The organism is Bradyrhizobium sp. SBR1B (assembly GCF_014198205.1).
Lineage (GTDB): Bacteria > Pseudomonadota > Alphaproteobacteria > Rhizobiales > Xanthobacteraceae > Bradyrhizobium.
The window spans coordinates 221,639-276,001 of the sequence record NZ_JACIHC010000001.1 but is presented as its reverse complement, the minus strand read 5'-3'; the positions used below and the strand labels follow the sequence as shown (position 1 = coordinate 276,001).

At 63.9% G+C, this 54,363-nt stretch carries 59 protein-coding genes, 4 tRNA genes and 1 pseudogene (2 of these 64 only partly in view); 42 read left to right on the top strand and 22 right to left on the bottom strand.

Going from position 1 to position 54,363, the window contains the following annotated elements:
• The 4 genes from GGD61_RS01495 to GGD61_RS01480 all read left to right on the top strand — a co-directional run.
• Positions 1-181 carry the end of a methyl-accepting chemotaxis protein gene (locus GGD61_RS01495; protein ID WP_183229919.1) on the top strand. 1,517 nt of this gene lie to the left of the window's left edge, so only the last 181 of its 1,698 coding nucleotides appear in the window; the start codon falls outside the window, past its left edge; the stop codon is at positions 179-181.
• 197 nt (positions 182-378) lie between these two features.
• Positions 379-1,092: a class I SAM-dependent methyltransferase gene (locus tag GGD61_RS01490; RefSeq protein ID WP_092260339.1), complete on the top strand. Its 714-nt coding sequence runs from the start codon at positions 379-381 to the stop codon at positions 1,090-1,092.
• A gap of 99 nt (positions 1,093-1,191) precedes the next feature.
• Positions 1,192-3,024 carry a PQQ-binding-like beta-propeller repeat protein gene (locus tag GGD61_RS01485; RefSeq protein ID WP_092260337.1) on the top strand — a complete coding sequence of 611 codons (1,833 nt, stop codon included), beginning with the start codon at positions 1,192-1,194 and terminating at the stop codon, positions 3,022-3,024.
• 232 nt (positions 3,025-3,256) lie between these two features.
• On the top strand, positions 3,257-3,670 hold the full coding sequence (locus GGD61_RS01480) for a GFA family protein (RefSeq protein WP_177237292.1): 414 nt from the start codon (positions 3,257-3,259) through the stop codon (positions 3,668-3,670).
• Between the two features lie 18 nt (positions 3,671-3,688).
• Here the strand turns inward: GGD61_RS01480 and GGD61_RS01475 are convergent.
• Positions 3,689-3,763: transfer RNA gene (locus tag GGD61_RS01475), tRNA-Thr, on the bottom strand.
• A 164-nt stretch (positions 3,764-3,927) separates the two neighbouring features.
• Positions 3,928-4,422 carry a hypothetical protein gene (locus GGD61_RS01470; RefSeq protein ID WP_092260335.1) on the bottom strand — a complete coding sequence of 165 codons (495 nt, stop codon included), beginning with the start codon at positions 4,420-4,422 and terminating at the stop codon, positions 3,928-3,930.
• Between the two features lie 282 nt (positions 4,423-4,704).
• Here GGD61_RS01470 and GGD61_RS01465 point away from each other — a divergent pair, with 282 nt between their 5' ends.
• Together GGD61_RS01465 and GGD61_RS01460 are read left to right on the top strand one after the other, a co-directional pair.
• Positions 4,705-5,190 (top strand): hypothetical protein, encoded by a 486-nt coding sequence (locus GGD61_RS01465; protein ID WP_092260333.1) that lies wholly within the window; start codon positions 4,705-4,707, stop codon positions 5,188-5,190.
• A 43-nt stretch (positions 5,191-5,233) separates the two neighbouring features.
• Positions 5,234-5,731, top strand: coding sequence for a hypothetical protein (locus GGD61_RS01460; RefSeq protein WP_092260331.1), 498 nt, complete (start codon positions 5,234-5,236; stop codon positions 5,729-5,731).
• A 212-nt stretch (positions 5,732-5,943) separates the two neighbouring features.
• On the opposite strand, the gene GGD61_RS01455 is transcribed toward GGD61_RS01460, so the two are convergent.
• Positions 5,944-6,029, bottom strand: a tRNA-Tyr gene (locus GGD61_RS01455).
• A gap of 206 nt (positions 6,030-6,235) precedes the next feature.
• On the opposite strand from GGD61_RS01455, the gene rlmB reads away from it, so the two are divergent.
• Positions 6,236-7,063, top strand: a complete 828-nt coding sequence (rlmB, locus tag GGD61_RS01450; RefSeq protein WP_177237291.1) for a 23S rRNA (guanosine(2251)-2'-O)-methyltransferase RlmB — start codon at positions 6,236-6,238, stop codon at positions 7,061-7,063.
• Positions 7,064-7,080: 17 nt separating this feature from the next.
• Here rlmB and GGD61_RS01445 read toward each other — a convergent pair whose 3' ends face one another.
• Positions 7,081-8,112 (bottom strand): LLM class flavin-dependent oxidoreductase, encoded by a 1,032-nt coding sequence (locus tag GGD61_RS01445; RefSeq protein WP_092260326.1) that lies wholly within the window; start codon positions 8,110-8,112, stop codon positions 7,081-7,083.
• A 150-nt stretch (positions 8,113-8,262) separates the two neighbouring features.
• On the bottom strand, positions 8,263-9,210 hold the full coding sequence (locus GGD61_RS01440) for a LysR family transcriptional regulator (protein WP_283806125.1): 948 nt from the start codon (positions 9,208-9,210) through the stop codon (positions 8,263-8,265).
• 88 nt (positions 9,211-9,298) lie between these two features.
• Here GGD61_RS01440 and GGD61_RS01435 point away from each other — a divergent pair, with 88 nt between their 5' ends.
• From GGD61_RS01435 to GGD61_RS01425, 3 genes are read left to right on the top strand one after another with little or no spacing between them, the layout of a single operon-like run.
• Positions 9,299-10,657, top strand: coding sequence for an MFS transporter (locus tag GGD61_RS01435; protein ID WP_092260324.1), 1,359 nt, complete (start codon positions 9,299-9,301; stop codon positions 10,655-10,657).
• Entirely contained in the window at positions 10,654-11,151 is a 498-nt protein-coding gene (locus GGD61_RS01430; RefSeq protein WP_092260322.1) for a GAF domain-containing protein, read from the top strand. Before GGD61_RS01435 ends, GGD61_RS01430 begins: the two co-directional genes overlap by 4 nt.
• 17 nt (positions 11,152-11,168) lie before the next feature.
• Positions 11,169-12,416, top strand: coding sequence for an amidohydrolase family protein (locus GGD61_RS01425; RefSeq protein ID WP_092260320.1), 1,248 nt, complete (start codon positions 11,169-11,171; stop codon positions 12,414-12,416).
• A gap of 39 nt (positions 12,417-12,455) precedes the next feature.
• Here the strand turns inward: GGD61_RS01425 and GGD61_RS01420 are convergent, their stop codons facing one another.
• Both GGD61_RS01420 and GGD61_RS01415 read right to left on the bottom strand, forming a co-directional pair.
• Positions 12,456-13,436, bottom strand: coding sequence for an NADPH:quinone oxidoreductase family protein (locus GGD61_RS01420; RefSeq protein ID WP_183229917.1), 981 nt, complete (start codon positions 13,434-13,436; stop codon positions 12,456-12,458).
• Between the two features lie 56 nt (positions 13,437-13,492).
• Positions 13,493-15,550 carry an ATP-dependent helicase gene (locus tag GGD61_RS01415; protein ID WP_092260316.1) on the bottom strand — a complete coding sequence of 686 codons (2,058 nt, stop codon included), beginning with the start codon at positions 15,548-15,550 and terminating at the stop codon, positions 13,493-13,495.
• Positions 15,551-15,676: 126 nt separating this feature from the next.
• On the opposite strand from GGD61_RS01415, the gene GGD61_RS01410 reads away from it, so the two are divergent.
• The gene (locus GGD61_RS01410; RefSeq protein ID WP_092260314.1) at positions 15,677-16,267 is read left to right on the top strand and encodes a TMEM175 family protein; all 591 of its coding nucleotides are present in this window, start codon (positions 15,677-15,679) and stop codon (positions 16,265-16,267) included.
• 9 nt (positions 16,268-16,276) lie between these two features.
• Here the strand turns inward: GGD61_RS01410 and GGD61_RS01405 are convergent, their stop codons facing one another.
• Positions 16,277-16,657: a YciI family protein gene (locus GGD61_RS01405; protein WP_177237290.1), complete on the bottom strand. Its 381-nt coding sequence runs from the start codon at positions 16,655-16,657 to the stop codon at positions 16,277-16,279.
• 212 nt (positions 16,658-16,869) lie between these two features.
• Between GGD61_RS01405 and GGD61_RS01400 the strand changes: the two genes are divergently transcribed.
• Complete coding sequence (locus tag GGD61_RS01400; RefSeq protein ID WP_038950498.1) at positions 16,870-17,052, top strand: hypothetical protein; 183 nt, start codon at positions 16,870-16,872, stop codon at positions 17,050-17,052.
• Positions 17,053-17,074: 22 nt separating this feature from the next.
• Complete coding sequence (locus GGD61_RS01395) at positions 17,075-17,278, top strand: hypothetical protein (protein ID WP_092260310.1); 204 nt, start codon at positions 17,075-17,077, stop codon at positions 17,276-17,278.
• A gap of 11 nt (positions 17,279-17,289) precedes the next feature.
• Here the strand turns inward: GGD61_RS01395 and GGD61_RS01390 are convergent, their stop codons facing one another.
• The gene (locus GGD61_RS01390) at positions 17,290-18,003 is read right to left on the bottom strand and encodes an ABC transporter substrate-binding protein (RefSeq protein ID WP_092260308.1); all 714 of its coding nucleotides are present in this window, start codon (positions 18,001-18,003) and stop codon (positions 17,290-17,292) included.
• Positions 18,004-18,349: 346 nt separating this feature from the next.
• Here GGD61_RS01390 and GGD61_RS01385 point away from each other — a divergent pair, with 346 nt between their 5' ends.
• The 10 genes from GGD61_RS01385 to GGD61_RS01340 all read left to right on the top strand — a co-directional run bounded on the left by GGD61_RS01385 (position 18,350) and on the right by GGD61_RS01340 (position 27,616).
• The gene (locus tag GGD61_RS01385; RefSeq protein ID WP_092260306.1) at positions 18,350-20,755 is read left to right on the top strand and encodes an ATP-binding protein; all 2,406 of its coding nucleotides are present in this window, start codon (positions 18,350-18,352) and stop codon (positions 20,753-20,755) included.
• Positions 20,756-21,084: 329 nt separating this feature from the next.
• Positions 21,085-21,158, top strand: a tRNA-Gly gene (locus GGD61_RS01380).
• Between the two features lie 214 nt (positions 21,159-21,372).
• Positions 21,373-22,671 carry a DUF2235 domain-containing protein gene (locus tag GGD61_RS01375; protein ID WP_183229915.1) on the top strand — a complete coding sequence of 433 codons (1,299 nt, stop codon included), beginning with the start codon at positions 21,373-21,375 and terminating at the stop codon, positions 22,669-22,671.
• Between the two features lie 19 nt (positions 22,672-22,690).
• Positions 22,691-24,007, top strand: coding sequence for a pentapeptide repeat-containing protein (locus tag GGD61_RS01370; protein ID WP_092260302.1), 1,317 nt, complete (start codon positions 22,691-22,693; stop codon positions 24,005-24,007).
• A 39-nt stretch (positions 24,008-24,046) separates the two neighbouring features.
• Positions 24,047-24,580 carry a hypothetical protein gene (locus tag GGD61_RS01365; protein ID WP_092260300.1) on the top strand — a complete coding sequence of 178 codons (534 nt, stop codon included), beginning with the start codon at positions 24,047-24,049 and terminating at the stop codon, positions 24,578-24,580.
• 324 nt (positions 24,581-24,904) lie between these two features.
• Positions 24,905-25,210 carry a hypothetical protein gene (locus tag GGD61_RS01360; protein WP_092260297.1) on the top strand — a complete coding sequence of 102 codons (306 nt, stop codon included), beginning with the start codon at positions 24,905-24,907 and terminating at the stop codon, positions 25,208-25,210.
• A gap of 163 nt (positions 25,211-25,373) precedes the next feature.
• Positions 25,374-25,814 carry a DUF2231 domain-containing protein gene (locus GGD61_RS01355; protein WP_183230324.1) on the top strand — a complete coding sequence of 147 codons (441 nt, stop codon included), beginning with the start codon at positions 25,374-25,376 and terminating at the stop codon, positions 25,812-25,814.
• Positions 25,811-27,148 (top strand): sorbosone dehydrogenase family protein, encoded by a 1,338-nt coding sequence (locus GGD61_RS01350; RefSeq protein WP_092260293.1) that lies wholly within the window; start codon positions 25,811-25,813, stop codon positions 27,146-27,148. Before GGD61_RS01355 ends, GGD61_RS01350 begins: the two co-directional genes overlap by 4 nt.
• A 68-nt stretch (positions 27,149-27,216) precedes the next feature.
• Entirely contained in the window at positions 27,217-27,432 is a 216-nt protein-coding gene (locus tag GGD61_RS01345; RefSeq protein WP_018322207.1) for a hypothetical protein, read from the top strand.
• Positions 27,433-27,445: 13 nt separating this feature from the next.
• Positions 27,446-27,616, top strand: a complete 171-nt coding sequence (locus GGD61_RS01340; protein WP_018322208.1) for a hypothetical protein — start codon at positions 27,446-27,448, stop codon at positions 27,614-27,616.
• Between the two features lie 23 nt (positions 27,617-27,639).
• On the opposite strand, the gene GGD61_RS01335 is transcribed toward GGD61_RS01340, so the two are convergent.
• On the bottom strand, positions 27,640-28,578 hold the full coding sequence (locus tag GGD61_RS01335; protein ID WP_092260291.1) for a sugar kinase: 939 nt from the start codon (positions 28,576-28,578) through the stop codon (positions 27,640-27,642).
• Positions 28,562-29,602: an SPFH domain-containing protein gene (locus GGD61_RS01330; protein ID WP_092260289.1), complete on the bottom strand. Its 1,041-nt coding sequence runs from the start codon at positions 29,600-29,602 to the stop codon at positions 28,562-28,564. Before GGD61_RS01330 ends, GGD61_RS01335 begins: the two co-directional genes overlap by 17 nt.
• A gap of 101 nt (positions 29,603-29,703) precedes the next feature.
• Here GGD61_RS01330 and GGD61_RS01325 point away from each other — a divergent pair, with 101 nt between their 5' ends.
• The 7 genes and pseudogenes from GGD61_RS01325 (at position 29,704) to GGD61_RS01295 (ending at position 36,737) form a co-directional block, all read left to right on the top strand.
• On the top strand, positions 29,704-30,444 hold the full coding sequence (locus GGD61_RS01325) for an NrtR DNA-binding winged helix domain-containing protein (protein ID WP_092260287.1): 741 nt from the start codon (positions 29,704-29,706) through the stop codon (positions 30,442-30,444).
• Positions 30,445-30,712: 268 nt separating this feature from the next.
• Entirely contained in the window at positions 30,713-32,110 is a 1,398-nt protein-coding gene (locus GGD61_RS01320; protein WP_092260285.1) for an MFS transporter, read from the top strand.
• A 122-nt stretch (positions 32,111-32,232) separates the two neighbouring features.
• A pseudogene (locus GGD61_RS01315) lies at positions 32,233-33,058 on the top strand (3-keto-5-aminohexanoate cleavage protein).
• Between the two features lie 134 nt (positions 33,059-33,192).
• The gene (locus GGD61_RS01310) at positions 33,193-34,398 is read left to right on the top strand and encodes an MFS transporter (RefSeq protein ID WP_092260281.1); all 1,206 of its coding nucleotides are present in this window, start codon (positions 33,193-33,195) and stop codon (positions 34,396-34,398) included.
• Positions 34,399-34,589: 191 nt separating this feature from the next.
• Positions 34,590-35,819 carry a CaiB/BaiF CoA-transferase family protein gene (locus GGD61_RS01305; RefSeq protein ID WP_092260279.1) on the top strand — a complete coding sequence of 410 codons (1,230 nt, stop codon included), beginning with the start codon at positions 34,590-34,592 and terminating at the stop codon, positions 35,817-35,819.
• A gap of 212 nt (positions 35,820-36,031) precedes the next feature.
• A complete protein-coding gene (locus tag GGD61_RS01300) occupies positions 36,032-36,247 on the top strand; it encodes a hypothetical protein (protein ID WP_018322217.1) in 216 nt (71 codons plus the stop codon).
• A gap of 97 nt (positions 36,248-36,344) precedes the next feature.
• Positions 36,345-36,737 (top strand): RidA family protein, encoded by a 393-nt coding sequence (locus tag GGD61_RS01295; protein ID WP_092260277.1) that lies wholly within the window; start codon positions 36,345-36,347, stop codon positions 36,735-36,737.
• A 4-nt stretch (positions 36,738-36,741) separates the two neighbouring features.
• Here GGD61_RS01295 and GGD61_RS01290 read toward each other — a convergent pair whose 3' ends face one another.
• The gene (locus tag GGD61_RS01290; RefSeq protein ID WP_092260275.1) at positions 36,742-37,404 is read right to left on the bottom strand and encodes a TetR/AcrR family transcriptional regulator; all 663 of its coding nucleotides are present in this window, start codon (positions 37,402-37,404) and stop codon (positions 36,742-36,744) included.
• A 212-nt stretch (positions 37,405-37,616) separates the two neighbouring features.
• Between GGD61_RS01290 and GGD61_RS01285 the strand changes: the two genes are divergently transcribed.
• Positions 37,617-38,852 carry an acyl-CoA dehydrogenase family protein gene (locus tag GGD61_RS01285; protein ID WP_018322220.1) on the top strand — a complete coding sequence of 412 codons (1,236 nt, stop codon included), beginning with the start codon at positions 37,617-37,619 and terminating at the stop codon, positions 38,850-38,852.
• A 140-nt stretch (positions 38,853-38,992) separates the two neighbouring features.
• A complete protein-coding gene (locus GGD61_RS01280) occupies positions 38,993-40,051 on the top strand; it encodes a phosphotransferase family protein (protein ID WP_183229914.1) in 1,059 nt (352 codons plus the stop codon).
• Positions 40,052-40,328: 277 nt separating this feature from the next.
• Here the strand turns inward: GGD61_RS01280 and argE are convergent, their stop codons facing one another.
• A complete protein-coding gene (argE, locus tag GGD61_RS01275; RefSeq protein WP_092260271.1) occupies positions 40,329-41,507 on the bottom strand; it encodes an acetylornithine deacetylase in 1,179 nt (392 codons plus the stop codon).
• A gap of 132 nt (positions 41,508-41,639) precedes the next feature.
• On the opposite strand from argE, the gene GGD61_RS40190 reads away from it, so the two are divergent.
• Positions 41,640-41,960 carry a hypothetical protein gene (locus GGD61_RS40190; protein WP_246785846.1) on the top strand — a complete coding sequence of 107 codons (321 nt, stop codon included), beginning with the start codon at positions 41,640-41,642 and terminating at the stop codon, positions 41,958-41,960.
• Between the two features lie 583 nt (positions 41,961-42,543).
• Here GGD61_RS40190 and GGD61_RS01265 read toward each other — a convergent pair.
• Positions 42,544-43,329, bottom strand: a complete 786-nt coding sequence (locus tag GGD61_RS01265; protein WP_018322223.1) for an SDR family NAD(P)-dependent oxidoreductase — start codon at positions 43,327-43,329, stop codon at positions 42,544-42,546.
• A gap of 136 nt (positions 43,330-43,465) precedes the next feature.
• Between GGD61_RS01265 and GGD61_RS01260 the strand changes: the two genes are divergently transcribed.
• Positions 43,466-44,164, top strand: a complete 699-nt coding sequence (locus tag GGD61_RS01260) for a histidine phosphatase family protein (protein ID WP_183229912.1) — start codon at positions 43,466-43,468, stop codon at positions 44,162-44,164.
• A gap of 81 nt (positions 44,165-44,245) precedes the next feature.
• Positions 44,246-45,013 carry an SDR family NAD(P)-dependent oxidoreductase gene (locus tag GGD61_RS01255; RefSeq protein ID WP_092260267.1) on the top strand — a complete coding sequence of 256 codons (768 nt, stop codon included), beginning with the start codon at positions 44,246-44,248 and terminating at the stop codon, positions 45,011-45,013.
• Positions 45,014-45,218: 205 nt separating this feature from the next.
• On the opposite strand, the gene GGD61_RS01250 is transcribed toward GGD61_RS01255, so the two are convergent.
• Positions 45,219-46,454 carry a serine hydrolase gene (locus tag GGD61_RS01250; protein ID WP_183229911.1) on the bottom strand — a complete coding sequence of 412 codons (1,236 nt, stop codon included), beginning with the start codon at positions 46,452-46,454 and terminating at the stop codon, positions 45,219-45,221.
• A 151-nt stretch (positions 46,455-46,605) separates the two neighbouring features.
• Between GGD61_RS01250 and GGD61_RS01245 the strand changes: the two genes are divergently transcribed.
• Positions 46,606-46,681 (top strand) — tRNA-Trp (locus tag GGD61_RS01245).
• A gap of 68 nt (positions 46,682-46,749) precedes the next feature.
• Here the strand turns inward: GGD61_RS01245 and GGD61_RS01240 are convergent.
• The 5 genes from GGD61_RS01240 to GGD61_RS01220 all read right to left on the bottom strand — a co-directional run bounded on the left by GGD61_RS01240 (position 46,750) and on the right by GGD61_RS01220 (position 49,419).
• Complete coding sequence (locus GGD61_RS01240; protein ID WP_183229909.1) at positions 46,750-47,820, bottom strand: integrase; 1,071 nt, start codon at positions 47,818-47,820, stop codon at positions 46,750-46,752.
• Positions 47,817-48,059: a hypothetical protein gene (locus tag GGD61_RS01235; protein WP_183229907.1), complete on the bottom strand. Its 243-nt coding sequence runs from the start codon at positions 48,057-48,059 to the stop codon at positions 47,817-47,819. Before GGD61_RS01235 ends, GGD61_RS01240 begins: the two co-directional genes overlap by 4 nt.
• Complete coding sequence (locus tag GGD61_RS01230) at positions 48,059-48,538, bottom strand: hypothetical protein (RefSeq protein ID WP_183229906.1); 480 nt, start codon at positions 48,536-48,538, stop codon at positions 48,059-48,061. Before GGD61_RS01230 ends, GGD61_RS01235 begins: the two co-directional genes overlap by 1 nt.
• Before the next feature lie 132 nt (positions 48,539-48,670).
• Complete coding sequence (locus tag GGD61_RS01225; protein WP_183229905.1) at positions 48,671-49,285, bottom strand: hypothetical protein; 615 nt, start codon at positions 49,283-49,285, stop codon at positions 48,671-48,673.
• Positions 49,282-49,419, bottom strand: coding sequence for a hypothetical protein (locus GGD61_RS01220; RefSeq protein WP_183229904.1), 138 nt, complete (start codon positions 49,417-49,419; stop codon positions 49,282-49,284). The genes GGD61_RS01225 and GGD61_RS01220 overlap by 4 nt, the downstream gene beginning before the upstream one ends.
• 399 nt (positions 49,420-49,818) lie before the next feature.
• Here GGD61_RS01220 and GGD61_RS01215 point away from each other — a divergent pair, with 399 nt between their 5' ends.
• From GGD61_RS01215 to GGD61_RS01190, 6 genes are all read left to right on the top strand, one after another.
• Positions 49,819-50,178 carry a hypothetical protein gene (locus GGD61_RS01215; protein ID WP_183229902.1) on the top strand — a complete coding sequence of 120 codons (360 nt, stop codon included), beginning with the start codon at positions 49,819-49,821 and terminating at the stop codon, positions 50,176-50,178.
• A gap of 128 nt (positions 50,179-50,306) precedes the next feature.
• Positions 50,307-50,729 (top strand): hypothetical protein, encoded by a 423-nt coding sequence (locus tag GGD61_RS01210; protein WP_183229900.1) that lies wholly within the window; start codon positions 50,307-50,309, stop codon positions 50,727-50,729.
• Positions 50,730-50,860: 131 nt separating this feature from the next.
• Positions 50,861-51,304, top strand: coding sequence for a hypothetical protein (locus GGD61_RS01205; protein ID WP_183229898.1), 444 nt, complete (start codon positions 50,861-50,863; stop codon positions 51,302-51,304).
• A 33-nt stretch (positions 51,305-51,337) separates the two neighbouring features.
• A complete protein-coding gene (locus tag GGD61_RS01200) occupies positions 51,338-51,796 on the top strand; it encodes a hypothetical protein (RefSeq protein ID WP_183229896.1) in 459 nt (152 codons plus the stop codon).
• A gap of 27 nt (positions 51,797-51,823) precedes the next feature.
• Complete coding sequence (locus GGD61_RS01195) at positions 51,824-52,048, top strand: hypothetical protein (RefSeq protein ID WP_183229894.1); 225 nt, start codon at positions 51,824-51,826, stop codon at positions 52,046-52,048.
• A 7-nt stretch (positions 52,049-52,055) separates the two neighbouring features.
• On the top strand, positions 52,056-52,874 hold the full coding sequence (locus GGD61_RS01190; RefSeq protein ID WP_183229892.1) for a hypothetical protein: 819 nt from the start codon (positions 52,056-52,058) through the stop codon (positions 52,872-52,874).
• Between the two features lie 31 nt (positions 52,875-52,905).
• Here GGD61_RS01190 and GGD61_RS01185 read toward each other — a convergent pair whose 3' ends face one another.
• Together GGD61_RS01185 and GGD61_RS01180 are read right to left on the bottom strand one after the other, a co-directional pair.
• Positions 52,906-53,847 (bottom strand): glycosyl hydrolase family 28-related protein, encoded by a 942-nt coding sequence (locus GGD61_RS01185; RefSeq protein WP_183229890.1) that lies wholly within the window; start codon positions 53,845-53,847, stop codon positions 52,906-52,908.
• Positions 53,848-54,248: 401 nt separating this feature from the next.
• Positions 54,249-54,363: the 3' portion of a phage major capsid protein gene (locus GGD61_RS01180; protein WP_183229888.1), read on the bottom strand. Its footprint extends 1,106 nt past the window's final position; 115 of the gene's 1,221 nt are visible here — the last part of the coding sequence; the start codon falls outside the window, past its right edge; it ends in the stop codon at positions 54,249-54,251.

Sequence of the window (54,363 nt, the reverse complement as noted above, 5' to 3'; positions counted from 1 at the left end):
CCAGCAGGCCGCTCACGGCACCCAGCAGGTCTCCACGAACATCACCGACGTGCAGCGCGGCGCGGCCGAGACCGGCTCGGCCTCCTCGCAGGTGCTCTCGACCGCCAAGATGCTGGCGAGCGACAGCAACCGGCTGAAGGACGAAGTCGGGAAATTCCTGCGGACGGTGCGCACGGCCTGAGTGTGCGCGGCGGCTTTCATGCCGCGCCCTCGATCACGCCAGCAGGAAACCGAGCACGAACACGAGCAGCATAGCCGTCATGACGACGGCCGTCACCGCGCCGGCGACGATCTTGGCCTTCTCTGTCGGGGTGGTCGAGCGCATCGGACGCGAGTATAGCGTGTTTGCACCGGAATCTCGACCTTGAGTCCGATCCCATGATCTCCAATCGTCCTCCCGTGCTCGCCCACGAACGCTTCGTCGCCGACCGCGACAACTTCTCAGGGCTAGATCTCGCCGCGCGGTTCGAGCGGATCGAGAGGACGAACCTTTGGGGGGCGGCCAGTTCGGTGTCCGGCCTCGGCTCGGAGGACCCCGCGACTGCCGCGATCCGGGACGCGTTGCCGCCGCTGCTGCAGCGGCTCGGCGCGCGCTCGCTGCTCGATGCGCCCTGCGGCGATGCCGGTTGGATCGGCCGCCTCAATCTCGATCTCGATTACATCGGCATCGACATCGTGCGGTCGCTGATCGAGACCAACAACGCGCGTGCGGCGCGCGGCGAATTGTCCGGCCGATTCCTGGTGGCCGATATCACGTGCGATGCATTGCCGCGCGCCGATCTGATCCTGTGCCGGGACTGCCTGGTGCATCTGTGTTTTCAGAACATCGCCCGCGTGATCGCCCGCTTTCGCGAGAGCGGCGCGCAATTCCTGCTCGCCACGACGTTTCCGGAGTGGGAGGAAAACCGCGATTGCGAGGATGGCGACTGGCGCGCCCTCAATATGACGACGGCGCCGTTCGACTGGCCGGCGCCGCGCGAATTGATCGACGAGCGCTGTGAGGAGGGCGATGGCGGCTGGCGCGACAAGAGCCTCGGGCTCTGGCGGCTGGATGAGTTGCCGGGTCGCGTCCGCACGGCCACGGATGTGTGACAGCTGCGGGCGGAACGTCCATTGCATCAGTGATCGCCCCGGCGATAGACTTTGGGTTGTGTAGCGATCTCGTATTGCGGTGACCTGCCGGAGCCCACCATGAGAGCACGTGCTGTCCTGGCCGCGTTGTTGATCTGGTGCAGCGCGCCGGCGCTGGCCCAGCAGGAGGGGGCCGCGCTCTATGCCGCGCATTGCGCGCAATGCCACGACGGCGATGTGCAGACCCGCGTGCCGGGCCGCGGCGCCCTACAGGCGATGTCGTTCGACCATGTGCTGGCGGCGTTGACCTCCGGCAGCATGGCGGCGATGGCAAAGGATCGCAGCGACGCGGAACGCCGCGCGATAGCGTCCTTCGTCACCGGCAAGATCGCGACCGGCGGCGTTGCGGCCGACGCGGAAGGTCGTTGTACGCAGCAGGCCAGCGGTTTTCCGCAAGCCCTTGACGGTCCGCGCTGGAACGGATGGGGCGTCGACACCAACAACAGCCGATTCCAGCCCGCCGACATGGCGGGGCTGACGGCGGAACAGGTACCGCGCCTGCGGTTGAAATGGGCCTATGCATTCCCCGGCGCCTCGGTGTCGTTTGCGCCGCCGACCATCGTGGGCGGAATGCTGTTCATCGGCGGCACCGATCGCAAGGTGCACGCGCTCGACGCGCGCAGCGGCTGCACGCTGTGGACGCTGGCGATCGATGCGGCGGTGCGCGCCGCGATCAGCTTTGCGCCGCTTCCTGGCTCCGACCAGTTCGCGATCTTCTTCGGCGATTTGCGCGCCAACGTCTACGCCGTGAACGCGCTGACCGGCGCGCTGATCTGGAAAACGAAGGTCGAGGAGCATGCGGCCGCGCGCATCACCGGTGCGCCGACGCTGCATTCCGGCGTGCTCTACGTGCCGGTGTCCTCGATCGAGGAAGCGGCCGGCTCGCAGGCCAGCTACGAATGCTGCACCTTCCGCGGCAGCGTGGTGGCGCTGGACGCGGCGACCGGCAAGCTGGTCTGGCAGGCCTATACGATTCCGGAAGTGCCGCATCCGACCGGCAAGAGTGCGAGGGGCACGCAGCTGTTCGGTCCGTCCGGCGCCGCGATCTGGTCGGCGCCGACGATCGATCCGAAGCGGGGCGCCGTCTATGTCGCGACCAGCAATTCATACTCGAACCCGCCGGCGGTAACCGCCGACGCGATCCTCGCTTTCGAGCTTGCGACCGGGAAGCTGCTCTGGAAGCAGCAGGCGACGCCGAAGGATGCCTTTGTCGTGGCATGCTTCACTGCGGACAAGTCCAATTGTCCCGAGGATCACGGACCCGATCACGATTTCGGCCAGTCGCCGATCCTCGTGACCTTGCGCGACGGCAGACGCGTGCTCGTCATCGCGCAGAAATCCGGCGTCGTGCACGCGCTCGATCCCGACGACGGCGGCAAGATCCTGTGGCAGACCCGGATCGGGAAGGGCGGTGCGCTCGGCGGCAGCGAATGGGGCTCGGCCGCGGACGGCGAGCGCATCTATGTCGCCAACTCCGACGTACGCTTCATGCGTGACGGCACGCGGCAGCTCGATTCCACGCAAGGCGGCGGCCTGTTCGGACTTGACCTCGCCAGCGGCAAGATCGCGATGGAAGTGCCGCCGGTCGCCTGCGGCGACCGCCCCAAATGCAGCCCCGCGCTCTCGGCGGCAGTGAGCCTGATCCCGGGCGTGGTGTTCTCCGGCGGCGTCAGCGGCTTCCTGCGCGCCTATGCCACCGACGGCAAGCTGCTCTGGGAGTTCGACACCGCGCAGGATTTCAAGGCCGTGAACGGCGTCCCCGCCCATGGCGGCGCGATCGACGGCCCCGGGCCGGTCATCGCCGGCGGCATGCTTTACACCAATTCCGGCTACGGCCAATGGAGCGGCGTCGCCGGCAACGTGCTGCTGGCGTTCGAGGTGGGGACGGAGTGAGCGTCACGAGTTCGCTCTCGTGTCCCGGACGCGCTGCAACGCCTTCAGCGTTGCGGCGCTGAGCCGGGACCCAGAAAGCGGCACGGAGGAATGTGGCGCGATGGGCCCCGGCTCTGCAGCGCAGCGCCGAAGAGGCGCTGCACTGCGTCCGGGGAGGTCGGGGCTGCTTCGTCAACCTCGTCATCGACGCCTCCCTTTCAACTTGCATCCCGACCAACGAGGAGAGAATTCGATGATCGATGCCAGATGCAGCTGCGGTGCTCTCGCGCTGTCGCTTCCGGAACCATCGCGCCTCGTCGTCGCCTGTCATTGTGTTGATTGTCAGCGACGAACCGGCGCGCCGTTCGGCGTCGGCGCCTTCTATCCGGTGGAGACCGTCACGATTACAGGGACGCCAAAGCCCTACGTCCGGACGGCGGCGAGCGGCGGCAAGGTCCGCAGCTATTTTTGTCCCGACTGCGGCTCGACGGTTTATTGGCAAGCCGAGAATTTGCCTGCGATGATCGGCGTTGCCGTCGGCGCGATCGCAAATCCGGATTTTCCGCCGCCGATCAGATCGGTGTTCGAGCAGTCGAAACACGGCTGGGTGGAGATGTCAGGCGCTGAGCATTTCCAGCAAGGCAGCGCGCCGAAGCATTCGAGCTGAGAGCTGAGCGTCGGACGCTGGTGCCGGCTGAGGGGATTGAACCCCCGACCTTCGGTTTACAAAACCGCTGCTCTACCGCTGAGCTAAGCCGGCGACGCCTGGAGGCGGGCAGGGCCGGCATGGGCCGGGGTGTCCACCCGTTGCGCGCCGCAATACCAGACTTGATCGGAAAGCGCCACAACCGGAAACGTCGTGGCCGCAGACATGAATCAGGCGGCCCGAAGGCCGCCTGATCTCTCGCATCGATTTAGACCGCCTTACTGGCAGATGTGCCGGCGGCCGTCTGCGCCCTTGAACCAGGTGCCGGGCGTACAGACGAAGCCGTTACGCTGGGCGTAGGTGCGGGTGTCCCAGCCACGATTGTCCCAGCCGCGGTTGTCCCACGAATTGTCGTAGGCGTAGGAATTGTCCCAGGCGCGGAACGGCGCGCTGGCAATCGCGCCCGCGGTGCCGATCGCAGCGCCGGCTACGCCGGCTGCGACGTCGGTCGGCCAGAAGCCGGTGCGGCTCCTGTTCCAGTCATTATTCCAGTCGCCATTGGCCTGACGGTAGGAATTGGTTTGACGATACGACACGCGGCGATGGCGCGATCCGCGATCGGTGTAGGGATTGCCGGGGCCGAGATTCTGGCAATTGGCGTTGGGGAATTGCGCCGAGCAGCGTCCGGGTTCGTTGACGACCGCCTGCGCCATTGCCGAGCCTGCCAGCATGGTCGCCGCAATCGCCGTCGCTCCAAGAAGTTTGATGTTCATGGTTGTTGGCTCCCATCTTGTTGACGGGGGCTAAACGCTTGCGGCGCCGGACGTTCCGATGAAACCGGTGGATTTTCTCGCAAGCGGCGGTCAAACCGATGTGAGCAGCCGCGGTTCCGCTTGGCGAAGCCCCATGCCGTTAATGCTTCGCTAGTCCGCCTTGCAGCATTTGAGTGGCGCGCAATCCTTACACATTAGGCTTACCGGAATTTGGTGAGCGGGCCTTAACCCTCTCTGCGCCGCGATCGGATAGGTTGCCGCCGCATAACCGGGGTCCCCCTCATGCGCGTTGTGGCGCTCGCTGCCTTTCTGATCGGACTGCCCGCGACGGCGTTTGCCGACAGCGGCTTCGATATCGTTGTCCCCGGCCGGCCCGGCGTGCCGATCATCATCAACAACATCGACGCGTCCTATGCTGTGGTCGAGGGTGTCTGGGGCCTGGGCAAGAACCAGCAGGTGCAGCCCACGATCTATGGCGGGCGCTATATCGCCGAGCGGCAGCCTGCCGACGTTGGCCATTATTATCCGACGCTGGGCCTGCGGCCCGGCTACGGCCGGCTCGAGGTCGAGCCGCCCGCGAACCGAAAATTGCCGAAGCCTGCCGAGAGCTACCACCAGAGCTGGGGTGCGCAATCGGCGCCGCTGCCGCCGCAGATGGACGTGCCCGTCGATCCGCCGCCGGTGATCCTCGCGCCTGAAATCAACGATCGTCCGCGGCCACCGCGACCGCGGCCGCATGTCCAAGTCCCCGGCAAGCCGCCGGGTTAAGAAACGTCAAAATTCAACAAACGAAAATCAACAGGAGAGAGTAATGCGTCAAATGATTTCGGGACTGGTTGCGGCGGCTGCCGTGATGTTCGCCGCCACCGGGCCCGCTGCGGCCTGCGGCTTCACCAGCTGCGCGCCGGTTGCGCCGGTCTATACCGGCTGCAACACCGGCTGCGGCGGCTATGGTTATGGATACGGCTATGGCTACGGCTACGGCGCCTATGAGCGTCTCGCCGAGCCGACCACACAGTACTACTACGTCAACCAGGGCCCGACCTATACCGGCCCGGGCGCCTTCGCGCCGTATCCGACCTACCGTGAAGACGCCGTCGTCGCGCCCGCCAATTACGGCTACGGCTATCGCGCCGCCGTGGCTCCCTATCACCGCCCGTACTACCGTCCGTATCGCTACGGCTACGGCCCGCGCTACGGCTATCTGCCCCGCGTGCACTACGGCCATGGTCCGCGCTACGGCTACGCCCATCGCCACGCGCCGACGCCGTACTACGGCGGCCACCGCGTGCTGCGCCGCTACTACTGATCCCTGATCGGTTGAGCTAACGAGACGCCCGTTCGCGCGATGCGGACGGGCGTTTTTGTTTCTTGCGATGTGTGCGTGATCGCGATCGGAATCGATCCGGGCTGTTCAGCCCGCCTGCGCCTGCCGGCTACGGCGTGGCAGCCTTCGCTCGCTTCGCTGAATGATGTTCTGGATTGGCTTGCCGAGCCGCAGCTCGCGAAGCGAGCGAAGGCTGGTGGGGGAGGCAGGACTCGAACCTGCGAAGCCATGAGGCGGCTGATTTACAGTCAGCTCCCTTTGCCACTCGGGACACTCCCCCGCTCGACGGCAGCACAATCGGGCCGGACCTTGCCGGCGACCGAAGACGGCCATGGAACGTGAAGGCCGCGACAGCCCGGATGGGGGCGCGACCGGGCGCGGTTATGGGCGATCCGGTGGGGCAAAGTCAACCGAGGCGAACAGCTAAAATCGCCTCCCAAGCCACCCAAATTGCCATATTCCGGGACCCGTGACACAAGCGAGCCCATGAAGGACAAAAAATTCACCTCTAGGGGTCCCCGCGGCGGGGCTAAGCCCTTCAACAGGCCCGGGAAATCGGGCGGCCGGCCGGCCTGGCGCGACCGCGATTCGCACCCCGACGGGCCGGTCATCCTCTATGGCTGGCACACCGTCACCATGGCGCTGGCCAACCCGGAGCGGCGGATCCGCAAGCTGACGCTGACCGAGAACGCTGCGAAGCGACTTGCGGACGAGAACATCGAGACCCGCGTCACGCCCGAGATCGTCCGGCCCCAGGAGATCGACCGTCTGCTCTCGCCCGATGCCGTGCATCAGGGCCTGCTTGCGGAAGCCGATCCTCTGCCTTCGCCTGATATCGAGAGCTTGAAGCAAGAAGGCATGGTGCTGGTGCTCGACCAGATCACCGACCCGCACAATGTCGGCGCGATCCTGCGCTCCGCCGCAGCGTTCGCGGTGAAGGCCATCGTCACCACTGCCCGCCACAGCCCGGAAGCCACCGGCGTGCTCGCCAAGGCCGCCTCCGGCGCGCTGGAACTGGTGCCTGTTGTGACCGTGCAGAACCTCGCTCGCGCCCTGACGACCCTGAACGAAATCGGCTTCCAGACCGTCGGGCTGGACAGCGAAGGTAGCGCGGATCTCAGCGACGTCGCGCTGCGCGAGCCGCTCGCGCTGGTGCTCGGCGCCGAAGGCAAAGGTCTGCGGCAATTGACCCGCGAGACCTGCAGCGTCGTGGCGCGGCTCGACATGCCCGGCGAGATCAAGAGCCTCAACGTCTCGAACGCTGCTGTGCTCTCGCTCTATGTCGGCGCGAGCCGGCTCGGGTTGATGAAGTAGGCGGCTGCGTCAAGCCGCTACCCCATCATCTCCCGCACCATCGGTACCACCTTGCGCCCATAAAGCTCGATGCTCTTCATCAGCTTCTCGTGCGGCAGGGGCCCCGCCGAATACTTCAACTGAAACCGCGAAACACCAAGTGTCTTCGCCGTCCTGGCGATCTTGCGCGCGACCGTCTCCGGCGATCCCGCATAGAGCGAGCCGTGCTCGACCTCGTTGACGAACTCGTCGCGGCCCATCGGGGGCCAGCCGCGTTCCTTGCCGATGCGGTCGCGCATGGCCTTGTAGTCGGGCCATAGCTCTTCGCGCGCCTCTTCATCCGTCTCGGCGACATAGCCGGGCGAATGCACACCGATCGGCTGCGCGGGGCGGCCGAATTCCTTGGCGGCGCGGTGATGGAGATCGACGAAGGGCGTAAAGCGCGCGGGATCGCCGCCGATGATCGCGAGCATCAGGGGCAGGTCATAATGCGCGGCACGCACCACCGATTGCGGACTGCCGCCGACGCCGATCCAGGTTTTCAGCGTGCCGTTCTCGACCGGCGGATAGACCAGCTGATCCCGTAGCGGCGGACGCAGCTTGCCCTCCCAGGTCACAGGTTTCTGCGACAGCAGTGCGGCGAACAGGTCGAGCTTCTCCTCGAACAGCTCTTCGTACTTGCGCAGGTCGAAGCCGAACAGCGGAAAGGATTCGGTGAACGAGCCGCGGCCGAGGATCACCTCGGCGCGCCCGTTCGAGAGCGCGTCCAGCGTCGCGAAGCGCTGGAACACGCGGATAGGATCGTCCGAGCTCAACACCGTCACGGCCGAGCCGAGATGGATGCGCTTGGTGCGCGATGCGATCGCGGCCAGCACGCTCTCCGGCGAGGAGATCGCAAAATCGGCGCGATGGTGCTCGCCGAGGCCGATGAAGTCGAGACCGAGCTCGTCGGCCAGCACGGCTTCGTCGACGACGTTGCGGATCACCTGCGCGTGCGGAAGCATCGCGCCTGCGGCGTCCCTGGTGACGTCGCCAAAAGTATCCAGTCCGAATTGAAGCGATGCGGTCATCGGTGAGGTCTCTGCGGACGCAGCTTGCGCTTGTCGCTGTGGGAGGGGATCGTTTGCGGTGGAGCTAGGCCGCGGCGGCCGGTGGAACAATGCTGCTTCGAGAAACCCACCGTTTCCTTTTTGGATGGTGTCAGGCCTGTGCCCGAGTATTCAGTCGGACTTGGCGAACATCTCGACCAGGGTCTCGCGCAGCCAGCGCTGCGCCGGCACGGTGTCGTTGCGCTGGTGCCAGAACAGGCTGACGATGCGCGGCGGCGCCTTGAGCGGCAGGGGCATGGCGTGCAGGAACGGCGCGTGGCGGGATTGCGAGCGCAGATCGCTCGGCAGCACCGCGATCAGGTCGGACTGGCGCACCACCTCGTAAGCGGCGCTGTAGTGGTTGACGGTCGCGACCAGATTGCGCGACAGACCGCGAGAGGCGAGGAAGAGATCGTAGGACGGCAGGGTCTTGCCGGCGAGGCTCACATCGACATGGCCTGCGCCGAGGAAGCTGCGCGTGCTCAGCCGCTTCTGGGCGGCGAGCGGATGGCCGCGCCGCATGAAGCAGGCATAGTCGACCGTCCACAGCGAGCGCGAGCGGATGGCGGCCGGCTGCTGCGCCTCGTTGACATAGACGCTGAGCACGCAATCGACGCGATTGTCTTCGAGCTGATCGGCGATCTCCAGGATGGTGTTGGGAACGGTGTGCACGCGCGCCTTGGGCGCGACCTTGCCGAAATGGCCGAGGAGGTTCGGCATCACCAGCGAGGCGACGTAATCCGACATCGACAGGCTGAACTCGGTCTGCGCGCGGCGCGGATCGAACACCTGCTCGTCGAGCGCGCCGCGGACGCTTTCGAGCGCCTCGCCGATCGGCTCCCACAACACCACGGCGCGCTGGGTCGGACGGATGCCGGTGCCGGACCTGACGAACAGGGGATCGCCGAGCGCGTCGCGCAGCCGCGCGAGCGCGTTGCTGACCGCGGGCTGCGTCATCAGCAGCGCGTTTGCTGCGCGCGTGACGCTGCCCTCGGTCATCAGGGCTTCGAAGACTTTCAGCAGGTTGAGGTCGAGCGATCGAAACGACAGAACATTCACCGTGGTGATGTATGGGATCACGATTATAAATTATGACGATAATATCTCTTTGTCTATGGTTCCCACCGGGACTTGCGGATGCCGGGCCGCCGGACAGAGGGGGACTTACATGTCGATGATCTCGGCGCGCATCGAGCGCCTGCCATTCGCACGCTTCCACACGCATCTTTTGTTGATGGGCGGGCTCGGCTACATGTTCGACGCGATGGACGCGGCCGTGCTGGCGTTCATCCTGCCGGTGCTGCGCACCGCCTGGAATCTGACGAGCGTGCAGATCGGCGTGCTCGGCAGCAGCACCTATATCGGCTTCCTGTTCGGCGCGTTGCTGGCGGGCACGCTCGGCGACCTGATCGGACGCCGCGCGGTGATGATGTCGGCGCTGGCGCTCTATTGTGCCGCATCGATCGTCAGCGCGGCCGTGGACAGCTGGCCGTCCTTCTTCGCCGCCCGCGTCGTCGCGGGCATGGGCACCGGCGCCGAGAGCGCGATCATCGCGCCTTACCTCGCCGAGTTCGTGGCGCGGCGCTTCCGCGGCAGCTTCACCGGCGCGCTGGCCGGGTTCTTCTCGTTCGGCTTCGTCGCTGCGGCCTTGCTCGGCTACTTCATCGTGCCCGCCTATGAGAACGGCTGGCGCATCGTGCTGGTCATCACCGCAGTGCCGGTCGTCATGCTGTTGTGGTGGCGCAGGGCGTTGCCGGAATCGCCGCGCTGGCTGGAAAGCCGGGGCAGGGCGAAGGAAGCCGAAGCGGTGCTGGACAAGATCGAAGCCGGCTTCGCACGCCAGGGGCATGTGCTGCCGCAGCCGGTCGTCGATTTAGTCAGCCCGCCCGTCGCCGGGGGGACGTTGCTCGCCAATTTCGCGGCGCTGCTCGAGGGCCGGCAGGCGCGCATCACCGTCATGACCTGGATCATGTGGCTTGCGATCACCTTCAGCTATTATTCCTTCTTCGTCTGGATCCCCGGCCTTCTGGTCCAGAACGGCATGAGCATCACCAAGAGCTTCGCCTATTCGATCGCGATCTATTGCGCGCAGATCCCCGGCTATTTCAGTGCCGCCTGGTTCAACGAGCGCATCGGCCGGCAGGCGACCATTGCGTCCTACATGGTGCTCGGCGGCATCAGCGCGCTCGGACTCGCCTTCGCGCAGAGCGACCAGCACATCATGGTCGCGGGGATTCTGCTGTCGTTCTTCATGAACGGCACCTATGCCGGCGTCTATGCCTATACCGCAGAGGTGTTCCCGACGCCGGTGCGAACCACCGGCGCCGGCCTTGCCTCGGCGATCGGCCGCATCGGCGCGATCGTCTCGCCGATCCTGGTCGGCTACCTCTATCCCAATTTCGGCTTTGCCGGCGTGTTCGGGATCACCACCAGCGTTCTGCTGATCGGAGCGCTCACCGTCGTGGTGATGGGCGTGCCGACGCGCGGCCGTTCGCTGGAAGACATTGCCGCGGGCGAAGTCGCATGAGGGAGACGACACGCCGGGGCGATCCGTTGCTCAACGCCGTGGCGGCGGCGCAGGGCAGGGCGGATCAGCCGGAGGCGCTGTTCTCCGCGCTGGACGACGCCTTGAAATCGGCGATCGGGCACAAGCTGTTCACGATCCTGACTTATGACGACGACACCGGGGAAGCGGCGCGGATCTATTCCAATCTCCCCGGGCCTTACCCGACGGGCGGACGCAAGCGGCTCGCGGCGGGACCATGGACCGAGGCCGTGCTCGACCGCGGCGAGGCTTATATCGGCTATACGCGGGATGATCTGCGCACCGTCTTCTCGGATCACGAGCTGATCGCTTCACTCGGCTGCGAGAGCGTGCTCAACATGCCCGTGCGCTGGCGCGGGCGCACACTCGGCTCGCTCAACCTGCTGCATGAAGCGGGCTGGTACGGTGCAGACGATGTCGCCGCGTGTCTCCCGTTCGCCCAGCTCGCATTGCCCGCGCTGCTCACACAGTCCTGACCGGACAGGAAACGACCATGACTCGCACCCTCTTCAAGAATGCCGCTCTGCTCGATCCGCTTCAGCCGGATTTGCTGGAAGGCCATCACGTGCTGGTCGAGGACAATGTGATCAAGGAGGTCTCGGACCGGCCGCTATCCATCTCACCCGACCGGACCATCGATCTGAACGGCAAGACCCTGATGCCCGGCCTGATCGACCTGCATGTCCATGCGATCGCGGTGGAGCTCAACCTGGCGCAGCAGGTGCACATGCCGAATGTGCTGGTGACGCTGCGCTCGACGCTGCTGCTGCGCGGCATGTTGCGCCGCGGCTTCACCACGGTCCGCGACGCCGGCGGCGCCGGCCATGCGCTGAAGCAGGCGATCGACACCGGCCTGACCGATGGCCCGCGGCTGTTCGTCTCCGGCCGCGCATTGAGCCAGACCGGCGGGCATGGCGACATGCGGGCGCGCTCGGATTATCTCGCCAGCGACGCGCCATGTCCGTGTTGCGTGCGCGTCGGCGCGCTCGCGCGCGTCGCCGACGGCGTCGACGGCGTGCGCAAGGCGGCGCGCGAGGAGCTGCAGATGGGCGCCGACCAGATCAAGATCATGGCGTCCGGCGGCGTCGCGTCGCCGACCGACCCGGTCGGCGCCTTCGGCTACTCCGAGGACGAGATCCGCGCCATCGTCGAGGAGGCGCGCGGGCGCCAGACCTATGTGCTCGCCCATGCCTACACCGCCGCTGCGATCGAGCGCGCGGTTCGCTGCGGCGTGCGCACCATCGAGCACGGCAATCTGGTCGATGCAAAGACCGCGCGCCTGATGGCCGAGAAGGGCGCCTATGTGGTGCCGACGCTCGTCACCTATGAGGCGCTGGCCAATGAGGGCGCGCAATACGGCCTGCCGCCCGAGAGCGTCGCCAAGATCGCCGACGTCCGCGACGCGGGTCTCCGTTCGCTCGCGATCTATCGCGACGCCGGCGTGAAGATGGGGTTCGGCAGCGATTTGCTCGGTCCGTCGCAGCGCCTGCAGAGCGATGAATTCCGCATCCGCGCCGAGATCCTCGGTCCGCGCGCGGTGATCGCCAGCGCGACATTGATCGGCGCCGAGGTGCTGGGCATGGAGGGCAAGCTCGGCCGGATCGCGCCCGAGGCGATCGCGGACCTGCTGGTGGTCGACGGCAATCCGCTCAGCGACGTCGCTTGCCTGCTCGGTCAGGGCGAGCATATTCCGCTGGTGATGAAGGCCGGCAAGGTCCAGTTCGACCGGCTGAACGCGTAGTTGCGCCACGTCACGGGCATCTTCGCCCGTTTGTGCGTCCTATGTCGAGATGCGCACGACCATCTTGCCGAGCGCTCCGCGCGTCTGCATGGTCCTGAACGCCTCCCGGAAGTCATTCAGCGCGAAGATGCGACCGACCGCCGGTTTCAATTGGCCGTCGGCAAGCCAGCCCGTCAACTGCGACATCAGACGCTTTTGCACCTCGGGCTCGCGCACGGGAATCTGCGCGAGGTCGACACCGAGCAGGGCGCCACCCTTCAGCAGCGGCAGATTGAACGGCAATGCCGGGATCGCGCCGGCGGCAAAACCGACCACGAGATGACGGCCGCGCCAGGCGATGGAGCGAAAGGCCTGCACCGAGACGTCGCCACCGACGGGGTCGAAGATCACGTCAGCGCCGTGTCCTCCCGTCAATTCCTTCAGCGTGTCGCGCCAACCGGTCTGCGTGTAGTCGATCACAGCGTCGGCGCCGTGTTGTTGGGCGAAGGCGCGCTTGTCCGGTGTCGATGCCGCTGCGATCACACGGGCGCCAAGCAGCTTGCCGATCTGGACTGCCGCAATTCCGGTGCCGCCAGCTGCGCCCAGCACCAGCAGCTGTTCGCCTGCGCAGAGCGAGGCGCGTGCACTGAGCGCATAGAGCGCGGTCAGATAATTGGCGCGAAACGAGGCGGCGACTTCGGCCGCGACGCCGTCGGGCAGGGGATGGAGCGCTTCGGGACTGACGACGATCTCTTCGGCCAGCGCGCCCGAGCGCGTCATCCCCATCACGCGCATGCCGGGTTGATAGCCGCCGGGGGCGCCGGGCGCGTCCATCACCACCCCCGCGAACTCCGTGCCGGGAACGAAGGGCAGGGGATCCCTGGTCTGATAGCGTCCCTCGATCTTCAAGCCGTCGACGAAGCCGATCCCGGCAGCTTCCACGCGGATGCGCAATTGTCCCGGCTCCATGGACGGGGGCGGAACGTCCTTCAGCTCGATCTGATCGATGGACGCGTAGTGCTCGACGACGACGGCTTTCATGTCGGACCTCTGTGGTTCCAGTTATCCTGACAGGTCCGGATGGCGGTCTCTTGTGTCTACTGCCACATCCCCCGCATCTTCGCCCCGATGTCGATCTTCGGTCCCTGGGCCGCTGTACGTGCTGCACCCGCTGCGGCCTTCGGCCAGGCGGTGCGCTCGAACAGGTAGACCAGGGATTCCGGGATGAAGCGGGTGCGCGAGGCGTAGACGTGGCGGTCGCCCTTGGCGGCCTGGCCGTGGACGAAGAAGCGCTGGGGCACGACGAGGTGCAGATCGTCCTTGGCGCGCGTCATCGCGACATAGAGCAGGCGGCGCTCCTCTTCGATCTCGGCGCTGGTGCCGGCACCGAGATCGGACGGCATGCAGCCGTCGACGACGTTGAGCACGAACACCGATTTCCACTCCTGGCCCTTGGCGGAGTGGATGGTGGACAGGATCAGATAGTCCTCGTCGCGCAGCGGGGGCCCGGATTTGTCGCTGGTCGCATCCGGCGGATCGAGCGTGAGCTCGGTCAAAAATTTCTCGCGCGAGGCATAGCCGCTCGCGATCTGCTCGAGCTGCATCAAATCGGCGCGGCGCGTCTCGGAATCCTCGTGGAGGCGATCGAGATGCGGCTCGTACCAGAGCCGTACGCGTTCGAGATCGACCGGCCATTCCGAATAGCGCAGGTTCTCGACGGTGCGGACGAAGTCGGTCCAGTCCGCGCCGGTGCGCGCGGGTACCGGGAGCTGGCCCAGCGTGTGAAGCGGATCGGTGCTCTCCGCCATCTGGTCGAGCACGCGCTGTGCGGTCGCGGGGCCGACGCCCGGCAACAGATGCAAAATGCGGAAACCGGCGACACGGTCGCGCGGGTTCTCGGCAAAGCGCAGCAGCGCCAGCACGTCCTTGACGTGCGCGGCGTCGAGGAATTTCAGCCCGCCGAACTTGACGAACGGAATGTTGCGGCGGGTCAGCTCGATCTCGAGCGGGCCGGAATGCGAGGAGGTCCGGAACAGCACCGCCTGGTGCTTGAGCAGCGCGCCTTGCTCGCGGTTCGCCAGCACCTGTTCGACGATGTAGCGCGCCTGGTCGGCCTCGTCGTGCACGGTGACGAGCTGCGGCTTGTGCGAGGCGGTGCGGTCGGTCCACAAATTCTTGGTGAAGCGCTCGCGCGCAAGTCCAATCACGCCATTGGCCGCCGCCAGCACGGTCTGTGTCGAGCGGTAGTTGCGGTCGAGCGTGATCATCTCGGCGCGGGGCGAGAAGCTTTGCGGGAAATCCAGGATGTTGCGCACGGTGGCGGCGCGGAACGAATAGATCGACTGGGCGTCGTCGCCGACCACGGTGAGCCCGCGTCCATCGGGCTTGAGCGCCAGGAGGATCGAAGATTGCAGGCGGTTGGTGTCCTGGTATTCGTCGACCAGAACGTGATCGAAGCGGCCGCCGATTTCCTCGGCGATCAACCCATCGCTCATCATCTGCGACCAGTACAGCAGCAGATCGTCGTAATCGAGCACGTGCTGGGCCTGCTTGGCCTCGACATAGGCCGCGAACAGGCCCTTCAGCTCGGCGGCCCAGCCCGCGCACCAGGGATAGTGCATCCCCAGCACCTTCTCGATCTCCATCTCGGCGTTGACGCAGCGCGAGTAGATCGACAGGCACGTGCCCTTGGCCGGAAAGCGGCTCTCGGTCTTCGACAGGCCGCGCTCGTGCCGGACCAGGTTCATCAGGTCGGCGGAATCCTCGCGGTCGTGGATGGTGAAGGCGGGATCGACGCCGATCCGTTCGGCATATTCTCGCAGCAGCCGCGCGCCGATGCCATGGAAGGTGCCGGCCCAGGTCAGCGCATCGCGCATGATTGCGGCGTTGTTCTCGCCCAGCACCTTGCGGGCGATGCGCTCGACCCGGCCGGCCATCTCGGCGGCGGCGCGGCGGGAGAACGTCATCAGCAGGATGCGGCGCGGATCGGCGCCGGCGACGATCAGATGCGCGACGCGGTGGGCCAGCGTGTTGGTCTTGCCGGAGCCGGCGCCGGCAATGACGAGCAGGGGAGCGCCCACGGTCGCGCCATCGGCCACGCCATGCTCGACGGCGCGGCGCTGCTCCGCATTGAGCGTGTCCAGATATGTCGCCACGAATCGCCCCGGTGAAAGGGCGAGAGTCGGCGATCCCGTCGCGAATCGCAATGCGGCTGGACGGGACCGGGTTTAGGATTTAGGGGGAAAGACGACCCAAGGTTCCCTCCCGAAAAGCGCCCCGGCATGACCGAGCTCAAATCCGACCAGTTCGAGATGCGGCGGCTGGAATCGCTCAGCAACACCATTTTCGGTGTCGCCATGACGCTTTTGGCCTACGACCTGCCCAAGGCCGCGGTGTTCACCAGCGCGCCCGGCTGGAGCGATCTTGCCCATGTCTATTCCGGCAAGCTCGCCGGCTTCGCACTCAGCTTCATCATCGCCGGGGTGTTCTGGATCAGCCATCACCGGCGGCTGGCGCGCCAGCCGGTCGGCAGCCGCGGCGCGGTGATCCTGAACCTGTTCTTCCTGCTCTCGATCGTGCTGCTGCCTGTCACCAACGGCCTCTATACCAATTACAGCATGAGCAGTGCGGTTGCGGTGCTCTACGGGCTGCACCTGACCGCGATCGCCGGCCTCAATGCCTGGCTGTGGTGGACCATCCTTGGCAGCTGGCGCTACGAGATCATGGCCTCGCTGTTTCCGCTTCTGGTGTTCATTCCGGGCACGATCGTGGCGGCATTCGCCCCTCACGTCGCGCCCTTTGTCTGGTTCATCGCCTTCGGCGGGCTCGCGATCCAGCGCTTCTACGGTGCCCGGACCGGGCCGGGGGCGTGAGGCCGTGCCTCACCCGGACGTCGTCCCGAACCCATCCGCCGGCACGTAAAGCTTGACCGGGCGGATTTCGTAGACCGCCGTCGGATTGACCGCACGCAGCTTGCGCGCCGCCGCGATCGCCTCCTCCTCGGTGGCACATTCCATGAGGTGGAAGCCCAGAAGCTGCTCCTTGGTCTCGGCAAACGGGCCGTCCAGCACCATGCCCGCGCCGGGGCCACGCAAGGTGCGGGCCTTCCGGGTCTCATCCAGACGGGCGGCCGGCCCGAACTGCCCGCTGGCCCGCAAGGGGGCCTGAACCTCGATGACCTTGGCTACGACCGCGGCGTCCTGCTCGGGCGTCCAGGACAAGACCTCGTCTTCCACGTGGTAGGCCAGGATGGCGTACAGCATCGTCACCTCGTTGTTTTTCTGCACCGATCCCAAAGGACGTAGCACCGCGGGCGATGCCGACAATCCCCAAACAAGAATTCAAGCACAAAATATTGCGTAGCCATGCCGCGACGAAACCGTCCTGAAACCCGATTGCGGCGTTGCCGTGTGAACGCCGCCGGAAGTGGTCGCGACTGATGACCACAACAACAAGATTTCTGCTGGAGGCGGCAATGTCGGGTCACATCAAGATCATCTGCGACGCACGTCGGGCCGGACAATCTCAGACGGCCGATCTGCACGACCAAAGCGGCCATCACCGCTATTACGGCAGCTCGGCCGAGAATGGCGGCGAGCGCATCGTCGAAAGCCGGCGCGGCAAGCGTCCGCGCGCGCTCGGCGTTTGCGGCTTCTGAAGCCTCGCGCCCTCTGTCCCATATGGACGTCCTGCAAATATCGATCGCGGCGATGCCATTCCTGCTCGCGCTGACGAGCCAGACGGGCAAGGTCATCGTGCCGTGCCTGCTGACGAGCATCTTCACGGTGCTGCTCGGCGGGGAGCCTCACCGCGCAGTCGTGGCCTGGTGCGTCGGCATGCTGATTGCCGCCGTCGCCTTGCGCGAGCGGCTTCGCGCGGGCTGAGCCGGCGCCCGTTACGGGCCGTTCAAGACCTGCTTGACCAGGGCCTCGCGCAGCGCCGCCAGTTCGCCGCTCGCCTCCATCTGGGCGATCACCTTGCCGACCTCAGGCACCAGGTCGCGATGGCGTTCATGCAGGTAATGGTAGATGTGGATACGCTGGAGCGGCGGCGAGAGCGGGTGGATCCTGGCCTGCAGATTGAGTTTCCGCACCGCCGCGAGCCCGCTGAAGAGATCGGTGACCATCACGTCGAAACGATCGGCATCGAGCATCCTGACCATGTTGTCGAGGCCAGTGGTCGCCGTGACGCGGGCCATGCCGCGCGTGCCGGCCTCCGAGGAGCCGACGCCGCGGACGATGCCGATGCGGTAGTCCCTGATCGAATCCCAGCCGGCGACGTCGAACCGGAGTTTGGTCGCAAACACTGCAGGCTCGATATAGTTGATCGCCGGCGTGACCTGGACCAGCGTCGGGTAGTCGCGCGAGAGCGTTCCGATGCGCTGGATCTCGCCGTCGACCGCGCCGGCACTCGACAGTGCGAGCGCACGCTTGCCGGGGACGTCCTCGAACTCCAGCTTGATGTTCAGCCTGGCGTAGACGGCCCGCAGCATCTCGCCGCCGACATATTGATCGGGGATGTCGGCGATGCGCGCCAGCCGGATGACCTCCTGCGCCTGCGATGGACCGCTTGCAAGCAGTGACAGGCAGGCGACGATAATCCGCCACATGACGCGCCTCCTCGTTGCCCGATGCTATCGCTGGATTTCCGATGTCCGCCCGATCTACCGGAGATGGCGCCTGCGCGTGGCCATAGCGACACTGCCCGCCCGAGGTGCAGGCGACTTCCGGACTTTCACCGATGTCATTCTACCACGCGAAGTGGTAGTTTGCGCGACAATCCTGCTGCCGGACGCAAGATATGACCCCGCCGACCTCAAGCCGCCCAGGGGTTGACAGGAAATCGGCCGACGGGATCGCCGCGCGCATCGCGGGACGGGGAAGTCTCGACGATCGAAATGCTCGAGGCTGCGACCGGTCGGCCGCGGCGTGCCGCCATTTCCGGGGATGTGGTGCATGGTCAAGGCTGGTGACGAGGACTCCAAGCGCGGCCGCGCCGTTGCACCGGCGGCTGCGAAGCAGGATTTGATCGGCACCGCGCTCGCGCCTTCGATGTTCGCCGCGCTGCTGTCCCGGCTCTTCAACTGGTCGCGCAGCGGCGTCGGGCCGCGCCTGCTCGCAGCCGTGCTGCTGTTCTCTTCGGTCGTGACGCTGACATTGACGGCGCTCCAGCTCTATCTCGATTATGATCGCGAGGTCGGCCTCATCGAGACCAGGCTCGAGGAGATCGGCCGCAGCACCACCGGCAGTCTCGGCGAGAGCCTATGGAATCTCGACCAGAACCAGCTCAAGCTCCAGCTCGACGGTATCCTGCGGCTGCCCGACATCCGCGCCGCCGAGGTGCGCGAGATTGCCGATCGTCCCAATCCGATCCGTCTCGCAGTCGGCGAGCCGAGCACCCGCTCAGTGGTGACGCGCGACTATCCGCTGAACACCATTGTGCAGGGGACCGCACGCGAGATTGGCGTGCTCCATGTCGAGGCGACGCTGACCGATGTCTATCAACATCTGCTGAACCGCGCGTTGGTCATCCTGGCAAGCCAGGCGGCCAAGACGTTCCTCGTCTCGCTGTTCATCATCTATATGTTCCATCTGCTGGTGACGCGGCATCTGGTCGCCATCGCCGAGTTCGTCAGCAAATACAGCCTGGCGCGGCCGACGCCGCCTTTGCGCCTGGAGCGCCGGCCGCCCTACGATGCCGACGAGCTGGACAAGGTGATCGACGCCTTCAACGCCATGTGCGTGAACCTCCAGCGGGCCTATGGCGAGCTGCGCGAGGCCAATGCAAATCTCGAGCGCGACCTGACCATCCGCCAGCGCGCCGAAGAGGACGCGCGTGCGAGCGAGCAGCGTTTCCGCGACTATGCCGAGACCGCGTCCGACTGGTTCTGGGAGACCGGACCAGACCATCGGTTCACCTACATTTCCGACCGGGCCGGTGCCTTCAGCATGGACAGCAAGGCGCTGATCGGCAAGCGCCGCGCCGATGCCGCGTTCGGCCGCGACGCCGAGCCCGAGAAATGGCGCGCGCACATGGCGATGCTGGACCGCCACGAGCCGTTCCGGAAGTTCGAATATCGCGGCCGCGACACCGCCGGGCGGATGCATCATTTCAGCGTCAACGGCCAGCCGATCTTCGCCGCCGACGGACGCTTCATGGGCTATCGCGGCTCCGCGACCGATCTCACCAAGCAGCACGAAACCGAGGAGCGCTTACGTCAATCCCAGAAGATGGACGCGATCGGCCAGCTCACCGGCGGCGTCGCGCACGATTTCAACAACGTGCTCACGGTCATCACCGGCACCATCGAGATCATCCAGGAAGGGCTTGCGGACAAGCCCGAATTCGCCGCGATCGCGCAGCTGATCGACGATGCGGCCGCGCGCGGTGCGGAGATCACCTCGCAGCTGCTGACCTTCGCGCGCCGCCAGCCGCTGGAGCCGCGCGAGATCGACGTCAACGCCCTCGTGCTCGAGTCTACGAAGTTGCTGAGGCCGATCCTCGGCGCCCATATCGAGATCGTGACCCGGCTCGCCGATGACGCCTGGTCCGCGATGGCCGATCCCTCGCAGCTCTCCTCCGCGATCGTCAACCTCGCCGTCAACGCGCGCGACGCAATGCCGGGCGGGGGCAAGCTCACGATCGAGACCGCGAACCGCGAGCTCGACGACACCGGCGTTGCCGGTGATGGCGATGCCGTTCGCGGCGCCTTCGTGATGGTCGCGGTCGCCGACACCGGCCACGGCATCCCCGCCGACATCCGCGAGCGCGTGTTCGAGCCGTTCTTCACCACCAAGGGCGTCGGTCGCGGCACCGGCCTTGGGCTCAGCATGGTCTACGGCTTTGCCAAGCAGACCGGCGGCACGGTCGCCGTCGAGAGCGAGGAGGGGCGCGGCACCGTGATGCGGCTGTTCCTGCCGCGATCGAAGGGCGAGGCGCCGGCCAGGACCGCGCCGGTCCAGGCGCTCGACACGGCACGCGGACACGAAACGATCCTCGTGGTCGAGGACGATCCCCTGGTGCAGGGCTATGTCATCGCCCGGCTCGGCAGCCTCGGCTATCGCACGCTGGTGGCCGGCGACGGCGCGTCCGCACTGGCGCTGGTCGACCAGGGCGCCAAATTCGATCTGCTGTTCACGGACATCATCATGCCCGGCGGCATGAACGGGCGGGAATTGGCCGACGCGATCCGGCTCCGCCGGCCGGGGGCAAGGGTGCTCTATACCTCCGGCTACACCGACAACGCCATGGTCCACGAAGGACATCTCGATTCCGGCGTGGCGCTGCTCAAGAAGCCCTACCGGAAGTCGGAGCTGTCGCAGAAGATTCGCGAGGTGCTTGCGGGCGAGCCGCCGGGTTGAAGCGCGCTCCCGGACGAAAAAGGCGCGGCGGGGAAGCCCCGTCGCGCCCGATTTCTTGCTCGCTGGTCCAGGGCTGAGAGCGCCCCGATGCCAAGCCCTATTCAAAGCTTAGCGGGCGATCCCAGCGAGGTGACAGCGCTTGGTAAAAGACACTGGATCACCTCCTTTCGTTGGTTTCGGAAGATTTCAATATAGGGGGCATTGCCGCCGCTGTTAAGGGGCGGCGGGTCCGCAGGAACCGGGCGCGATTCGCAAGGGCTCAGGACGGCCGGAAAGCGACCTCCTGAACAGTTGAGACCGCCGCCCGGCCGTGTTAGGGAGCCCGTAACGCGGGTGTAGCTCAATGGTAGAGCAGCAGCCTTCCAAGCTGAATACGAGGGTTCGATTCCCTTCACCCGCTCCAAAACGTGCCGCGCCAGAATGTCCCTGAGCGCATCTGCTCGATCCCCCTGCAAGTGACGCGTTTCGAATGTTCGTTGGCACTCGCTGTGCGCTGACAGCGAACCGGCTGGACATCCTCGGAGGAAGTGTAGCATCCTCAAGTTGCGGGCAGGGGACACGATCTCGCTAGATTGATCGAGTTCTGCCGGAGCGTGCCATGAGGCTGGGGGGCTGGGGTGGCGAAGCGGATCATCTTGCTTCTGGACGGCACCTGGAACGACGCCGATGACGGCGGGGCCGACACCAACATCGTTCGCCTCAGGCAGAGAATTGCAGAGCATCTCTCCAACGCGCATTCGCGCGCCACGAGCGACGTCACGAGTTCCGCTGCCGTGCCTCAGCAGACATTCGTCCTGAAGGGCGGCAAGCCGGGCGGCCGGGACAACGTCATCCTCTACGAGCGAGGGGTAGGAACCAGCGGTTTTCTGGATCGGTTCAGCGGTGGTGCCCTTGGCGCAGGCCTGTCGGAAAACGTTCGCCGTGCCTACACTTTTCTGGCCCAGCACTACGACCGGGGAGACGAGATTTTCATCTTCGGCTTCTCGCGCGGCTCATACACCGCCCGGTCGTTGGTGGGCTGCCTGGCAGCCGTCGGTCTGATTTATCGCAATAAGTTCGACGCCAAGGCCTTGTCGCGGCTGTGGGCGCATTATCGCACGCATCCGGCCAACCGCCTCCCTTGTGACGAGATACTCGTCAGAAAGATTTCGTCAGGTCCGAACAGCATTCCAGTCAAGTTGCTCGGCGTGTTCGACACCGTGGGCGCCCTGGGGATACCGCTGAATGCGTTCTGGAAAGAAAATCGCGACCTGTACGGCTTCCATGACGTCGGTCTGTCGGGGATCTGCGAGCACAGCCTGCAGGCGCTGGCGATCGACGAACATCGGGAGGCTTTCGAAGCCACTCTCTGGCGGCGATTGCCCTTCACCGCACGGCCGGCAAACGTGGAGCAGGTGTGGTTCGCGGGGGCCCATGCCGACGTCGGCGGCGGATATGTGCGGTCCGGGCCGCATCAGCTCGAAGACATCACTCTGGATTGGATGATCAAGCGCGTTCGCCAGATTGCCGGCGACGACTTCCCGTTGGATCCGCCGCCAGCACTCGCTCCTGATTGTATCACGGCGCCCCAGCACGAACCTCGTCAGGGGCTGTATCGTTTCATGCCCTATGTCTACCGGTCGATCGGAAATCTGCCCGTACCCGTTGCGCCCAGACCGTTCGAACGAAACGTCTGCTTCGACCGGCACGCCAAGCCGATCGGAGAGGCGATCCACGTCAGCGCCATCGAGCGCCTGGGTCTATCCGTCGGGATCGGCGGCGTTGACGCGACATACGCCCCGCGGAACCTCATGTCGGCCCTCCAGCAGTTGGTTCAGCTGAACGGCGATGTTGCCGTCGTGGACTGGAATGCCATGTCGACGCCGCTCCTGCTGGCGACGGTGTTGATGAGGCAAGGGCTGCAAAGAGTCGGGTAACCGCGAGCGGAGCTTAGTCATGTTTTACTTGATCGTGCCGCTGGTCTTCATTGCGATTTTCCTGCTCGGGGCGTTTTTCTGGTTCTGGTGGGCAACGCCGCGCGCGCAGGTCCTGCTTCACTTCGATGCCGATCAGATCAAGCAGTTGGAGGTTCAGGATCGCCTGCGCCAGACGAACTATCAGGTCCTGACCGGGCTGGGACTCGTCGCGACCTTCATTGCCGGTGCCGTCCAGCTCTGGTTGACGAGCAATCAGTGGAATGCAGACTACAGGCTTCGTCTGGATCACGAGCGGGGCCAGCAATTTGCGGAGGCGACCCGCAGCCTGGTTGACGCCCCGGACAAACCCTATGCACAGGTGGCCGCGCAGCGGATCACCAGCCTTGTCTCGGAGAGCCCCGGCGCTTTCGGGCAGCAGGCTATCACAATTCTGGAAAGCGTCGTCGTCGATGGAACGAAGGCCAACCGGATGCAGGAATCCGGGACTTGCGACGCGGGAGATCCGACCCGGCCAAGGCCGGTCGTCGAGCGCCGCGAGGAGCCCCCACCTGCTGCTCAGGCTGCTATCCGGCAACTCGGCGGTGGTGTGCTATCGAGGGTCCGCAGTTTACCCAGCGGCAGGTTGTGTGCCGGTGACAGGCGCTTGAATCTGGCCAATCTCGGATTGGACAATTTCGATCTTAGCGGGCTCGACCTTTCTTGTTCGGTGATGACGCAAGCCCAGCTGCGTCGGGTCAGCTTACGATACGCCAATCTTTTTGGTGCTGATCTCGGTGGCGCAAGTCTGGCCGACTGGGATGTCCCAGGCTCGCCGGCTAGTTCGGGATGGTTGTGGAAGGAATCCGAGAGACCGAAGCAATTTGAGAAGACGCGGTTCACCGCCGAGAGCATCGGCTTCGATGAAACCGATCCGGCTCCGAAGAAGAAAGAGGAAAGAAAGACCAACGCATCTCCTAAATTGGACGTCTGGCAGACCTATCGCTGCTTCATCACCGATTTGCGCAACGCCGATCTCCGCGGCGTCAACTTCGAAAATGCCTCCCTGGGAGGCGCCGATTTCAGGAACGCAGATCTGACCGGCGCCAATCTGTGCGGCGCCACGGTCAGCCGGGCCAATTTCAGGGACGCCAAGGGTTTGACGACCGCGATGCTGCGACAAGTTTGCGTCGGCAGGTTTGGAGACGATGAAGACACCATCATCGCTGCGCAGCCGCTCGGTTTGGAGCCGTATTTTTCCGGCGAGTTCAGGCGCGTCGAGATGTGCGGAGTTCGGCGGGGCGATTGCCAGCCAAGTGCTGATCAGACGTCGAAGGCCCTGAACCGGCCACGTCGCTGAGAAGGGTATCGGTCACCTAAGCGAATTTCGGGAGGAACGATGTACGCAATCACGTTCGCTGCGGCGGCCATCATCTGGCCGTTCATCGTGGCCATGATTTCGAGCAGGTTCGGCGCCGATGTGAGCGCTCGCTTCCTCGAGCGCCCAGGACTTATTCCATCGACCGGCGAGGCGCTCACCCGGAGATCGCTTGAGCAGTGGCTGCGGTCGCCCACCAATGGTCCCTTCCGCAGGCCCTATGCTCGATGCATCATGCTTCTGGATGTCATCTACATTTTTCTTGTCGGAGGGTTTTTCGTCACTGGCTCGCTATGGCTCGCCGCGGCGCTGACATGGCCTGACCCGGCCAATTGGTGGTATTGTGTCGCGGTCTGCATCGTGCCGGCCGCCTATATCATCAGCGATTTCGTGGAAGACGCCATGATCGCGCAGAGCCTCCTGCGCCATGACGTGAGTGACACCAAATTCAACCTGATGCGTCTGGCGACGACGATCAAGATCGTGACCTTCGGAGCGGCCGCGGCTCAGACCGTTGTCCTCGGCATTTGCGCGCTGCTCCTGAGTGCGGCCTAATATTCCTTCGAGACGCGGCCTTGCGGCCACGCCTCCAGAGTAGTGGTCCACCTCAGTCGCTCCGCACGAGGCTCTTGGTGAATCCAGGTGCCGACGAACTTGCCTGCGCAACTCGCCACAGGATGGCTGTGAGCGGTCGTGCACAATGCCAGCGTCAGGCACACCGCCACGGACATATCAATTTCATTCGATACCCCCGAAAGAAAGCATCGAGAATATTAACCTCAGCCCGCAGAACAAGGACGGCCCGGTCGCGGCCTGATCTAGGTCAATGTCCCCCGCGCCGGATGGTCTATCCATTGGTCGCAACTTCGGGACGTACACATGACCAACAAGCCGATCGATTGGACGCCGGACCTCTCCCTGCCGACCTCCAAATCCACCGTCCAGCACTTCATCGCCAAGGCCGGCGGCGATCGCCTGGAGATCGACACTACGCCCTGGGGCGAGGCCGACCTCTCGGTGAACGGTCAGTCGATCGCTCACCTCGAAACGGCCGCGAGCGCTGGCGACGCATTTCGAACCCTCGAGACGATCGCGGAAGATTTGGAAGCCGACAAGAATGCGCGCCTCGATCAGGTGATCGAGGATGACGAGGTCCGCGAAAAGCTGGGTCTGGCGCGCATCTAAGGCCATCGTAGCCCGTGAGATCGCTGATATCGCTACGGCGATGAATGTTATCCGCGCGCGTCGGAACGAGGCGGCGGGGATCCCCTAGGAACCATCGCACGACGCACGAGTTGGCCGGTCGGGCAGGACCGAAAATCACACGAGGCCGACCGTGCAAGACGACATGCGCGTGCGAACCACCGCGCAGATCGCGGGTCATCCGATTCATCCGATGCTGGTGCCGATCCCGATCGCGTGCTTCGTCGGGGCGCTCTTGACCGACATCGCCTATGTCGCCAGCGCCGAGATCATGTGGGCGAATTTTTCCGCCTGGCTTCTGCTCGCTGGCGTCGTCTTCGGCGTGCTGGCGGCGATCGCGGGTCTGACCGATTTCCTCGGCAACCGCCTGGTGCGGGCGCAGATGCCGGCATGGCCGCATCTGATCGGAAATGCCGTGGCGCTGATCCTCGCCGTCGTCAACGCGCTGATCCACACCCGCGATGCCTGGACCTCGGTGTGGCCGACCGGGCTCGTTCTGTCCGTGATCACGGTGCTGATCCTGCCCGTCACCGGCTGGCTCGGCTGGGCCATGGTCTATCGCCACGGCGTAGGAGTTGCACGATGATATCGAAGCTTGCCCGGGCGCTGGTGTTCTCGCCGCTGCTGTTGCTGGCTGGCTGCGACGACGGCAGCGGCGACCCCAAGGCGCAGATCGGCGCCAACCCAAAACTTCCCGACATCCAGCAATATTTGCTGCCGCCGGTCCACATCGCGCGCATCGTCGGCTGGAAGAAGAACGAGACGCCGGCTGTGGCTGAGGGCCTGCAGGTCAAGGCCTTCGCGACCGGCCTGCAGCATCCGCGTTTCATCTACGTGCTGCCCAATGGTGACGTGCTGGTGGCGGAATCCAAGGCGCCGAAGGGGGCCGGGATCAAGCGGCCCAAAGAGATCGTCATGGGCTACATCGAGTCCTGGGCGACCTCGGGCGGCAACGACACCGGGCCGGGCAACCGCATCACGCTACTGCGCGACAGCAATGGCGACGGCGTGCCGGAGACGCAAAGCGTCTTCCTCGACCATCTCAATTCGCCCTTCGGCATCGCGCTGGTTGGCAACGACCTCTATGTCGCCAACGCCGATGCGATCGTCAAATATCCCTACACGGAAGGCGACACCAAGATCACCGCGCCGGGCACGGTGCTGACGCCGCTGCCGGGTGGGCCGATCAACCATCACTGGACCAAGAGCCTGGTCGCGAGCCCCGACGGCTCGAAACTCTATGCCGGCGTCGGCTCCAACAGCAACATCACCGAGAACGGCATGGAGGCCGAGCACAACCGCGCCGCGATCCTCGAGGTCGATCGTGCCAGCGGCCGCTGGCGCGTGTTCGCAAGCGGCCTGCGCAATCCCAACGGGCTCAGCTTCGAGCCGCAGACCGGCGCGTTGTGGACGGTGGTGAACGAGCGCGACGAACTCGGTCCCGATCTCGTCCCTGACTACATGACCTCGGTGAAGGACGGCGGCTTTTACGGCTGGCCCTATAGCTATTACGGCCAGCACGTCGATCCCCGCGTCAAGCCGCAGCGACCGGATCTCGTCGCCAAGGCGATCGTGCCGGATTATGCCCTGAGCTCGCATGTCGCCCCGCTCGGGCTCGTCTTCAACACCGGCTCCGGCCTGCCGGCCGCCTATCGTGGCGGCGCCTTCGTCGGCGAGCATGGCAGCTGGAACAGGCAGGTGCTCAACGGCTACAAGGTCGTGTTCGTGCCGTTCACGGACGGCAAGCCGAGCGGACCGGCGCAGGACGTCGTGACGGGCTTTTTGAACAGCGACAACCAGGCGCGTGGCCGTCCCGTCGGCGTCGCCATCGACAAATCAGGCGCGTTGCTGATCGCAGACGACAGCGGCAACACGGTGTGGCGCGTCACAGCTGCGCATCCGCAGTTGACGCAACGATAGGCCCGCCGGCGCGTTATCGGACAGACGGTGAAAGCCAAATTCTGAAACTCAAAGCCAGGAGTTGGACAATGGGCCTTGCTCAATATGCCATCGTGCCGGTGAGGGACGAATGGGGCGTGCTGCACGACGGCGACGTCAAGAACACATACGCCACCAAGGAAGCTGCATTCGAATCGGCGGTCGCCGCCGCATCCCTCGCGCTGCGTGAGGGACATGAAGTCCAGGTCAGCGTGCCTGGCCGCGAAGCCGGAGGCAACGCGCTCGGCGTCCAGGACAACGCTTGAGAAGGAAGACGCGATGACCAAGCCGCGTGAGCCGAACGGCGTCGAGCCATCCCGTTCCGAGGACGACATCCAGCGGGAGCAGCTGGGTCCCCGCGGCGTGCCCGGTGCGCCTGATCCGGCCAAGATGACCCCGCAGCGCGACAAGAAGACGCCGAAGCACGTCGATCCCGGCCACACCGCGTGAGGCGGCGCGGCGGCCTAACATGATCAGACGATCAATCGTCCGCGCCGCGCGGCGATCCCGATCGCAACCTCGGCACCCGCGTTGAAGTCGAGACGGTCGGCTTCAATGCCGTCGCTGAAGATGACGCCGTTTTCCGCCATCAGCGAGCGGATGCGCAACTGGTCCGCCGAGGCGAGCCGGCCGCAGACGAGATGGGTCTGCGAATGGCGGCTGGGGAAGGGCTCGCGCACCGCGAAGCGCAGCTCTGGCGCGTCCCAGGGCAGGGCCTCGTAACCGGTCAGCGGGGGAGGCTGCCCAACAAGACTGCCGGCAATGGCCAGCGAGCCCGTGACGATGCTTTTGAACCAGGCGGTCGATCCGAGGCCGGTCGAGACGATCAGTCCGCTTGAAGATTGCCGTTCCGTCGCCCCGCCGGCGGCAATCTCGTAGATCGCGGAGACATGCGTCCGTGCGCCGATGAACAAATCATTGACGGCGTAGAGCACCTGGCCGTCGTTGAGCCGTGCTTCCGCCATCGTCACGGCCTGGCTGTCGCGCTTCTCAGTGGCGACCTCCGGCAGGAGCTTGGCGAGGTCGCGCGGCGCGAAGGGCAGGAGGATGCCGTCGTGGCGCGCGGGATCCGGATTGAGCCCGATCAGCGGATGGTCATCGAGATATTTCATCGTGTTGGCGACGACGCCGTCCTGGCCGAGCGCGACGACGATGTCATCAGGCCCGAAGAGGAAGTTCGGCAGGAAGCCGCGGTCGATGACCTGATAGCGCCCCCATTGCTCCAGCACTTGCAGCGTCGTGTGACGCTGGGCACGATAGACCTCGTGCTCGCGCTCATAGTCGGAGAAGTCGGCGCCGAGATGTTCGACATAGAAGCGCGCCTGCGCCGCCGTCAGGTGGCGCGCGATCAGGTCCTCCAACCTGGTCTTGCGCGTCACCAGCACCACCTTTCGGTCATTGGCGGCGGGCATTGGCGGCCTCCTTCGGCTTCTCCATCAATTGGCTGAGCAGGTCCGGCGAGACGTTGAGCTGGCCGATCTTCTCGGCCTTCTCGGCAATGCCGGAGAAGGCTTGTGCGATCAGCTGACCCGGCTGCATGCCGGCAGCGGCAAGCGCCTGGATCACGCGGGTGTCGACGCCTTCGAAGATCTTCATCAGCGCGCCGACGCGATAGGCCTCGGCGTCGGCCAGCGTCCTGGTGTTCTCGGCATTGAGGCCGACGAAATCCTTGCGCTTGCCTTCCAGCACGATGTCCGCGGCCATGCCGGCCTCGCGCAGCTCATTGCGCTTTGCCGCAACGCTCGCCTCGGCGTCCATCTGGGTCTCGCGAATTGACCGCTTCTTCTGCTCGACCGCGATCTCGGTGTCGAGTTCGCTCTCGCGAATGGCGCGTTCCTGCTCGACGGCGAAGTTGCGCCGGGCGAAGATCGCTTCGTCCGCGTATTTCAGGATCGCTTCGCGCGCTTGCGCCTCCAGCGCCTTCGCGGTGTCCGGCGTCGGCTTGATGCCGCGGATCGACACGCCGAGGATTTCGAGGCCGAGAGCTGCGATGTCGGCGCGCGCCCTCAAGCCGCCCGCGATGATGTCGGCGATGCGGTCGGACGCCTGCAACGCGTCCCTCAGCGTCAGTTCCTTCACCGCTTGCTGGGCGAGGACCTCGACCGTGCCGAGGATGCGTTCCGGCAGCTTTTCCGGATCGTCGCTCGCATAGGTCTTGCCGTCAGCCTTCAGGGTGAAGTCGAGCATCGAGGCCGCCTTCTTCGGGTCGCTGACGCGATAAGTCACCTGGCCCTGCACGGTCAGCGTCTGAAAGTCGCGCGCGGTCTGCTCGAAGATGAACGAGGCGTCGCGGCTGCCGATGGGCACCGCGACCAGCATGGTCACCGGCGCGTAATACAGCGCGGAAAGACCAGCACCCTCGGCGACGATCGCGCCGGCGCGATACTTCATCAGATAGGTGGTGGGCTGGGCCTTGATGAACCTGACGCCGAACATGTGTTTCTCCAACGGCTGCAATAAGTGTGTCTGAGCAACTAAGTAAGTTGGACTGTACAACTAACTATGCTACTGTCAAGACCGAACAGGAGAGATTGGTGATGGCAGGTGAGGGGCGGAGCAAGGACCTTGGCAAGGGCCTTGGAAAGTCTGGAGAATTGGACTTTCCGCGCCCCCTGACCACGGTCGATGTCGTGATCTTTACGATCCTCGACGACAGCCTTCAGGTGCTGCTGATGCAGCGCCCGGCCGGCGAGGGCGAGCCGTTTCCGCTCAGCTTGGCGCTGCCGGGCGGCTTCGTGGACGTCACGAAGGACCGCGACCTCGCGGCTTGCGCGGCCCGCAAGCTGAAGGAGAAGACCGGGGTCACCAGCCCTTATCTGGAGCAACTCGGAAGCTGGGGAAGCGCGACGCGCGATCCGCGCGGCTGGTCGGCGACGCACGCCTATTTCGCGCTGATCCCGGCGGACGCAAGCGTGCTGGCGAACGATGCGCACTGGTTTCCAATTCGAGGGGGCAGGCTCAAGGACAAGCTCGCCTTCGATCACGGCGACATCCTCGCAACCGCGATCCAGCGCCTGCGCAACAAGGTGGAATACACCTCGCTGCCGGCCTATCTGATGCCGCCGGAATTCACGCTGCCGGATTTGCAGCGCGTCTACGAGATCGTGCTCGACCGCCCGCTGGAGAAGAGCGCCTTCCGCACCCGCATCCTGTCGGCCGACATGATCGAGCCGGTCGCGAAGATGCGGCGCGGCCCGAACCGCCCGGCGCAACTCTACCGCCTGAAGAAGGGCAGCGAGCCCGTGTATTTCGTGCGGACGTTCAATCCGCCGGAATGAATTCCGCGGCGACATGCCGAGCCGTCGGTCAGCGTGCAGAGTGGGTCGGCTCGGCCCTTTAGCCCAGATAACATCATGTTAGGTTTATCGCATAACTGGGTAATTGTGTTAGCCCGGCGAAAGCCTACTGTCTCTTCACTCAAGACACCGACCGGCAGTGCCAAGCGCTCGCGGAGCTCCGCAGAGCGCCCGGGGATTGCTGTCCAATTGTCCAGCGAAGCCCGCCAACGGGACGCATCAAACGAACAGATCGGGAGGAGCTTTTGTGATGGGTACCACGCGCGCGATCCACGACATGAGTCAGTCCAGAAAGGCTGCTGCCAGCGGCTGGATCGGGTCGGCTCTCGAATATTATGACTTCTTCATCTATGCGACCGCTGCGTCGCTGATCTTCCCGCAAATCTTCTTCCCGTCGGACAATCCCACGGTCGCGATCGTCGCATCGCTGGCGACCTATGGCGTTGGATATGTGGCCCGGCCGATCGGCGCCTTCGTGCTCGGACATTGGGGCGACACCCATGGCCGCAAGACCGTCCTCATCCTCTGCATGTTCCTGATGGGCATCTCGACCATGGCGGTGGGCATCCTGCCGACCTATCAGCAGGTCGGCATCCTGGCGCCGATCCTGCTCGTCATGCTGCGCCTCGTGCAGGGATTTGCCGTTGCCGGTGAAATCTCCGGCGCAAGCTCGATGATTCTGGAGCATGCGCCGTTCGGTCGACGCGGTTTCTATGCAAGCTTCGCCCTTCAGGGCGTACAGGCTGGACAAATTCTCGCAGCTGCGGTCTTCCTGCCGCTGGCGGCCTATATGCCGACCGACGCCTTCAACAGCTGGGGCTGGCGGATTCCCTTCCTGCTCAGCTTCTTCGTCATCGTCGCGGGCTACATCATTCGCCGCGAAGTCGACGAGACCCCGGCCTTTGCGCGAGAGGGCGAGCGGGGAGAAACGCCGCGGGCGCCCATCGTTCAGGCCATCAAGCTGAACTGGCCCGACATGCTCAGGGTCATCTGCATGGCGCTGATGAATGTCATTCCGGTTGTCGCGACCATCTTCGGTGCGGCCTACGCGGTGCAGCCGGCCTACGGCATCGGCTTTGCCAAGGACGTTTATCTGTGGATCCCGGTCCTCGGAAACATGCTGGCCGTGTTCGTCATTCCCTTCGTCGGCAATCTCTCCGACAAGGTCGGGCGCAAGCCTCCGATCGTCGTGGGCGCGCTGCTCTCCGGCTTGCTCGCCTTTGGCTATCTCTATGCCATCAGCATCAGGAACGTGCCGCTGGCGATCCTGCTGTCGCTCCTGATGTGGGGCGTCGTCTATCAGGGCTATAACGCGATCTTCCCGAGCTTTTACCCGGAGCTGTTTCCGACCCGCACACGGGTGTCGGCGATGGCGATCTCGCAGAACATCGGAACGACCATCACCGCCTTGCTTCCAGCCCTGTTCGCCATCGTAGCGCCTCCCGGCTCGGCCAACATTCCCTTGACGGTGGGCGCGATCGCCTTCGGCATCACGGTGATCGCGGCGCTGGCGGCCGTCTCGGCCCGGGAGACCTATCGGATCAGCATCGATGATCTCGGCAATCCCAAGGCCGTTCCGATCGCCCGAGCCGACTACGAGCGGCAGCGTGCGGAAGCCGCGAATGGTGTGGCCGCAGTTCAGACCTGACGCGAACGCAAGGAAGCCTTGCCGCCGCGACAATTGATGTTTGCGGCGGCAGGGCTCCGCGCGCTATGTCAGGGCCTGATCGAACTTGGTGCGCGTAAGCGCGATCATCATGAGGTTGCAGGATGAACCCCGTCGTCGTTGCTGTCGCTATCACCGGCTCCGTTCCGCGCAAGAAGGACAATCCTGCGGTGCCGATTTTGCCGTCCGAACAGATCGAGTCGACGCAGGAGGCCTTCGAGGCCGGCGCCACGCTTGCCCACATCCACGTTCGCAATGATGACGAGACGCCGTCGTCCGATCCCGAACGTTTTGCGAAGGTAGGAGGGGATCAGGAAGCATTGTCCCGGCATGATCGTGCAGTTCTCGACCGGCGGGCGGGGCCGCGATCCCTCGGCGCGTGGATCGTCGCTCTATCTGAAGCCGGACATGGCCTCGCTGTCCACGGGATCGGTGAACTTCCCGACGATTGTTTATGAGAATAGCGCCGCCCTGGTCGAGACCCTCGCCACCGGTATGCAGACGAATGGCATCCGGCCGGAGATCGAGATCTTCGATCTGTCTCATATCCATGGTGCCCGCCGCCTGATCGAGGCGGGGCTGATCGACCCGCGTCCGCACGTGCAGTTCGTCATGGGCGTCAAGAACGCGATGCCGGCGGACGAGCATGTCCTCGACATCCTGCTGGCAGAGCTCAGGCGGCTGATCCCGCACGCGACCTGGACCGCGGCCGGGATCGGACGTCACCAAGCCGAGGTCATGGGCTGGGCGCTGGCGCGGGGCGCCGACGCGGTTCGGACCGGGCTCGAGGACAATATCAGGATCGACAAGACACGCCTGGCCGCCAGCAATGCGGAGCTCGTGACCATCGCCTGCGAGGCTGTCACGCGCCACGGTCGCCGCGTTGCGACCGCCGCCGAGGCGCGATCCCTGCTCGGGATCGCGCGGTAGAGGCTACTGCCTCCTCCTGACATGCTCCCGGCTGCCTTCTGCCATTCGGCGGCCGGCGTTCCCGCGCGCTGAGTCTCCGGCTAAGAGAGGTTCACAGGCGTGATCGGCGCCTGCCGGGCAGGCGAACGTTTGGAATGCGGTTCTTGAAATCTGACAGCAGGCTGATCGGGGTCCTGCTGGTGCTCGCCATCACGCAGCTGGTCGGATGGGGCACGATCGGGCTTCCTGCCATCGTCGGGCGCGATCTCGCCGCCGATCTCGGCATGAGCCTGCCGGCGGTGTTCGCCGGGACGTCCGTTCTCTACGTCTCGATGGGGCTGTGCGCGCCGTGGCTCGCCAGATCGTTTGCGCGGCATGGCGCGCGGACGGTCATGATGGTCGGCACGGTCGTCACCGCGCCGGGCTTCGTGCTGCTGTCTCTCGCGCACGAGCCGATGCTCTATTTCGCCGCCTGGATCGTCCTCGGCATCGCCGGCAGCGCCACGCTGTCGACCGGCGCCTATATCATGCTGAACGAGGTCGCGGGACGGCAGGCCAAGAACGCGATCGGGGCCTTGATGCTGGTGACGGGCCTGTCCAGCAGCATCTTCTGGCCGACGACGTCGTTCCTCAGCGGACACCTCGGCTGGCGCGGGACGTGCCTGGTTTACGCGGCCATGCTGATCCTCGTGTCGCTTCCGCTCTATGCATTCGTGGCGCCGCGCCGGAGACTTGCGAAGGACGATGGCGGCACGCCGGCCAAGTCTGCCGATGTGCCCGCGATTCCAAGGAGCACTTTCGGCCTCGTGGTCGCCGCGATCACGCTCAACGCCTTCGTCAATTTCGGCATCAGCGCCATCATGATCGAGCTGTTGCGGGCGGAGGGGCTCACGCCTGCGCAGGCCCTCGCGTTCGGCTCGATGCTGGGCGTGATCCAGGTCAGCGCCCGCGGGCTCGATCTTCTCGGCGGCGGGCGATGGGACGGGATTACGACCGGGCTCGTCGCGGGCACCGCGCTGCCCGTCGCGATGCTGCTGCTGATGCTGAGCGAAGGCGCGACCTGGGCGGTCGCGGTCTTCATCCTGCTCTATGGCGCCGGCAGCGGCGCGATGGCGGTGGCGCGGGCGACCATCCCGCTGGTGTTCTACGACCAGGCCGAGTTCGCCAAGGCGATGTCGATGATCGCGCTGCCGCTCAATCTGGCGTCCGCGATCTCGCCGCCGCTCCTTGTCGGCCTTCTCACCCAATTCGGCAGCCGCGGCGCGCTCGGTCTCACCTTCGTCTGCTCCTGCGCGACGGTATTGATCCTGGTCCTGCTCGGCCGGCGGCGGCCGCGGGTTGCGGCGGCAGCCGTGACCTGAGCCGATCAGGCAATATTCGCGGCGCGGAAAGCTGCCGACAGGAAGTGGCTTGCTGCCGAAGCTGCGGATAGCCGTATGCCGCCAGTGCAGGGCTCAAGGCGCCAAAATAGTGTATCCGCTGGGGAGCGCGGCCGCTCCGAGCCGCCGCGCCAAAATCAGCTCTAAGATTCAGTTCCCCGGAGGAAATCGACATGTCGGCCCTGCCGCTTTCAGGCATCAAGATCCTTGACCTCACGCGCGTGCTTGCCGGGCCTTTGTCGGCCCAGATGCTGGGCGATCTCGGCGCCGAGGTGATCAAGATCGAGCGGCCGGGCACCGGCGACGACGCGCGCGCCTTCGGCCCGCCCTATCTCAGCGATCCCGAGGGCAAGGCCAACAACAACAATTCCTTCTATCTCTGCGCCAACCGCAACAAGAAGTCGGTCACCGTCAACATCGCCAAGCCCGAGGGCCAGGCGATCATCCGCGAGCTCGCCAAGGACGTCGACGTCTTCATGGAGAACTACAAGGTCGGCGATCTCAAGCGCTACGGCCTCGACTACGAGACCATCAAGGCGATCAACCCCGGCATCATCTATTGCTCGGTGACCGGCTTCGGCCAGACCGGACCGTACGCGCCGCGCGCCGGCTATGACGCCATCCTGCAGGCGATGGGCGGCCTGATGAGCGTCACCGGCCACATGGATGGCGAGCCGGGCGAGGGCCCGATGAAGGTCGGTCCCTCCATTGTCGACTACATGACCGGCATGAACACCTCGATCGGGATTCTCTCGGCGCTCTACCATCGCGACGCCAATGATGGGCAGGGCCAGCACATCGACGTCTGCCTGTTCGACACCGTCATCGCGTCGTTGTCGCACTGGCTGCAGATCTATCTCGTCAACGGCAAGACGCCGCCGCGACGCGGCACCTGGGGCAATGGCGGCATGCCGGCCGGCGTGTTCCGCTGCACCGATGGCGAGCTGATGCTGGTGGTCGGCAATGACGGCCAGTTCCGGAAGACCTGCGCCGTGCTCGGCGAACCCGAGCTTGCGAGCGATCCGCGCTTCGTCAAGAACAACGACCGCGTCACGCACGGCAAGGAGATCATGGCGATCTTCGCCGGCCTGTTCCTGAAGCAGCCGGTGGCCTACTGGCTGGAAAAGCTGGAGGAGGCCGGCGTGCCCTCGGGTCCGATCAACAATTTCGAGCAGGTGTTTTCCGATCCGCACGTCCAGTCGCGCGGCATGCGGGTGAAGACCGAGCACAAGTTCGAACCGGAACTCTCGCTGATCCGAAACGCGCTGACTCTTTCGGGCACCCCCATCACCGAATATCGCGCCCCGCCGCTGCTTGGTGAGCACACGCAGGAGGTCCTCGGCGGCAAGCTCGGCTACGATGCGGCCAAAATCGAGACGCTGAAGCAGCAGGGGATCATCTAACTCAGCAGAAGCAGCGTGCGCTCTTACCCTCTTCCCTCGTGGGAGAGGGTGGTTCGCAGCAAAGCGGCGGCCGCAGAGGACGCGCGCGCGATGCTCGGGCTTGCCTGAGGCTTGCGCGCCATCCCCAGATAGTTCCGGTCCGTAGTCTCACAGGCTTCCGTTCCGCGCCAGACTCTGTTTCGATCTCTCCACTAACGTCGGGAGGGAAATGGATGTCCTACACGATCGGGTTCCAGGCCAAGGACCAGAAGGCAATTCTGGCGACCGAGGCGGCCACCGCCAATCAGGCCGTCGCCATCGTTGCCGCACTGCGGCAGAGTGCCGAGGAGATCAAGTTCATCCGCTCGCCGCAGGAAGGCGAGATGGGCATCGAGATGCTGCTGCTGCTCGCCAAGGAAGAGGCCGAGGAGATGCCGCAGCGGGCCTGAACCCGTCGCGACAACCACACTTCGATTAGAAGCGAAGCATGCCGGCTGCAGGATGATGTAGTCCGGCGTCGGTCTCGCTTGAACCGAAGGTGGCTGCATGAAACGCGAAGCGCTCCGCGTCGAACCGATCTCGACCTTTCTCGACCGCCGCAACGCACCGGTCTCGCCGGTGACGCGCGCCGGCAACATGATCTTCGTCTCGGGCCTGCCGCCGTTCGACCCGGAGACGGGCGAGATCGTGCAAATGCCGATCGAGCGGCAGAGCGAGATCGTCATGGAGCAGATGAAGCTGTGCCTCCAGACGGCCGGTGCCTCGCTCGACAACGTCATGAAGTGCAACGTCTACTGTACCTCGACGAAACATTTCGCCGCGTTCAACGCCATCTATGCACGCTATTTCCCTGAAGATCCGCCGGCGCGGATCTTCGTCTGCACGCCGGAATGGTTCGGCCCCTTCGACGTCGAGATCGACTGCATCGCGATGATGTGAGGGACTACCGCGCCGCGACCCGCGCCGGTGCCTTCGTCTCCGCCCGTCCCGCCGTCAGCGCCATCGTGGCCACGCTGACCACGCGCGCGACCACGTCCTCGACGTCGTCGAGGTCGCATTTGCCTTCCGACAGTTTTGTCAGCCGCTCGCTCTCGCGGATGGTGTGGTGCGCCATCGCGAGCGCGAAGTTGAGGCCCCAGTAGATATCGACGTCGCTGCGGTCGGGCAGGGCACGGCGCATCGCGCCGGCGAATTTGCGCAAATGGTCGATCTCGCGGTTCTTGATGCGGCGGATCGGCGGCACGGATTCGATCGAGGCGCGGATCATGAAGCGCGCTGCGGTCGAGCGCTGGTTCTCAGGCCCGAGGCAGCCGCGCAAGGTCGGCCCGACCAGCGCGTGCAAGATCACCTCGATCGGTGCACGGCCGCCGCCTTGCTCTTCCGCCGCCTTCAATTCGCGCAGGCGCTCGCGGTTGGTGGCGATCGAGCGGGTGACGAATAATTCCGCGATCAGCTCATCCTTCGAGCCGAAATGATAGTTCACCGCCGCGAGGTTGACGCCCGCCTCCGCGACGATGTCGCGCAGCGTCACGTCGCCGAAGCCGCGATCGGCGTAGAGCCGTTCGGCGGCGGCGAGAATGGCAGATCTCGTATGATCGCTGGCCATGGATGTCCCGGAGGGGAGGGAGTTGCAATTCAAACAGTTGTATGAAACTATCGTTTGAAGGCCGGAGATGTCAATCGCAATCGGGACTCGTTCGCAACTCGCGAAGCCGGTTCCGAAGCGCCCGCAAGCTGTGCGCTTGCGGGCCGGACGGTCCGGCGCAAAACAGGCTCGCGAGGCAAACAGCTTCGCAGAAGAGAGACGAGGAGCGTCCCATGGATTTCGATCTGTCCCCCAAGCAGAAGGAATGGCTCGACCGCGTGCGGTCCTTCATGGCCAAGCACGTGCGCCCGGCGGTGCCGATCTATGACCAGCAGGATCATGCCGGCGAGCGCTGGAAGGTGATCCCGATCCTCGAGGACCTCAAGAAGAAGGCGAAGGCCGAAGGCCTCTGGAACATGTTCATGCCGCCGAGCGAGCATGAGGACGACGAATTCCGCGGCGCGGGACTGACCAATCTGGAATACGCGCTGCTGTCGGAAGAGATGGGCCGCATCACCTGGGCCTCGGAAGTGTTCAACTGTTCCGCGCCCGACACCGGCAACATGGAAGTGTTCATCCGCTACGGCTCCAAGGAGCAGAAGCGCAAATGGCTGCGCCCGCTGATGGACGGCGAGATCCGCTCCGCCTTCCTGATGACGGAACCGGCGGTGGCCTCCTCGGACGCAACCAACATCGAAACCCGCATCGAGAAGGATGGCGATCATTACGTCATCAATGGCCGCAAATGGTGGTCGTCCGGCGTCGGCGATCCCCGCTGCAAGATCGCGATCCTGATGGGCAAGACCGATTTCAAGGCGGCCAAGCATCAACAGCAGTCGCAGATCCTGGTTCCGCTCGACACGCCCGGCATCAAGGTCGAGAAGATGTTGCCGGTGTTCGGCTTCGACGACGCGCCGCACGGCCATGCCCAGGTGTTGCTGGAGAACGTCAGGGTGCCGAAAGAGAACATCCTGCTCGGCGAAGGCCGTGGCTTCGAGATCGCGCAGGGCCGGCTCGGCCCGGGCCGCATCCATCACTGCATGCGCACCATCGGCAAGGCCGAGGAGGCGCTTGAGAAGATGGTGAAGCGCCTGTCCTCGCGCAGCGCCTTCGGCAAGAAGATTGTCGAGCACAGCGTGTGGGAGCAGCGCATCGGCGATGCCCGCACCAATATCGAGATGACGCGCCTGCTCTGCCTCAAGGCCGCCGACATGATGGACAAGGTCGGCAACAAGACCGCGCAGGCCGAGATCGCCATGATCAAGGTCGCAGCGCCCAACATGGCGCTGAAGATCATCGACGAGGCGATCCAGGCTTTCGGCGGCGCCGGTGTCTCGGACGAGGCGGGCCTTGCCAAGGACTACGCCCACATCCGCACGCTCCGTCTCGCCGACGGTCCGGACGAGGTGCACAATCGCGCCATTGCCAGACTTGAGGTTCGGAAGTATGCAAACTCTCCCGGTCACTAAGAGGGAGAGCCGGGAGGCGCTCCCGATCTGAAGAAACGGCAGGGCATGATGCGGTGACCGCTTGACGCAAGTGCGTCAGCGGTTACCGATTAGGATCATGCTCGACCTGAAATGGTCAGGACTGAAGAGGGAGCGTCATCGTGGCTGACGGCGTCAGGAAAGACGAAGAGTTCTCGGGCACCAAGCCGGTCGAGGAGCGTCATCGCTTCGACGAGATGCGGCTCGAAGCCTGGATGCGCGACAACGTCGAAGGCTATCAGGGGCCGCTGGTCGTGCTCCAGTTCAGGGGCGGCCAGTCCAATCCGACCTACCGGCTGAACACGCCGAACCGTTCCTACGTGATGCGCCGCAAGCCGTTCGGCAAATTACTGCCCTCGGCGCACGCGGTCGATCGCGAATATCGGGTGATCGCGGCGCTCGGCAAGCAGGGCTTTCCCGTCGCGCACGCCTATGCGCTGTGCCAGGACGACAGCGTCATCGGCGCGGCCTTCTACATCATGTCGATGGAGGAGGGCCGGGTGTTCTGGGATCCGACACTGCCGAGCCAGGATGGCGATGCGCGGCGCAAGATCTTCACCAGCAAGATCGAGACGCTGGCGAAGCTCCACATGTACGATCCCACGGCGATCGGGCTCGGCGAGTTCGGCAAGCCCGGCAATTATTTCGCGCGCCAGATCGACCGCTGGACCAAGCAGTATCGCGCGTCAGAGACGCAGCACATTCCGGAGTTCGAGAAGGTCGCCGAATGGCTGCCCAAGACGGTGCCGGAGCAGGCCCGCGTCTCGATCGTCCATGGCGACTATCGTCTCGACAACATGATTTTCCACGCGACGGAACTGCGCGTACAGGCCGTGCTGGACTGGGAGCTGTCGACGCTCGGCGATCCCATGGCCGACTTCACCTACCTGTTGATGCAGTGGATCATGCCGGGCCTGCAGGGCGCGGACCTCAAGGCGCTCAACATCCCGAGCGTGGAAGAAGCTGCGCAGATCTATTGCAACGTCACCAAGATGACGGTGCCTGATCTCAACTGGTACTTCGCCTACAATCTGTTCCGTCTCGCCGGCATCACCCAAGGCATCGCCGGCCGCGTCCGCGACGGCACCGCCGCCAACGCCAAGGCGCTGGAGTCAGCCAAGCGCACCGTGCCGCTGTCGCAGGCCTCATGGGAATACGCGCAGAAGGCCGGCGCGGTGTAGGAACGACGAAGGCGCGGTCGGTGTGGCCGCGCTTTTTTCTTGCGCCACTCTCGCCACACACTCCGTCATTGCGAGCGTAGCGAAGCAATCCAGACCATTTCCGCGGGGCAGCCTGGATTGCTTCGTCGCAAGGGCTCCTCGCAATGACGAGGAGGCGGGCCACAAGTCCCCTGACAGCTCTCGTAGGGTGGGCAAAAGCGCGCAGCGCTGTGCCAACGATCTCCCCGTGATCGCAGCCTAATGGTGGGCACGCTTCGCTTTGCGCACCCTACGGCACCTACGACGCCGCCTTCGCACAATGCGCGATCAGTCTCTCCACGAACCCCGCACACTTCTCCAGCTCCGCCATCTCCACGAATTCATCCGGCGTATGCGCCTGCGCGATCGAGCCCGGGCCGATCACCACGGATGGGATGTCGGCCATGCTGGCGAACAGGCTGGCCTCGGTGCCGAAGGCGACCTTGGCGTGGTCGTTGCGCCCTGCAAGGCTCTTGGCGAGCGTGACGATGGCGGCGTCGGCGGCGGTGTCGAGGGCGGGATAGTCGAGGATCTCTTCGAAATCGATGCCGCACTCCGGATGCCGCGCCTTCATCGCCGGCTCGAGCTCGGCCCTGGCCCAGGCGACGATCGCATCCGTCACCTCCCTGGACTCGGTGATGCCGATTCCGCGGCATTCGAAATCCACCGTGCAGGTATCAGGCACGATGTTCAGCGCCGCGCCGCCATGCACGATGCTGGTGAGCAGCGTCGAATGCGGAACGTCGTAGAGGCTGTCGGTCGCTCGCACGGCTGCGAGCGCCACGGCGCGGCGGCGGATCTCAACGATCAGCTCGGCGGCATATTCGATCGCGTTGACGCCGTCGGGCGCGATCGAGGAGTGGCGGGCGAGGCCGCGGAAGGTTGCGCGCACGCCGTGCTTGCCCTTGTGGCCGATGATGACCTTCATCTCGGTTGGCTCGCCGATGAAGGCGCCGAGCGGTATGATCCGTTTCTTCGCGACCTCGCCGAGCATCGGCCGCACGCCGACGCAGCCGATCTCCTCGTCGTAGGAGATCGCCAGATGAATTGGCGTTGCGAGCTTGGCCTCCAGCATCTCCGGCACCATGGCGAGGCACACCGCGACAAAACCCTTCATGTCAGTGGTGCCGCGGCCGTAGAGCTTGCCGTCGCGCTCGACCAGCCTGAACGGATCGTGGCTCCAGTCCTGGCCCGCCACCGGCACGACGTCGGTATGGCCTGACAGCACGAAACCGGGGCGATCTTCAGGGCCGATCGAGACCCAAAGCGAGGCCTTTTGCCCTGTTACGTCGGTGATGCGCTCGCCCTTGACGCCGAACGCGGCGAGGTAGCTCTCGATATGGGCAATCAGGGGCAGGTTGGTGCGGTCGCTGACGGTGTCGAAGCCGACGAGGTCGGCGAGGAGTTTGCGGATACGGTCGGGTCTTGAGCTTGGCATTGTCTCGTTCTGTCAGGGAGTATGGAGGCTGCAGTGCTTGCAGGAACCATACCAACGCGGTGGCTGATTGCGCAAATCAACACAAACCCGTAGCCGGATGGAGCGAAGCGCAATCCGGGGCCTTCGTGCTTCGTGACAGGACTCCCGGATTACGCTGCGCTTCATCCGGGCTACAAGATCTTGCGCTGCCCGGCGGGCAAAACACGCGAGCCCTGGGTCAACGCGCGGCGACAAAAATATTCCACTTTACCGAAATTCGGAAATGACGTATGTGTCGCGGCAACCCGGCCCAAGGAAGAGGGGCGTATCGCGATCGTCACGAACGCGGGCCGGGTGGCGGTGGACGCAGGTGACATCGGCGCGAACAGCTTCGCAGGGCGGGGAACCGTGAGCGATGGCGTCGCGCACACGACCGGTGTGATTCTGGCGTACGGCAAAATCGTGTGGTCCTGACGCCCGGGGTCTGTGCGTCAAGTCTTGTGGTGATGGGTGTCGTCCAACCGGACGCATCCGCCAGCCATCCGCAAGGCGACGGGGGCAATAGTGCAACGCTCCCCGGGGAGAGCGCGACATAAGCCGTAAGCCCACTGCGCAGGGAAGGCCGGGATGTCCTGGCTACACCTGTATGCCGCTGTGCAGCTTCTTGTTCACGCAGGTTTCGCACAGTGGACCTCGGGTGCCAGCGGGCTCCCGGTCTTCCCTGCGCCCTCTTTCAATTGAGGGTGAAGAGATGAAGCAAAGCTCGGGCGAGATGAGCCGCGAGGATGCGAGGGTGTGTCTGCGGTTTGAGCTACGTGCCACGATCTCGATCTCGTAGGGTGGGCAAAGCACAGCGTGCCCACGCCCTGTGGCTCATGGAGAGGAGATCGTGGGCACGGCGCTGCTATGCGCCTTTGCCCACCCTACGGCACGGCGGCTGGATCTGCACTGGAGCATCGCAATGACGATGTGGAGAGAGCTGCCAAACTCGCCTCTCGTGCGCTGGACGCTGCGCAGCAGCGTAAGAACGCTGCAGCGCGTCCGGGACACGCGAGAGTTAAACCGGCTTGCCCGTATACGGCATCGACGCGGTGAGGCCACCGTCGACCGGGAACGCCTGGCCGTTCACATACGAGGCTTCGTCGCTGGCCAAAAACAACCCCATCGCTGCGAGCTCGTGCGGTTGACCGGGGCGCTTGAGCGGATTGAGCTGGCCGATCTTGTCCTGGGTGCCGCGCTCCTTGGCGCGGTCGAAGATCGGTTTTGTCATGCCTGTTTCGATCAGGCCCGGGCACACCGCGTTGATGCGCACGCCGGTGCCGGTGAGCGAATACGCCGTGGTCTGCACCAGGCTGATCACGCCGGCCTTGCTTGCGGCATAGGGATGCCCGCTGGCACCGGCCTTGAGGCCTGCGACGGACGCGGTCAGCACGATCGCGCCGGACTGCTGCTTCACCATGTGCGGCATCGCGTGCTTCACGGCGAGGAACGGGCCGATCAGATTGACGCGCAAGACCTCCTGCCAATGCTCTACGGTTTGCTCGCCGAGCGGGACGAGCCCGCCGCTGACGCCGGCATTGGCCCAGATCACGTCGAGTCGCCCGTGGGTCTTCACCGCCTTGTCGATCACGGCGATGACGTCCGTCTCGGAGCCCGCGTCCGCGATCATGGCTTCCGCGACGCCGCCGGCCTTCTTCACCTCGTCGACGGTCTCCTTCACCGCCTCGGTGCGATCGACCGCGATCAGCTTGGCGCCTTCCCGGGTGAACAGCAGCGCGGCGGCGCGACCGATGCCGCTGCCGGCGCCGGTGATGATGACGGATTTGCCTTGCAGACGGCCCATGCGTTTCTCTCCTGTGGTGCCTCACGCGACGCTTGCCGCGCGACGGAATTTCAAACAAGATTTCAAACGGTAAAAGTGTCTTGAGACACGTTCACACCTGACGTACAGCGACATCAAACGGGATGGAAGGGTTTCGATGGCAGGCGCAGACAAGCCCAATGTGGTCATGACACGGTGGTGGTGGGTCCGTCACGCGCCGGTGCGCAATGACGGCGGCAACATCTACGGACAAAGCGACATCGCCTGCGACACCAGCGATACCTATGTGTTCAACGCTGTTGCCAAGGTGCTGCCACGCACGGCGGTCTGGTATTCGAGCAATCTGATGCGCACGCACCAGACCGCGGAAGCGATCTGGGCGGCCGGCTTCCCAAGACCTGAATCGATGAAATGGGAAGCGGACCTCGCCGAGCAAAATCTCGGCCGCTGGCAGGGCATGAACCGCGCCCAGTTCGTCGCCAGCCGACCCGTCGGCACGAGCTGGTTTGCCGACATCAACGAGCCCGCGCCCGGCGGCGAGAGCTTCATGGATCTCTACAACCGCACGCGCCGCACCATCGAGCGGATCAACGCTGAGGCGGGAGGCCAGGACATCATCGCGGTCGCGCATGGCGGCACCATCAAGGCGGCGCTGGGGCTCGCGCTCGACGGCCAGCCGGAGCGGGGATTGTCGTTCGACATCGACAATTGCTCGGTGACGCGGCTGGATTATTTCGCCACTCCCGAGCGCAAGGTCTGGCGGCTACCGATGGTGAACCAGCAGCCGTGGATCGCGGATGCTGAGCACGCGGCGATGCATCAGCCGGCGGGGCCGGAAGTCAAGAAGCTGGCCTGACTGAGCTGTCATTCCGGGGCGATGCGCAGCATCGAGCCCGGAATCTGGAGATGAAGACAAAGATCAATCTGGGAGAGAAACATGACCTTGTTCGACATGAAGGGGAAAGTCGCCGTCATCACCGGATCGACGCGCGGCATTGGGCTTGCGATCGCCGAGCGCATGGCCGAGCACGGCGCCAAGGTCGTGATCTCATCGCGCAAGGCCGACGTCTGCGAGCAGGTGGCCAAGGGCATCAACGACAAGTTCGGCAAGGGCACCGCGGTCGCGATCGCCGCCAACATCTCCTCGAAGGAGAATTTGCAAAACCTCGTCGACGAGAGCAACCGCGCCTTCGGCAAGATCGACGTGCTGGTCTGCAACGCCGCTTCGAACCCATACTACGGTCCGCTCGCCGGCATCTCCGACGACCAGTTCCGGAAGATCCTGGACAACAACATCGTCGCCAACAACTGGCTGATCTCGATGGTGGTGCCGCAGATGATCGAGCGCAAGGACGGCTCCATCATCATCGTCTCCTCGATCGGCGGGTTGAAAGGCTCGACCATCCTCGGCGCCTACGCCATCTCCAAGGCCGCCGACATGCAGCTCGCGCGCAACCTCGCCTGCGAATACGGCAAGGACAACATCCGCGTGAACTGCATCGCGCCCGGCCTGATCAAGACCGATTTTGCCAAGGCGCTGTGGGACAATCCGGAGAACCTGAAGGCCTCGACCGCGCGCTCGCCGCTCCTGCGCATCGGCATCCCCGACGAGATCGCCGGTGCCGCGGTGTTCCTGGGGTCCAAGGCCGGCGACTTCATGACCGGCCAGACCATGGTGATCGACGGCGGCGCGACGATTAGTTGAGAAGCGTTGTAGGCCACGGTGTGGCCGCGAGTGACGGTGCGCTCCCTCTCCCGCTTGCGGGGGAGGGTTGGGGAGGGGTGTCTCCACAATCGAGGACCCCCAAGAGGAGAGAGCCCCCACCCGGCACTTGGTGCCGACCTCCCCCGCAAGCGGGAGAGGTTGCACCGAGCTTGACGCTTGATCATTCAACTCAAGCGACGCTGTCTCACTCCACCGCCGCGTAAACCAGATCCCGCACCAGCGTTCGCGTGTAGTCGCGCTGTCCCGGCCCCTGGCTCATGAACACCGCGAACAGATCCTCCTTCGGATCGATCCAGAAGAACGTCCCCGCGATGCCGCTCCAGAAATACTGGCCGACGCTGCCGGGGAACGGCGCGATGCCGGCCTCGCGGCGCACGGCGAAGCCGAGGCCGAAACCGTGGCCGGGCGAGAGCAGGGTGCCGTTGGTCTGAACCTGCGGCCCGAGATGATCGGACGCCATCAGCTCCAGCGTCTTGCGGCCGATGATCCTGGTGCCGTCGAGCGTGCCGCCGTTGCGCAGCATCAGGCAGAAGCGCGCATAGTCCATCGTGGTCGAGACCAGGCCGCCGCCGCCGGACTCCATCACCGGTGCTTCGTGCATGTTGAACAGCGCGACCTTGTCGCCGGTCCAGGGATCGGCCGCGAACGGCTCGGCGAGCCTGCCCGCATTGGCCTCCGAGGTCGAGAAGCCGGTCTCGGCCATCTGCAGCGGGGCGAGCACGCGTTCGGTGAGGAACGTGCCGAGCGACTTGCCGCTGACGACCTCGATGATGCGGCCGAGGATGTCGGTGGAGCGGCTGTAGTTGAATTCCGCGCCGGGCTGGCAAACCAGCGGGAAGCTCGCCACCAGGGCGGCGTGCTCGGCGTTGGTGATCTTGCGGCTACGGACGCGGGACTCCTGGTAGAGCTTGTGCACGGGGCCGTCGCCCTGATGCTCGTAGGTCAGGCCCGAGGTGTGGCGAAGCAGGTCCTGCACGGTCATCGGCCCCGCCGGCGGCACCAGCTCCAGCTTGCCGTCCTTGACGATGCCGACCTGCTGGCCGGCAAATTCCGGGATGAACTTTGCGACGGCGTCGCTGAGCAGGAGATAGCCGTCCTCGACCAGCGCCATGATGGCGACCGAGACGATCGGCTTGGTCATCGAGAATATCCGGAAGATCGAATCCCGCGTCATCGGCGCCGCGGCCGCCGGGCTCTGCCGGCCGAGCCCCTCGAACCAGCCAACCTGGCCGCCCCTCGCCACCAGCACGGTGACCCCGGGAACCGTTCCCTTGTCGATCTCGCGCTTGAAGGCGTCCGACATGGCCTGCAGGCGCAGCCGCGACAGCCCGAGCGTCTCCGGCCTTGCCTCGGGCAAAGGCGGGGTGGAGGCTGCGATCGTGGCCTGTGAGGCGGCTGGAGCGGTCGCTGTGGCGGTCATGGGTACTCCCAGTGTGTTTTTGATTATCGGCAACGGACTGTGGCCCAGAAACCCCGGTACAAACAAGCGAAGCGGGCGCGGTTCACCCTTGCAAACCGGCCGTCGCCTGTGCTTGAAAGCGGCCCTGATCTTGGGGCGACCCGAGGTCTGTAGGAGTGTAGCTCAATTGGTAGAGCACCGGTCTCCAAAACCGGGGGTCGCAGGTTCGAGCCCTGCCACTCCTGCCAGCTAAGTCCATGTCTTTGTTATCCATTTCGACACTCGATATCGGGCCTGACCAGAGGGTTTGACACTCTCACTCGGTAGGTTTGACAGTTTTCGTTTTGCGTTTGTTCAGTTCGTCCTCGAAGGCCCGCACGACCCCGCGCATCTTTGGCCTGAGATCGGCACCCTTCGCGTAGTGGCGCGCCATCTCCACGGTCTTCTGGCCAAGCGCATCCGCGATGGTTCGTTCGTCGTAGCCGATTTCCCGCAGAATGACGGCCACCGTCTTCCGGAGGCCGTACAACGTGAGCGCCGGGCCGACTTGGCCCGCCTTCTCGAGCTTCATCCGGATAGGACGCCAGGACGCCCGATAGCCGCTCAGCGTCCAAGGCAGGCCCTTGGAGTTCGCTACGAGGGTGATGGCGTTGTGGGAAGGCGCGGCCTCCAGAATGGCCGCCAGCGGCGCAGGGCAGGGCCAGAATACCGGCTCACCGGTCTTAGACCTATTCGTGGAAATCTCCCCCGATCGGTAGAAGTTTCGCGGGAGCGTGAGCGCATCCTTAGGACCCAGGCCCGTGTACATCATCAGCGCTAGCGCCGGCTTCATGTGTTCCGGCAAGGCCGAGAGCACAGCGTCCCGCTCTTCGTCTGCCCATGGACGATTTGCGTCGGGCTGATCCTTTCTACGACGAATGTCCTTGATCCCCGCGGCTGGGTTACCCGCCAAATAGCCACGTTCGGAACCCCATCCGAAAAGCGTCGACAGCCGCGCCTTGAGGTCGTTAGCGAACTTCCTGCCCTTCGTGATCGCCGCTTTGTCTCTGATCCGGACCACAAGCGGCTTCGTGAACTTGGCCAGAGGCGTGTCCGCGATGGGCTTGAGATAATCGAAGATCCCCTGGTAATCGGACTTCGTGCGCGGAGCGAGGTCGGTGAAGGCTGGGTGACTTCTGTACTCCTGAATCAAGGCGCCCAACGTGCCCGGCTTCACCGCCGCAGCCACAAACATGGCGCCAATCCTCGCGACCTCAGCAACGAATTCCGCCGAACCTAAGGGGCATTTTCGAAGGTCAATGGCGATCCCGGATCGTCGGTGATAGCAGCGCTCTTTGCCATGCCGATCTTTGAAGATCTTAAAGCCCTTGACCTTGATCCGTGTCACGATCCTAGCCTTTCGACTATAGCATCCGCTTCGTGGTCAGCATGGCCCGCCTTCAAACCGTCGAGCCAACCATCTAGATCCTGCACGTCCCATCTCAAATCGCCGTTTGGAAACTGCACCGGGCGAGTAGGGCATTCCGCTTCGAAGCGGCGCACAGAGCGCCCGCAGTGGTGGGCGGCCTCGGTCTTGCTGAGCATCCGCTTCGGCACCACGTTGATTTGCAAAGTTGCGCTGGCCATCAATCAGCCTCCGCGCTTTTTTCGAGGCCAACAAGAATCGACCTCGCAAATATCTGAAAGGGAAAAATCAATGCCACGGCTTCGCCGGTCTCGTCTTCGTTGCTGACGACCGTTTCGCCTTTTGCATTCTTGCGGATATAAACCTGTTGGCGATGACTACTTGCGGCGATCCATTTCTGCCCAGTCAACTTCCCACGCCCACTTTCGGCATCCGCACGAAGCCACGCCCCGTCGGCGCCCAAAATGGCGCCACGTGCAAGTTGCTTACCGGTGGATGGCGGAAGACTGCAAATAGTCGCCAGCTTGGCGGTCAGGCCAACCTCAATTGCTTGAAGAGCCGTGAACATTCGGCGCCCTTGTATCCTGTGCGGCTTCAGGTGGCCGAGCTGAATGTAATTGTTGATTGTCTTGTCGTCTGCGACCCCAGCAACGATGAACTGCCGTTGGGTCCATCGCGGATCGTCCAAATCGAACTTCATCGCTGCAATCACTCCTAAGGATGAAATTTGTTCTACAATAACGTTATTGGATTTGCAATGCCAGCGCGACCTTTTGCTGTGCATAGGAAAACCCGCCGGTCCGTGACCGGCGGGCTTCGTCGACCGCGGAGCTTAGATGAACTGGTCGCGCAACTGCTTTGAGGGCTCACCCCCTACGAGCTCGATAAGCAGGCTGCGTGCCCGCAGGACTTCGTAGCTCGTTCTGTCATCCTCGTCCGGGTGACGCCATTCCTCGCCCAAGATGCAGCCGAGCAGAACTGAAAGTTTGGATCGCCGTCCCTCGGGTGTCTGAGCCGGGATGTTCCACATCTGACCGACAAGCTCGTCGACCGTGCGCCAGTGTGCGTCTTGTAGCTCACACAGCCGGCACTGCTCGACGTGTTCAGGCATGCCGCTGAGCTGCTCGAGGCGGCGATCGTGTGTTTCAGTCACGGTACCGGCCGCCCAGGCCTCATCGTAAAGCCGTCGATACTTCTCCTTCATTATGGCGTCGAGTCGGTCCATTTCTGGCTCAAAAGCTTCGGCGGCCTGCTTGTGCTGGAATATCCTTTCCTCCAATGCCAGCAAGGTGGCGTCCAGCGTGCTCGCCGGTGCGGTCTCGGCAGGCTCGGTGAGCGCCGCAAGCGCAGCCGTCAGTGCGACGGGGGTGGCTGCGCTGGTGCCGGCCAGTACCGCCGCAGCGCGTCCGAGGAATCTTCTGCGGCCGATTTTGGCGGGGCTGCTCATGCTGACACCCCTTCGTCACCGTCCATCTCGAGCTCGGTCCGGACGTAGAAGTCGGTCTGATCCAGAAAGGCGATTAGCCGCTCGATTTCAGTGGAGGCCTCCTCCCTGAGCTGCGCGAGCGTTTTGAGGGCCATACGACGCCTCCGCTGCTGTCGAGCTAGACCGGACGGAATGAACGAACCGGGCGGGCGCGCTGGCAGAGCTATGATACTCTCTGAATCAACCTGAGCCATGACTTACCTCATAGTTTGGGCCAGGCCTGTCGGCGTGCTCCAACACGACGGCAGGCCGCTTGTTTTTCAAGCCTGAAAATGGTATGACCAAAATGTGAAAAAGGCAATACCAAAATTCCTTGGTGGAAAGAGGCCCGGCGCCGGGCGGCCAGCGACGGGCCGAGACCCCGCGCGCACCTTCCGACTGTCCGACGAGTTTATGGCCAGGGTTGATGCTTGGGCATCCGCTCAAGAAGATCAGCCCGGCCGCTCTGAAGCTATCCGCCGCCTTGTGGAGCTGGGGCTGAAGGCAAAAGCCAAATGACGTCGCCGTTAGTCTCAAAGATCTCGGGCCTGTGTCTCATTTTCGGAACGGCCTTAATTGCCGAGCCGGCCAAAGCCGAACACAGCGGCAGTGACATGCTGCGTATATACGGCAGTGCCAATGCTCAGGAAAAACAAACCATCGAGGGGTTGGTGAGAGCCACCGAGAATGGGATGAGTTGGTTCAGCGCGGCTGCCAAAGTGAAACTGTACTGCCCGCCCGAAAAGCTTGCACTTACGGGTGGCCAAATCATCGATATTCTTCGGCGCGAAGTCGGCGAAGCGCCGTCGATCGGCGGCAGCCCTTACGGTCTTGCGATCCTTTTGGCGCTGAAAAGGACATTTCCTTGTCCTTGACGGCCCAAGGGTTAATCCAAGTGACGATGGAGGCACGAGGACGCTTAGGCGCGGCTGCCTCTGGCAGGCGCCTTCCCTGCGCCCACAGGTTGCGCTAGCCTATCTTGGGTCAATTGGGGGAGGCAAGCATGCGCCGAGGGGCAGCGATTGGAGGTTTGTGTCTGGCTTTAGCTGGCTGCGCCTCGGTCAATTACATCGTCAACGAATACCAGGGCGTGCCCGTGCAAGAAGTCAAAATGTCGGACGACACCTACCGGGTCTTCGACAAGCCCGCGCAGAGCAAGATGATGGTGACATCGAGTCTGTCGTCGGCTGCTGGGCAAGGATTCGCCCGAGGTCTTACTTTCGGCGCAGCGCCGACAGATCCACCGAAGCCACTGTTTGAAGCCGCCGCGTTACAATATCTTAGCGAGAACGGGCGACCAAGTTGCCGCGTCATCGACGCCTATTTGCTCGCGCGACCACAGTGGGAAGTCAAATACGATTGCACTCCAGTAGCGACGCTGCAGCCAGCTCCCTCCGGTGCCCGCAAATCTAAATCGGCAAGCTGAGGGGCAGAATTCGGTTCTGTGGCCGTCATGCTTTCCGAATCTCCATTCAAGCGGTTGAAGATGATCGCGTTTTCCATCTTGTCCCACAGAATATCGCTGATCGCGGATCGTCGGAGCCGCCGCAGAGCATCATGACGCTAACAAGCATCGCATTCGGGCTGATGTCAGGATTTGTCGGATGGATCCTGACTGAGTTTTTTGCAAAGCCATTCCGACGCGGCTTGGACCTGGTCATCGAGGTCCGAACCAAGGCAATCATCTTCGGAAACGTCCCGGCACGGTTTCAATCGCAATCTGCCGATGGCACCGGCCCTTTTCTCAGCACCGAAGCCACAAAGGAAGACCTCGAGCGGTTGCGCTCGGCCGAAGAAGGATATCGAGAGCTCGGCGCCAAGCTTCAAGCATTCGCCAAAACAGAGCCGTTAGCAACGTGGGTAATGCTTCACATTTTCGGCCTTAAGGTTTCGGAGGCCGGCGCGGCGCTGTTGTCTTTGTCCAACACACTTGGCGTCTACGGACTGGAGCGCAGGAATTCAATGGCACGGCTTGAGGCCGCCCTGCGCATGCAATCTTAGTGATGCTAAAGATCCACGTACAAGGAACGGCATTTGAGCGATCAACGACAAGATCAATACAAAGAGACTGCGAAGCTCACCTACGATTCGCTTTTGGAGATGAGAAGGCTGTCCTACGCGGCGCAGGCGGACTACGGAAAGTGGCTGGTTTCGTCAATCTTCCTAATGCACGGCTCGGCCATTGCAGGGCTCGCATTTAGGGCTTCTGCCACGGGAGTGCCTCCCTATCTGTCGGCCGTTCTGTGGTTCGTGGTTGGGATGATTGCAGCGCTCGCATCTGGCTTTTGCGCTTGGTTGAATTTTACGGCGGCTGCTGGTCAGTACAACGACTGGGCAAAACCTGCCATGCTTTTTGATCAGTCAAGCTGGCCGACGGAAGCAGCTAAGGCCCGCGAAATTGAAAGGACAAAACGTCTTTCCATCGCATTTGGCTTTTTTTCGGTGCTAACACTGCTGGGAGGCGCCGTGCACGTCGTTTGGACTTGGAAGTGATGTGCCCACAATATTGGGATGAGAACTATGCCGGATGACGACTTAGATGCACTAAAGCAGGAAATGGACGCTCTCCAGCAGCAGATGACCGCTGAAGAGCGTGAACTTTTGGCTGGCCTCGACAGGTTCATCGAGAGCAAAGTGGCGGAAGGCATGTCCAGAGAGCACGCCTACGACTTAGTGGCGGAGATGTTCCGCAAGGCCCGCGAGATCAGAGCCCGCGACCGACGCAGCACGTTCAAGGTAGTCTGAACTCACGATGTCCGAGAAACCAATAGGCCTGTTTGCGTTAGCAGGCGCTTTTGTCTGGCTGTTTGTTGCGCTGCCGCTGATCTATCTACCAGAGGGCTGGGCCGCCTTTTTCAAATGGCTTCACAATTGGCAAACGCTCGTCGCCGCAGGCGTTGCGTTGCTGGCGGCAATGCTGGCCTTCCATAACACCACAAGATCGCTGACGCACTCTGAGCAACTAGATTTCAGACGACGAGCTCGGAAGCACGCTGCAATTCGAGCAATGTTGCCACTCGCCCTCGCCGAGATCACTCGTTACACGCATGAGTCCGTGGCAGAGCTAAAGAAGCTGCTCGAAAAATGCGATGAGGAAACCCTGCCGAAGGGCGCCGCCTGCGAGGAGTTCGTTCGCTCGTTGCCAACTGAAAGCTTAAGCACGCTTTCCGAGTTCATCGAATATAGCGAAGAGGCCGACGTGAATTTGATGGAGGCGATTCTTGCACGCGTTCAGATCCACGATTCGAGAACCAGATCTCTGGTCACGGCTAACAGCCCATACTCAGGCGGTGTTGTCATCAGGACGGAATTGGAAAACCTGATCATTGATGCTGCGATAATCAATGCAGGCACAACATCGTTTTTCAATTATGCACGGCGTCACGTGGACCGCTCTCCCAAAGAGCTTAGTTGGGACATGGTGGATTCCGCACTGATGCGGCTGGACGTGTGGGAGGATAGCTTCCCGAGAGTTTATGAGGCCGCCGAACGTCGCCGCGGCTTAGGTGGAAGCCCAATCGACTTCGCGTCGTGGCAACGTAGGTCGCGTGGCCCTTCCCTAGGTGCATAATGGCGCGAAGAGCGCCAGTGGGCAGCAGGCTCTACGGGAAACTCGCGATCTTTTCCGAGATGGTGGAATAGTTCGTGGTGTTGCCATTGACTCGGCCGCCGATCACGCGACAGCCGAAGCCCGCGCCGGAAGCGTAAAAACCGATGCTGTTGCCCTCGGTGTAGCAACTGATCCAGTTGCAATTTGAGCTGACACCAAGAGCCAGGTTCTCGCCGAAGCCAACTTGGTTGTACATTGCTTTGCAAGACACGCAATCAACTGCACTGTTCAGGGTGTTGGCGCTGTCAGGCTCAAAATCCCAACCGTAGCTGATATTTCCATGAGCAACGCCGTAGTTCGCGTTGAACGCGGTGCAATTCCTGAAGCCGCCTACATAGGTCCCGACGAGGCTGTAACAATTGCGGCCGGGATTCTCCACATAGCAGTCTTCTACGGAGAAATGCTGCGATAAGCGCCCGGTGCTGGAGTTTCCGCCAATATAAATTCCATCGCCGGCAGGATTGATGACCTTGATCTTACGCAGAACGAGGTCCTTCGTTCCGATGCAATAGATTGCGGCGGCTTGTCCCGTACCGGTTAGCGCACCGTTTGTTCTGCGTAAGTCCGCCTGGGGTTTGATGATCAGATCCTGGATCAGCACGCCAGTCGGACCAACGCCCGCCCAGGTCGCATCGGTGACGTGCAATCCGGTTGTACCGACATTCGACCCCGGATGCGCCGTCAGCGTGGCGCCGTTGCCGATCAGCTTGCAATTGTCGCGGAGATAGAGCTGGCCGGTGTAGACCATGTCCATCGATGCGGATTCGATTATCGCCTGACGGTTGGCGCCCTCATCAAGAAACCGCTGCAGTTGCACACTGTCGTCGGAAAATCCGTCTCCCCTGACACCAAAATCGCGATTGGCGAAGATGGGATCGAACCGGCCTCGAATGAGGGGAGGTGATGCAACGAGGGGGAGCAAGCCAAAATTCATAAGAGACTCTCCTGAATTGCCTTTTGCACCGGGAAAAGCCTTCAGTGCTTCGTTGGCATAATAGCTGGATGAATTAGCGGGCTAGGCTGCTCAGAATGACGCTTGATGGTGTCGCAGATGGCTCCGTAATCGGTCTGTGGCGCCGCATCGGCCCACGCTTTTTCGCGCTCACGGCGCGCCTCGAATTCCGGCCGGCGCGCCTCCCGTCGCTCCGCTCGCTTTCGGGGACTGCGTCGGCCGTGCTTCAGAGCGTTGAAGTTCCCCGGCTGGGCACCTCGTTTGCGCTTCTCTGCGAGCATTCGTTTGCTACCGATTCTGAAAACCTGCGCGTTTTTGCGTGAGACTTGGGCGCCGGTTTCCGAGCGGGGACTTCTGAAGTCTCAGAAGCCCCCCGGGCCAGGTCAGACGGCGAGCGCGACGTCGAAATCACCATATGTCAACGCCAGAGAAGCCTTCACCGCGAGCGCGACGCGTTCTTCGGCGAGCACGGTTACAAGGTTCTTGATAAAGTCATCG

Bases quoted from the DNA above. Each gene is read 5' to 3' on its own strand.
- GGD61_RS01230 (WP_183229906.1), bottom strand. From the start codon at position 48,538: ATGAAGTTCGATTTGGACGATCCGCGATGGACCCAACGGCAGTTCATC.
- GGD61_RS01460 (WP_092260331.1), top strand. From the start codon at position 5,234: ATGCGTCAAATGATTTCGGGACTGGTTGCGGCGGCTGCCGTGATGTTC.
- GGD61_RS01210 (WP_183229900.1), top strand. From the start codon at position 50,307: ATGCGCCGAGGGGCAGCGATTGGAGGTTTGTGTCTGGCTTTAGCTGGC.
- GGD61_RS01285 (WP_018322220.1), top strand. From the start codon at position 37,617: ATGGATTTCGATCTGTCCCCCAAGCAGAAGGAATGGCTCGACCGCGTG.
- GGD61_RS01340 (WP_018322208.1), top strand. From the start codon at position 27,446: ATGACCAAGCCGCGTGAGCCGAACGGCGTCGAGCCATCCCGTTCCGAG.
- GGD61_RS01435 (WP_092260324.1), top strand. From the start codon at position 9,299: ATGTCGATGATCTCGGCGCGCATCGAGCGCCTGCCATTCGCACGCTTC.
- GGD61_RS01360 (WP_092260297.1), top strand. From the start codon at position 24,905: ATGACCAACAAGCCGATCGATTGGACGCCGGACCTCTCCCTGCCGACC.
- argE (WP_092260271.1), bottom strand. From the start codon at position 41,507: ATGCCAAGCTCAAGACCCGACCGTATCCGCAAACTCCTCGCCGACCTC.
- GGD61_RS01255 (WP_092260267.1), top strand. From the start codon at position 44,246: ATGACCTTGTTCGACATGAAGGGGAAAGTCGCCGTCATCACCGGATCG.
- GGD61_RS01405 (WP_177237290.1), bottom strand. From the start codon at position 16,657: ATGCTGTACGCCATCCTGGCCTACCACGTGGAAGACGAGGTCTTGTCC.
- GGD61_RS01420 (WP_183229917.1), bottom strand. From the start codon at position 13,436: ATGAAAGCCGTCGTCGTCGAGCACTACGCGTCCATCGATCAGATCGAG.
- GGD61_RS01395 (WP_092260310.1), top strand. From the start codon at position 17,075: ATGGACGTCCTGCAAATATCGATCGCGGCGATGCCATTCCTGCTCGCG.
- GGD61_RS01445 (WP_092260326.1), bottom strand. From the start codon at position 8,112: ATGACCGCATCGCTTCAATTCGGACTGGATACTTTTGGCGACGTCACC.
- GGD61_RS01400 (WP_038950498.1), top strand. From the start codon at position 16,870: ATGTCGGGTCACATCAAGATCATCTGCGACGCACGTCGGGCCGGACAA.
- GGD61_RS01195 (WP_183229894.1), top strand. From the start codon at position 51,824: ATGCCGGATGACGACTTAGATGCACTAAAGCAGGAAATGGACGCTCTC.
- GGD61_RS01355 (WP_183230324.1), top strand. From the start codon at position 25,374: ATGCGCGTGCGAACCACCGCGCAGATCGCGGGTCATCCGATTCATCCG.
- GGD61_RS01390 (WP_092260308.1), bottom strand. From the start codon at position 18,003: ATGTGGCGGATTATCGTCGCCTGCCTGTCACTGCTTGCAAGCGGTCCA.
- GGD61_RS01295 (WP_092260277.1), top strand. From the start codon at position 36,345: ATGAAACGCGAAGCGCTCCGCGTCGAACCGATCTCGACCTTTCTCGAC.
- GGD61_RS01225 (WP_183229905.1), bottom strand. From the start codon at position 49,285: ATGAGCAGCCCCGCCAAAATCGGCCGCAGAAGATTCCTCGGACGCGCT.
- GGD61_RS01320 (WP_092260285.1), top strand. From the start codon at position 30,713: ATGGGTACCACGCGCGCGATCCACGACATGAGTCAGTCCAGAAAGGCT.
- GGD61_RS01385 (WP_092260306.1), top strand. From the start codon at position 18,350: ATGGTCAAGGCTGGTGACGAGGACTCCAAGCGCGGCCGCGCCGTTGCA.
- GGD61_RS01310 (WP_092260281.1), top strand. From the start codon at position 33,193: ATGCGGTTCTTGAAATCTGACAGCAGGCTGATCGGGGTCCTGCTGGTG.
- GGD61_RS01345 (WP_018322207.1), top strand. From the start codon at position 27,217: ATGGGCCTTGCTCAATATGCCATCGTGCCGGTGAGGGACGAATGGGGC.
- GGD61_RS01490 (WP_092260339.1), top strand. From the start codon at position 379: ATGATCTCCAATCGTCCTCCCGTGCTCGCCCACGAACGCTTCGTCGCC.
- GGD61_RS01205 (WP_183229898.1), top strand. From the start codon at position 50,861: ATGACGCTAACAAGCATCGCATTCGGGCTGATGTCAGGATTTGTCGGA.
- GGD61_RS01365 (WP_092260300.1), top strand. From the start codon at position 24,047: ATGTACGCAATCACGTTCGCTGCGGCGGCCATCATCTGGCCGTTCATC.
- GGD61_RS01470 (WP_092260335.1), bottom strand. From the start codon at position 4,422: ATGAACATCAAACTTCTTGGAGCGACGGCGATTGCGGCGACCATGCTG.
- GGD61_RS01465 (WP_092260333.1), top strand. From the start codon at position 4,705: ATGCGCGTTGTGGCGCTCGCTGCCTTTCTGATCGGACTGCCCGCGACG.
- GGD61_RS01265 (WP_018322223.1), bottom strand. From the start codon at position 43,329: ATGGGCCGTCTGCAAGGCAAATCCGTCATCATCACCGGCGCCGGCAGC.
- GGD61_RS01480 (WP_177237292.1), top strand. From the start codon at position 3,257: ATGATCGATGCCAGATGCAGCTGCGGTGCTCTCGCGCTGTCGCTTCCG.
- GGD61_RS01300 (WP_018322217.1), top strand. From the start codon at position 36,032: ATGTCCTACACGATCGGGTTCCAGGCCAAGGACCAGAAGGCAATTCTG.
- GGD61_RS01190 (WP_183229892.1), top strand. From the start codon at position 52,056: ATGTCCGAGAAACCAATAGGCCTGTTTGCGTTAGCAGGCGCTTTTGTC.
- GGD61_RS01370 (WP_092260302.1), top strand. From the start codon at position 22,691: ATGTTTTACTTGATCGTGCCGCTGGTCTTCATTGCGATTTTCCTGCTC.
- GGD61_RS01325 (WP_092260287.1), top strand. From the start codon at position 29,704: ATGGCAGGTGAGGGGCGGAGCAAGGACCTTGGCAAGGGCCTTGGAAAG.
- GGD61_RS01330 (WP_092260289.1), bottom strand. From the start codon at position 29,602: ATGTTCGGCGTCAGGTTCATCAAGGCCCAGCCCACCACCTATCTGATG.
- GGD61_RS01410 (WP_092260314.1), top strand. From the start codon at position 15,677: ATGACCGAGCTCAAATCCGACCAGTTCGAGATGCGGCGGCTGGAATCG.
- GGD61_RS01220 (WP_183229904.1), bottom strand. From the start codon at position 49,419: ATGGCCCTCAAAACGCTCGCGCAGCTCAGGGAGGAGGCCTCCACTGAA.
- GGD61_RS01425 (WP_092260320.1), top strand. From the start codon at position 11,169: ATGACTCGCACCCTCTTCAAGAATGCCGCTCTGCTCGATCCGCTTCAG.
- GGD61_RS01260 (WP_183229912.1), top strand. From the start codon at position 43,466: ATGGCAGGCGCAGACAAGCCCAATGTGGTCATGACACGGTGGTGGTGG.
- GGD61_RS01215 (WP_183229902.1), top strand. From the start codon at position 49,819: ATGACGTCGCCGTTAGTCTCAAAGATCTCGGGCCTGTGTCTCATTTTC.
- GGD61_RS01485 (WP_092260337.1), top strand. From the start codon at position 1,192: ATGAGAGCACGTGCTGTCCTGGCCGCGTTGTTGATCTGGTGCAGCGCG.
- GGD61_RS01350 (WP_092260293.1), top strand. From the start codon at position 25,811: ATGATATCGAAGCTTGCCCGGGCGCTGGTGTTCTCGCCGCTGCTGTTG.
- GGD61_RS01235 (WP_183229907.1), bottom strand. From the start codon at position 48,059: ATGGCCAGCGCAACTTTGCAAATCAACGTGGTGCCGAAGCGGATGCTC.
- GGD61_RS01250 (WP_183229911.1), bottom strand. From the start codon at position 46,454: ATGACCGCCACAGCGACCGCTCCAGCCGCCTCACAGGCCACGATCGCA.
- rlmB (WP_177237291.1), top strand. From the start codon at position 6,236: ATGAAGGACAAAAAATTCACCTCTAGGGGTCCCCGCGGCGGGGCTAAG.
- GGD61_RS01335 (WP_092260291.1), bottom strand. From the start codon at position 28,578: ATGCCCGCCGCCAATGACCGAAAGGTGGTGCTGGTGACGCGCAAGACC.
- GGD61_RS01430 (WP_092260322.1), top strand. From the start codon at position 10,654: ATGAGGGAGACGACACGCCGGGGCGATCCGTTGCTCAACGCCGTGGCG.
- GGD61_RS01305 (WP_092260279.1), top strand. From the start codon at position 34,590: ATGTCGGCCCTGCCGCTTTCAGGCATCAAGATCCTTGACCTCACGCGC.
- GGD61_RS01185 (WP_183229890.1), bottom strand. From the start codon at position 53,847: ATGAATTTTGGCTTGCTCCCCCTCGTTGCATCACCTCCCCTCATTCGA.
- GGD61_RS01290 (WP_092260275.1), bottom strand. From the start codon at position 37,404: ATGGCCAGCGATCATACGAGATCTGCCATTCTCGCCGCCGCCGAACGG.